Source organism: Azohydromonas lata, from assembly GCF_034427735.1.
Classification (GTDB): Bacteria; Pseudomonadota; Gammaproteobacteria; order Burkholderiales; family Burkholderiaceae_C; genus Azohydromonas; species Azohydromonas lata.
In genome coordinates this window covers 398,564-456,234 of the sequence record NZ_JAXOJX010000001.1, presented here as the reverse complement: position 1 = coordinate 456,234, position 57,671 = coordinate 398,564, and the positions used below count along the sequence as shown (strand labels likewise).

The window sequence follows — 57,671 nt, the reverse complement described above, 5'->3', positions numbered from 1 at the left end:
GCGCCGAACGCCAGTCCATGCCGGGGTGCAGGTGCAGCCAGGGCTTGGCGAGTTGCCCGGCGAAGATCATCGTCTGGCGGCTGCCGCCGGTGAGCTCGGGCGCGATGGACAAGAGCAGGGTTGCGTCGGCGTCGCGCACGTTGGCTTTGGTGCGCTGCCGGTAGCCGCCGCCTTCGGGCATTTCGGTGAGCTGGTACCGCGGCGGGATGGTGCCGTCCTCAGCGATCCGTCCAGCCGGACACCAGCCGCCGTGCGGCATACCGCGGTCCAGGGCCCAATCCAGCGCAGCCCGATCCGCACCGGTCTGCCCTCATGAGACAACACGCTCGATCACCACCTTCGCGGCCCTGCCCTGTTCTGTCTGTTGCGGCGCTCAGCCGCGGTTGCACACCGCCTTGCTCAGGCTGCTGCCCACCGTGCCCGGTGCGATGGCCATCCAGTCGCCAAACGTCATCCCGCCGCGCGTGGGCTCGCCGCCGCCCATGCGGCCCCGGTAGCTCTGGTGCTGCAGCAGGCGTTGGCGCCGGCCCTGGCAGTCGACTTCGATGAGAAACAGCTTGGAGAGGTCGAAGTCGATTTCCGGCTCGACCATGTCCTTCATCGCCCAGACCTCCCGCAGTGCGCCCGTGGTGCGCATGGAGTCTGGATCGACATACCAGACCGCCTTGGACTCGTCCTCGCCGAAAGCCGTCCAGGCGGCCCAGGCCGGCGCCGCGGCCAGGATGGCGACGCCCATCAGCAGTGCTCCGCTGCCTTTCATTGTTCTCTCCCCGCAGTGCCAAGCCATTGTTCGCGGCGGCCTGCGCAGCTGGGAAGGCGGGAAAGTCCTTGGCTGTGGCAGCTCTGGGATCGCTCACCGCGCGCGCCATCATGCCGGGTGGCCACGCCAGCACGCGGTGGCTGGCATGTGCCGGCTTGAGCAGGGCATGCGCACCAGCACCTGGGCGAGCCCGGTCAAGAAAAAGGCCCGCGTACAGCAGCGGGGCGGGAAAAACACAAGACGCCACGGGAGGGAGTTGAGCGGCGCCTCGTGCCCACCATAACGCAGGTGCCGCCGTCGGCGGCGGCCGTGTGCATGAATGGCTTGGTGGGTCCGTGGCACCGGGCCTCGGCCGCGCGTGACGCCGGGGGCCGGTGAGGCGGCTGCCTTCGCTGCTTCAACCGCCGCGGCGCTTGACCAGTTCCAGCACGGCCTTGGACTGCGGGTGGCGGCAATGGCGCACCCACCAGCCTCCATGCCACTTGCCGGCGTGGATGCCGCAGCACAGACGGCCCTGCAGCCTTGCCAGGAATCGCAGGGGCGGTAGCGTGGCCGGCATGCTGTGGCCCAACGGCTTTGCGCTTGTCTCTGAAGACGCGTGCTCCCTTTCAGGCCAGGCCGTGGCCGCCGTCCCAGCAAGCAATCAAGGACGCTGATGAACGTCACCACCGTCATGCTCTTCGACGAGCAGCGCAACACGCTGATCGGCGCTGCCACGAGCGCCCGGGAACAGGCTGTGGCATGCGCGGCGAGCCTGCGCCTTGTGCCGGCATTGGCCGCAGATTACCGCGGGCGTGCCGCCGCGTTGGGCAACGCCCTGGCGGCGCTGGATGTCAACGCGCGGGCCGGCAATCTCGCTGCGGAGCTCGGAGAGTTGCAGGAGCGGCACGCACGGCTGCAGCGCCAGCTTGAGGTGGAGAAGGCCCGGCGACGAACTCGCGGCTGCACTGCGCAACGCCCTGGAGCGGCTGGGCCCGGCTTCGACCCCGGCCAAGGGCGAAGCGGCACGCGCGCTCGCCTCGGACACCTGAAGGCCCGTTGCCCACGCGGTAGGCCGCAGCCGGCTCAATCGCAATGTGCCGACCGGCCAGGATGCCGGCCACGGCGTCAGGCCGGCTCGCGCTGCCGCCGTGCAGGGCGACGCGCCGCTCAGAGCGCCTTCACATAGACGGCAACGCGCTCGCCGTCGTGAACCACGACTTCAAGTGGCATCCACCCCTGACGCCGCAGCAGGCCGTGTGCGGTGCTGGTGGCGCAATGGATGCGCTCGAACCCTAGCTCACGCGCTTGCTCCTCCACCGCACGCAGCAGCGCCGCGCCAATGCCCCGGCCCCGCATGCCGGGATCGACAAGCCCTGCAGCGGCCCACGGACACAGGTGAGCGTGGCTTGCGATGGACTGCGCCTTGAGGGCGGCGACGCCGCAGACGCGCCCGGCCTGCAGCGCCACCATCCCGATGGGCAGGCTGCCCAACCGGGCGCAGGCCTGGAGGTCCTGCAGTGCCGACCCCCTGCCCCCGGCGCCGTAGTAGTCCGGCCACTGCGCCTCGAACCACTGGCGCAGGATCTCGATCGCGTGCGGGTGCCACGCCAGTGGTTCGACGGCAATGTCCCCGGGTAGATGACTGTGCTGCACGGCGCTTTCCTCCTGGGCTGCGGTCAGCCCAGGTATCTACCCTGCACGCGCCCTTGACCATCCGCCGAGCTGGCGTACAGGTGTGAGACATTCGCGGCCACGCTGCCCGCCGGTGTCAGCACTTTTCGCCACTTCAACCGCCGCGGCGCTTGACCAGGTCCAGCACGGCCTTGAACTGCGGGTGGCGGCAATGGCGCACCCACTCGAAGAGCACCATTTCGTCGCTGACGACGGTGGCGCCGGCCTCGCGCAGGCGCTGCATGGCCGCTTGCTTGTCGGCAGCGCGGCGCGAGCCACACGCCGTCTCGACCACCCAGGTCCGGAAGCCACGCTCCAGCAGTCCCAGGGCGGTCTGCATCAGGCACACGTGCGCTTCGCAGCCTGCGATCACGACCTCGGGCCGGTCGCCTGGCGCACGGCCCTCGGTCAGCAATTCCGCCAGCCCGTCGCTACAGGCGTCGAAGTGCATCTTGGCCAGCGTCACGTCGCAGCGCCGGCGCACGGCTTCGTCGTTGAGGCCGAGACCGTCGGGGTTCTGCTCGGTGCCCACGATCCGGATGCCCAGCGCGCGCGCGGCGTCGGCCAGCACAACCGCGGCCTCGACCACGGCCGGGGCTCCATGGATGGCCGGCATGAGCCGCCCCTGGTAATCGACCAGCACCAGCACGCTGCGAGCGGCATCCATCTTCAGCATGGCCCGTTTCCTTCCCGTTGACAGATTCTGTTGGGGCAAGGATAGGCGGGCGCCTTGGCAGGTGGAGGCGACAGGCCCCGCACGGCGCCGGCCGTGTTCAGCCTTCGAATGGTTATGCGCACCGGCCGTTCGAGCCGGGAACTGCCCAGGTGAAAGGGAACCCCTTGGCGGCTCCGCCCTGGTCTGGATGGCGTATGAAGACGGGAAGAACACGGGCCTCTACATGCCGACCGAATTCTCCACACTCGCCTCGAATTGCCTGCAAGAGCTGATGGACCGCCACGGCGTCCCAAGGCACAAGCAGGCTGGGGTCGTGACCGCCGTTCTTGGGCTGAGTAACCGTCTTTCGAGTCAAGCGCCGTGAAGCGAAGCGTTCCAAGGCGTGCCGGTTCTGACCATGGCATTGAGCATGGTCAGCAGCTTGCGCATGCAAGCCACCAACGCGACCTTGGGACATTTGCCCGCGGCACACAGCCTGTCGTAGAAGGGCTTGATGGCTGGGTTACGCACGACGGCGGTGAGCGTGGCCATGTAGAGCACGCGGCGGACGTCGGCGCGCCCGCCCTGCACGCACCGACGCCCACGGACGCTGCCGGAGTCGCGCGCCATGGGCGCCACGCCGACGAGTGCAGCGATCTCACGCCTGGTGAGCCGGCCCAGTTCGGGCAGCCCAGCCATGAGCGTAGCGCTGGCGATGGGGCCTATGCCGCGTGCCGTGCGCAGCAGCGCATCAAGCTCGGCGAAGTGCTCGCGCACGTGAGCCACCATCTGCGCCTCCACGTCGTCGAGCTGGGCACGGATGGCCGTGATCATGGCTTCGATGCTGGGGCGCACCTTGGCCATGGCCAGCTGCAGCCGCTGGCGCTCGGACAGCAGCATCGCCAGAAGCTGGCGTCGGCGCGTGACCAGGGCCGCGAGCAGCTGTTGCTGCTCGTCGGCCAGCGGGCGGATGAAGCGCGCCACGTCCTCACGACGCAGCAGCACCGCCGCCAACTCCGCAAGCACGCGGGCGTCGATGCGGTCGGTCTTGGCCCGCTGCCCCATGGCGCGGGCGAAGTCGCGCGCCTGCTTGGGGTTGACCACGGCCACGCGCAGCCCCGCAGCCTGCAGCGCGCACGCCAGCGCGGCCTCGTAGCCGCCGGTGGCCTCCATCACCACCAGCTCCACGCCCAGGTCGCACAACGTCGCGGCCAGCGTCGAGTGGCCCTCGGGATCGTTGTCAAACCGCTGGGCCTTGAACTGCGCGCCCAGCACCGCGACATCGACGTGTGCCTTGGCCACGTCGATGCCCGCCACCACCACTGAGGAAGCAGACATGGTCTTCGTGTCCCTTGCTTGTGAATGCGCGCTCGCCACGGCGGCGCGCGTAACCGTTCGGGCTTGGCAGAAGACCAGCACGGCTCCGTGCGCGATGGACTCAGCCACGGGCTTCAAAACCCCAACCGCGATCAAGCTGCACGGTCCGGTCTGGCTGCCTCAACGGCACTCAGACTTTACCGTGCTGGTCTGAACTGAAGATACAAGCCGCTCCCACGGCAACCGCAAGCTCCGCGGGATCGCTCCGATGACGTTTGACGAGGTCGGCAGGGTCGCCGGGCACTTTGGCGAAACGCTTTCTCAAGTGCTGGAGCCCAGCTTGGCGCATGGCATGGAGCGCGCCGTGATGATGGTGGGCGAACTCAAGGTGCCGTGCGAGGTCATGCTGGGGGAGCTTCTACAGCCTCCATTCGCGAACGAGAACGTCGTTGCCATCGGGGTGCCGGGAAGTTTCCAGGTGGTGCCGGCCACGGCACTGAGCCTGCCCGCACGGCGAGTGACGCGGTTGTTCGTGCGCTTCGAGGAGCAAGGCCCGACCCGCGCCGGCTGATATTCGCCGGCACGCGGGCTGCGGTATCCGGCGTTGGCCGCCCGGGTGCCGGGTTGCACCGCAGCGCAAGTGCTCCTTGACGGCCAGATGGTTACAGCCGGGCACGACAGCGCGTCACAGAGCTGCGTGATCTTTCCCCGGGTGTGCCATCAACCCGGCAACCCCTCGCGGCGCCGCGGCGCGAGCTCGCCGTAGCCGGTGGCGGCATCGCATTCGCGGCGGAAATGCCAATCAGGCAGCAGCGCCAGCAGCACCTCGGCGGTGGTGCGCACGCGGCAGCCATAGTACAGGTGTCCGCCCAGCACGCGCCCTTGGGCGTTGGCCAGGCTCGCGTGCAAATGCGATCCGTTCATGGCCACGCTGCCCGCCAGGGTCAGCACCTCCAGCGCACCGTTGAGCTCCAGCTCCTCGGCGGCACCGGCCAAGCGCAGCCGCGCTTGGTCCAGGCTGCCGATGCCACTGACGATGAAGGTGGCCTCGCAGCCCTGCTCTGCCATCGGGGTTTCCAGCGCACGGCGCAGGTCTACACCGGGTTGAAGGTGCAGGGGCAGAAAAGACATCCCGTTCATGGCGCCAGCGTAGCGTGCCACTGCCGAGGCCTGCCCGACACGCCGGCACACGAGGTCCTGCCATTCGCGAAGTGCCGCCAACTCAAGGCTCCGGCTCCCCCAGCGCCGCACCCACCGCCGTGCGCCACCACCGGGCATCGACGCGATCCGGCCAGTCGTTGTGGCCGCTGTCCTCGATAGCCAGCAGTTGCTTGGGCCCGACCAACGCGGCATGCAGCGCCTGGCCCAGGCGCGCGGGCACGATGCTGTCTTGCTGCGCCACCACCACCGCCACCGGGCGGGCGAAGTGCGCCAGGTGCGCCACGCTGTTGTAGTCGTCGCGCAGCAGCAACCTCACCGGCAGCCAGGGGTAGTGGATGGCCGCGACGTGGGACAGGCGGTCCCAGGGCGTGACCAGCAGCAGCCCGCTCACGAGATCGGCACTGAGCGCAGCCGCGCCGGCGGCCACCGCGGCACCCAGCGACTCGCCCAGCACCAGCACTGGTCCCGGCCAGGCATGGCGCACCAGTGCCAGCGTCTGCTGCGCATCCGCCATCAGGGCTGCCTCGCCCGGCGCGCCGCCGCGGGGCCCGTAGCCGGGGTACTCGGCCAGCACGACGCGCCAGCCCAGCGGCGCCAGCGCGTGCGCGTAGAAGGCGCGGTGGCCGGCATGCCCGGCGTTGCCATGGAACACCACCACCGTGCCGCGCGCCGCGCCCGCCGGCTGCGCCAAGAGGCCACGGAAATCCTGTGCCGAGGGCCACGGCTGAAGCCCATTGCCGGTGAGCTGCTCCAACGGCGCGCGCTGCGGGAAGTACAGCAGCCGGTCCTGCCAGCGGTAGACCGCCGCCAGGAACAGCAGCGCGGCTACCGCGATCAGCAAAAGCGTGGTCACCAACGCCCTTGGGTTTCGTGGCAAGGGACGGCGCACCATGTTCGGCAAGCGAGCGCAACCGCTCCTGATGGGTTTTGAGGATGAGGCCCACCGCCGCGAAGGCCGGGACTCGATGGCTGTGGCGCGACAGTATGCGTGCAGCTGCCAGGGGCCCAGCGCGGACAATGGCAGCCCCCCGGTCACGCCTGCGGCCGGGCTCACGACAAGACGCCCGATGCCCCTGAAATTGCTGTTGCGCACGCTGCATGACCCCGCTGCCCAGGAGCCGCGGCAGTTGCGCCTTTACCAACTGCTCAAAGGCGCCATCGCCGATGGCCGCCTTGGCCCCGGCACGCGGCTGCCCAGCAGCCGGCAGCTGGCGGCCGATCACGGGCTGGCCCGCAACACCGTGCTGTTCTCCTACCAGCAGCTGCTGGCCGAAGGATGGGTGCAGGCGCATCGCGGCGGCACGCGCGTCGCCAGTCGCGGCCCGGACCACGAGGCTGCGCCGCCCATGGCGCCCGCATGCGCCGGCATGCTTTCCGCGCGGGCGCGGCAACTGCCGGCCCTCCACGCGCACGAGTCGCTGCTGCCCTTTGCCCCCGGTGTGCCCGACCTGAACGCCTTCCCCTGGGCCAGCTGGGCGCGATGCCTACAGCAGGCCTGGGGCGAGGTCCGTGCCCGCCAGCTGGTGGCAGGCCACCCGGGCGGTGCGCCCGAACTGCGCCACTCGGTAGCGCAGTTCCTGTCGGGGCGCCGGGGCGTGGTCTGCACGCCGGAGCAGGTCTTCATCGTGGTCGGGGCCCAGATGGCGCTGGACGCCTGCGCCCGGCTGCTGGCCGACAGCGGCGACACGGCCTGGCTGGAGAATCCGGGCTACGGCGCGGCCCGCAACACGATGCTGGCGGCCGGCCTGGACGTGGTCGGCGTGCCGGTAGACGCCCAGGGCATGGCGCCAGACGAGGGCCTGTGGCAGCGCTCGCCGCCGCGCCTGATCGTCCTCACGTCCTCGCACCAGTACCCGACGGGCGCCGTGCTGAGCCTGCAGCGGCGGCTGGACTTCCTGCGGCGGCTGCACGGGCGCGACACCTGGCTGATCGAGGACGACTACGGCAGCGACTTCCGCCACGCGCGCGCCAGCCCGGCGCTGCCGGCGATTCAGGGACTGCAGCCGCAGGCACCGGTGATCTACATCGGCACCTTCAGCAAGCTGCTGTACCCGGGCTTGCGCATGGCCTACATGGTGGTGCCGCGCTGGGCGGTGCGGGAGCTGGGCAAAGCCATCCGCAACCTCTACCGCAGCGGACAGGTGGTGGAGCAGCGCGCGCTGGCGCGTTTCCTGAACAGCGGTCAGCTCACGCACCACATGCGCCGCATGGCGGGGTTGTTGTACTTTTCGGGGATGTATGGACCCGACGCCCTTTGCAAGCTCCACGTGGTGATGAGAACTGGCCTGCACGCATGTATACGGCTCGCTTGAAGGGCAAGCCTGGTAGGCACGCCCGCAGCCTCGATGAGATCTGCGCACCCTGTCCTCAGTAAATTGTCGGCTTGATTGCTCAGCCGTCACGAAAATCAGGATCCCAGGGTGCTGGTCTGACCGGTGTGTCATCACGTCTGTAGAGCGTCGCAAACCTGCGCTGGGTGTTCCTCCTCGAGATAGTTGCTGCCGTTGACCGTTTCTGCTGCCTGCGTGGCGTCGCTGTACTTGCTCAAGCAGCCCCTGGACGCGCGTACTCGTGGTCACTGCTGAGCAACGCCTGGATCACCCGGGCGTTCTTGTTGGCCAGCGCGACCGCGGCACGGTTGTAGCCTCGCCGCGCCACAAGCTCGCGCAGCCACTTGCTCTGCGCGTCTACCTTGCCAGCGGCGTACCGCAACACCGACCGGGCGCCGTGGATCAGCAGCGTTCTGAGGTACTTGTCGCCTCGCTTGCTGATACCCGACAGCCGGGACTTGCCGCCTGAGGAATGCTGCCTTGGCACCAGCCCGAGCCAAGCAGCCAAGTGCCGGCCGTTCTTGAACTCGCTGGCGTCACCCACGGCTGCCACGATGGCGGTGGCGGTTACGGCTCCCACGCCGTCGATGGCGCTGATCTTCTTGCACAGCGCCGAGCTGCGCATGAACGCCTTGATCTTCTGGTCCGTGTCAGCGATGCGTGCCTCGACGCTGCGCAGGTGCTCCAGCATCTCCACCACCAGGCCGCGGCAAAACTGCGTGAGCTCGGCGTTGTCGCTGGAAAGCACCTCTGGCATGGCACGGTGCAGGGCCGCGGGCGACTGCGCAATAGCGATGCCGCGCTCGCCCAGGACGCCTCGGATGTGGTTCACGATGGCAGTCGATTGATGCACCAGCAGTTCCCTCATCCGGTGCAACGCCTGGATGTCCTGCTGCTCCACCGTCTTCACGGCCACGAATCGCATGGCCGGGCGGCTGGCGGCTTCAACGATGGCTTCCGCGTCGTTCCTGTCGTTCTTGTTGGTCTTCACGAACGGCGCCACGTACTGCGGACTGATCAGCTTGGCTTCGATACCTTGCGCCTTCAGGCGTCGTGCCCAGTGGTGTGCCGAGCAGCAGGCCTCCATCACAACCAACTTCGGCCGCAAAGCAGTGATGGCTGTCATCAGCCCAGCGCGGCTGATCTTGGAGCGATGCAGTACGTGGCCCTTGTGGTCGGCTCCATGGAGTTGGAAAACCTTCTTGGCCAAATCGATTCCCAAGATGTCGACTTCCATGATGGACCTCCGTACCGATACTGCGACTCGGAGTACAAAGTCTCCTTGGAGGGAGGCGTCGGGTCCATCTCAGTAAATTGGTGCACCTGCCCGTGAAACATTCACATAGATCAACACGTTGCATGCATCGCTAGATCAGCAAGGCGCTGGCTTTTCCAAGTGCTTGTCGGCTATGGGGAATTTCGATGGAGGCGCACCAATTTTCCCGAAAAGTAAGACGCCCCCCTGTGCAACACCGCTGCCCACGCTGGCCTCGCCAGCCCAGGGTGGGGAATGCGTGCCTGGCTACGTGTGCCCCCTGTCGGACTGCAGCCGTGCCAGCCGCTGTATCACGCGCTGCGCGATCAGTCGCGCGGTTTCGGGCTCGACCATCAACCGAACGGCCAGCAGGTCGCAGCGCCGGTCCTGCGACAGGTGGGGCCAGTCGGCCGGCGCCGGCTCCTTGCCCGCAGCCATGCGCTCAATCAGGTTGCCGGCCTCGATCAGCAGCTCAACCGGCTCTGGCGCGCATTGCAGCAGCACGGCACCGCGCTCGTTCGTGGCGGCGTGCCAGCCCAGCGGCAGCAGCCCGAACAGCTCGTGGTCCAGCCAGGGCGAGGCATCGAAGGACTGTGCCCCCATGCTCGTGGACGGCTCGCGCGCATCCTCGGGCCACAGCTCCACGGCACCGGCCCCGATGCGGTGGAGACGGTACGCCTTGGCCAGGCGAGCGCCGTCACGGCGACAGGCGTCCAGAACCCGAATCCGATCCATCGTGTTTCTTCTGTGGCAAGCGCATTGGTCGAGCGTGACTGTGCACGGCTCCGTTCAACGGCCGATGTCCCCTCACCCTGACCGCTTGGCGCACGGTCCTGTTCCAGGCTGTAGACCTCGTCCCCCCGCCCGACCGCGCCCTGAAACCGGTAGACGTAGGGGGTGCTCCAGGGCTCCGGCGCAGGGGCATCCGGATAGTACGGACCGCGCCAGCGCGCGGGGTCCACGTTCGCCGACGGCTGCACCAGCGCCTGCAGGCCCTGTGTGTCGCTCGGGTAGTGCGCGACGTCCATTTGTTAGGACTGCCGCGCCTTGTGCAGGGCCACCAGTTGCACTCGGGCCACCGAGCTTTGGCGGGTACTGCTGGCGCTGCAGGAGCCGTGGTGCGGCCGTCCCAAGGAGCACCGCTGCGACGGCAAGGGTCAGCAACGGATCGCGCCTCCCGACCCCACGCGAGGGCTGTCGAGTCAAAGGATTCATGCATCGTGCCGCTTGGCTGCGGCGTCGCGGCGCTTGTGCAGCTTCCGGGCAGCACGGGCTGCCTGCTCGGGCGTGACCTCACCTTCGGCCTCGCCAGCGAGGTTGATGCGCGCTCCGCTGGCGGCGAGCGCTTCGAGGTAGGCATCCGAGGCAGTCCAGGCGGACAGCGCCAGCTTGAGCGGGATGCAACCCAGGGGCAAGCGCCCCGCTTTGCGTTCGGCATCAAGCACCTTGCCGGTGCCGATGGCCATCGGCCGCACGCTGGTGAAGAGGCCGGGGAAGTGCCCGGCCAGTACCCGAAGCGCGGCATCGGCCTTGGCCGCCTGGCGGCGCTTGCGCTCGGCGTTGCTCAACGGCTCTTGCCGGGGGCTGGCAGCTGTCGCAGCCTCGGTAGGCGCTTTCCCGGCTGGCGCTGGTGCGGCCGCCGGCGGCGTGGACCTGGCCTTGAGCTTGAGCACTGGCCTGTCAGGCTTCGCCTCGGCGATGGCCGGCGCTGGCGCAGCCGGCGGCTGCTCGCTCGCGACGACCACGACGCGGCGCTGCTTGCGGTGGATGACGGGTTCGGTGGTCATGGAGGAAGTCGTCAACGTCCAGGGCTTCATGCCGCACAGGGCTGTTGCATGAGAACGCGGTCCAGCTTGGCGCGCGGTGTGGATTGCACGCGTGCAAGCAGCGCGTGGCTGACGGGCTTGACACCGTAGCGCTCGGTCACGTCGGCACCGATACGGCACCACAGGTGGCTGGCCATCTCCGCATCGACCATGGCGCGGTGGGCGCGGCCGGGCTTGGGCAACTGCAGCGCCTCCACCAGGACGCCGAGCTTGTGGCTCGAACACTCAGGGTACAGGCGCCGCGAGAGCAGCATGGTGCAGGCGAAAGGGCTGTCGGCATCCAGCGCCAGCCGCTGCAGCTCGGCCACCCAGAACTTGCGGTCAAACGACGCGTTGTGCGCCACGACCGGCAGCGCGCCGACGAAGCGCGCGGCCTCGCGCATGACCTCGGCAACAGCCGGTGCCGTGGCCACCATCGCGTTGGTGATGCCGGTGAGTTCGGTGACGAAAGCCGGGATGCGCCGGCCGGGGTTCATGAGGCTCTGGTAGCGATCGACGATGCGGCCCTCCTCCACCACCGCGATGGCGATCTCGGTGGGCCGGTCGCCCAGGTCCGGACTCAGGCCCGTGGTCTCAAAGTCGAGGACGGCCACCCGCTCTATCACGGCAGCTCCTGTGCGTTCATGCTGCTGGCGCATTCCGGCGGGCATCGCCAGTTGGCAGCCGTCCGTCTCCACGGACACTGTGGACAGCAGCAGGCACCGTCGTCGCACTCGTCGGCGTCGATCAGGCTCACGCCGGCGAGGACGGCGGCCGCGTGGCAGGTCTCGATGGTTGGTGCGCCCCCCAGCTCCTGCAGGCATTGCGCTGCCGAGCGCATCCGGGCGTCCATCCCAGCTCCTGGCAGGTTCCCGATCGCAAGGCCCTCGACCGGCAGGAGGCCATGCGCTGGCATGGCGGCTCGGACATCGATTCGCATGGGGCGGCAGTATGCAGCGCCGGGCGGGCGTCTTCTCGCATGCCGGCGAGCCGTCAAGACACGTGGCCGGGGCTGCCGCCAGGGTGGTCGACCAAGCCGGGCGAGCCAAGCGCCGTCACGGCGCCCATCGGGCACCATGGTGCCCGGGGTTCGGGCCTGCCACGGGCACAATGGCGCTGCCCGCCAGGCTCGCGCATGCGCCGGCGGTGCAGCCCTGCAGTCCCGCCTACGTCGTGCGCAACCCTTCCGTCCCCTTCGCGGCACCGCTGGAACAGCTCTCCGGACTGGTCGAGCGCGTCACCTTCCACAACGCCGACAACGGCTTCTGCGTCCTGCGCCTGAAGGTCAAGGGCGAGCGCGACCTCATCACGCTCATCGGCCACACGCCGGCGGTCACACCCGGCGAGTACGCGTCGGCCTCCGGCCACTGGGTCAGCGACCGCGAGCATGGCCGCCAGTTCCGCGCGGTCTTCGTCCGAATAGCGCCGCCCACCACCCTGGCCGGCATCGAGCGGTATCTCGGCTCCGGCATGGTCAAGGGCATCGGGCCGATCTACGCCGGCCGGCTGGTGCAGGCGTTCGGCGCCGAGGTGTTCGACATCATCGAGCGCACGCCCGAGCGGCTGCGCGAGATCCACGGCATCGGCGACAAGCGCGCGCGCAAGATCATCGGCGGCTGGGCGGATCAGAAGACGATCCGCGAGATCATGGTGTTTCTGCATGCCCATGGCGTCTCCACGTCGCGGGCCGTGCGCATCTTCAAGACCTATGGGGCCGAAGCCATCGAGCTGGTGCGCGCCGACCCCTACCGCTTGGCGCGCGACATCCGCGGCATCGGCTTCCTGTCGGCCGACACCATCGCCCAGAAGCTGGGCGTCGCGCGCGACTCGCCGCTGCGCGCCCGCGCGGGTGTCTCCCATGCGCTGGCCGAGGCCGCGTCCGAGGGCCATTGCGGGCTGCCGCACGCCGAGCTCGTGCCGCTGGTGGTGAAGCTGCTGGAGATCACCCCGGACGTCATCGAGGCCGCGATCGCGCAGGAGATCGAGGACGGGGTGCTCGTGCCCGAAACCATTGAAGAGCAGCCGTGCGTGTTCCTCGCACCGCTGCACCAGGCCGAGCGCTCCATTGCGGCCCAGATTGTGCGGCTGAAGACGCCAGCCGCGCCGTGGCCGGCGATCGATGCCGACAAGGCCATGGCATGGGTTCAGCGCAAGCTGGGCATTGAGCTGGCCGAGAGCCAGCAGGTGGCGCTGCGGCTGGCGCTGTCGTCCAAGCTGCTGGTGATCACCGGCGGCCCCGGCGTGGGCAAGACCACGCTAGTCAACTCGATCCTGACCATCCTGCGCGCCAAGGAGGTCCACGCCCTGGCAGCCGCACCCACCGGGCGCGCGGCCAAGCGGCTGTCGGAGTCGACCGGCCTGGAGGCCCGCACCATCCACCGGCTGCTGGAGGTCGATCCGCGTAACGGCCAGTTCAAGCACAACGAAGATTCGCCCCTGCAGTGCGACCTGCTGGTGGTGGACGAGGGCTCGATGATCGACGTGCCGCTGGCCAACCAGCTGCTCAAGGCTGTCGCGACGCGCTCGGCCGTGATCTTCGTCGGTGACGTGGACCAGTTGCCCTCGGTCGGGCCGGGGCAGTTCTTGGCCGACCTCATCGCCAGTGGCGCCATCCCTGTGGTGCGGCTCACCGAGGTGTTTCGCCAGGCGGCGAGCTCGCGCATCGTGCGCGCCGCGCACCAGGTCAACCAGGGCCATTTTCCCTCGCTGCCGGCCAAGGGCGAGCCCTCGGACTTCTACTTTGTGCCGGTGGAGGACGCCGAAGCCATCGCCCCGACCGTCGTGGACCTCGTGGCCGAGCGGCTGCCCCGGAAGTTCGACGTGGATGCCGTGCGCGACATCCAGGTGCTGTGCCCGATGAACCGCGGCGCCAGCGGCGCGCGCGGCATCAACCCGCTGTTGCAGGCCAGGCTCAACCCGCCGGGTACGAGCAGCGTCACCAAGTTCGGCAATACCTTCGGCGTCGGCGACAAGGTCATGCAGATGGAGAACAACTACGACCGCGACGTCTACAACGGCGACATCGGCCTGGTGGCCCAGATCGACCCCGAGGAGCAGGAGTTGGTGGTGGAGTTCGACGGCCGGCCGGTGATCTACCCGTGGGCCGAGCTCGACGAGGTGACGCTGTGCTACGCCACGACGATCCACAAGTCCCAGGGCTCCGAGTATCCGGTGGTCGTGATCCCGGTATCCACCCAGCACTTCATGATGCTCAAGCGCAACCTCGTCTACACCGGCATCACGCGCGGCAAGCGGCTGGTGGTGCTGGTGGGCCAGAAGCGCGCGCTGGCCATGGCGGTCAAGGGCCGGCAGACCCGGCGCCGCTGGTCCAAGCTGCGCGAGCGGCTGGCTTGAGCGCACAGAAGGCGCAGCAGGCATCCCGCCGCCACAGAGCTGCCACGTGGGCAGTACGCGCTGTCGCCACACGGGCCGTGCCGTCAGGTCTCCTCCTCGCCCGTGATCTCGACCAGCACGACTTCCCAGCGGTCTACCTTGAGCGCGTCCTGGTAGGCCGGCGCGGTCTGCGTGCGGCTGCGCGCCATGATGCCGGTAACCACGGCGTTGCAGCGGGCGGTGTCGGGCAGTGCCGCGGCCTTGGCCAAGCGCCCCACCACGTGGCCCTCGGGCGTGAGCACGCAGCGGTGGGCGATGCGCACCGCTGCGCCGGCGCAGAGTCCCGCGACGTGTCCGTGCACGGGATGGTGAGCTGGCAGCCGCCCGGCATACCCCAGGTCCATCTCTGACGGCCCCAGCGTCACGAAGCGCCTTTGCAGCTCCGGCCGGAACGTCGGCCTGGCTTCAGGCAGCAGGGCATGCACGCCTTCGAGCGAGCCGAAGTCGGCCAGGAACGGATGTCGTCCGTCCTCGGCCTTGAAGAGGGTGAGCGTCTGCCGGGCCCGCGTCATCGCGACATAGAGCAGCCGCCGCTCGTCATCCCGGCCCGAGCGCCAGTCGCCGCCGTCCATCACGATGACGTGGTCGAACTCCAGGCCCTTGGCGCCGTGCGCGGTGAGCAGCCGCAATGCGTCGGCGCTGCCGTCGCGCCGCGCCTCGGCCGAGCACTCGAAGATCCACTCCACGACTTCCGCGGGCGGCAGCAGCGTGGCGGCGCTGGCCTGGGCCATCTCGTCCACCGCTGCGAGCAGGTCGGCCCAGAAGGGATTGGCCGGCTGCTGCAAGAGCTGGCACCGTAGCCAGCGCAGCACGGCGCCCATCCGCACGAGGCCACCGCGCCGGGCCTTGAGCAGCTCCAGCAGGCGCCTTGCTTCGCGCGACTGCACCAGCGACAGGACCGAGCCGGCCTCGCGCGGCGGGGGCGTGCAGCGCAGGCCTTCGACCTCGCACAAAGCGCGCAGCGGCTGCAGCGGCTCGCTGGTGCGCGAGAGCACGGCGATGTCCCCCAGCCGGGCCGCGGGGTCCAGCCGCCGGATGCGCGCCACCTCCCGCAGCACCAGCTGGGCCTGCAGGTTGGGCTCCACCGGCGCCGAGACCAGCCGCACGCGCCCGCGCGAGTCGCCATCGAGCTCACTCCAGCGGCCGCCCGCGCTGTGCTCCTCGCGCCGGGTGTCGATGCGGATGGGATGGTCCACCTTCATGCGCCCAGTCCCGCGCTGGATCACGTGGTTGGCCGCGGCGATGATGTGCTGCGTGGAGCGGAAGTTCTCCACCAGGAAAGTCACCTCGGCGTCGTAGTCCTGCTGGAAGCGGCGGATGAACTCGACGCTCGCGCCCTTGAAGGCGTAGATGTTCTGGTCGTCGTCGCCCACGGCCATGAGGTTCAGGCGCCCGTCGGCGTCCGCGAGTCGCCGCCCGGCCAGGGCGCTGACCAGCGCGTACTGGCGCCGGTCGATGTCCTGGTACTCGTCGACGAAGATGTACTCGTAGCCCTGCAGCAGCCGGTCGCGCGCCTCGTCGGCATCGGTGAACGCCTGGCTGGCGCCGGCGAGCAAGTCGATCGCGTCCTGCAGCAGCTGCTCGAAGTCCACCGGGCCCTGGCGCTCGGCGCCGGACAAACTGGTGCCGGTGAGGCGCAGGGCCATGGCGTGGTAGGTCAGCACCGTCACGCCGCGTGCGTCGTCGCCCACGAGGGCCAGCAGCCGCCGGCGCAGCTCCAGCGCGGCGTGACGGTTGAAGGTCAGCGCGATGATGTGCCCGGGTGGCACGCGGCGCACGCGCAGCAGCCAGGCGATGCGGTGCACGATGACGCGCGTCTTGCCCGAGCCCGGGCCCGCCAGCACCAGATGGTTACCGCGCTCGGGCTTGCGCACCAGACCCTCCTGCACCGGGTGCTGCAGCGCATCGACGATGCGCCGGTACGACTCGTCGGTGGTGGCCAGGTCCAGCACCTCGGCGCGCCCGCGAAAGCGCTGGCGCAGGAATTCGCGCCGCGGCAGGGTGAAGTAGTCGTGCACCAGGGCGTCAGCCAGCGCCTGGTCGGTGCAGCCCAGCCGCGCGTACTCGTGCATGACGTGGGTCTGCAGCGTGCGCTCGCGGTAGTGCTCCTGCAGCGGCGCGTAGTCCTCCTTGAGGAAGCGGCGCCTGGCTCCTTCCGGCCGAACCTCGATGGTCATGGCGGCGCGAAAGACCGCCCGTCCCTTGTCGAGCTGCAGGACGGCGTTGTCGTGCAGGTACAGCAGCGCATGCTCCAGCGCGACCGCCGCGTCGCGCAGCGTCGTGGCCAGCTCCAGGTCGCCCTCGATGGCGTCGAGCAGCTCGCTGGACTTGCACTCGACGATGCAGTGGGCCTGCCGGGTGCCCGGTGGCAGTTTCGCCAGGAGGGCCGCCAGCACGACGCGGCACACGACGCGCCGGCGCGCGCAGATCTCGCGCACCTGGGACCAGGGCCGGTGCAGCACCACGTGCAGGCTCTCGGAGCCGGCGCTGCGCACGCTGAACATGCCGCGCTGTCCGGTGCCGAACGGCTCGGACAGCGAGCGCAGGCACTTGCGCACGCGCTCCGGGTGCACGGTGGCGGCCTCGCGCTCGGGCAGACCCAGGCGCTCGCGCAGCGCCGAGCACAGCGGCCGCAGGCTCAGCACCTGGGGCGTGGCGTCCATGGCGGCGTCGGGCGCGAGCTCGGCCATGAGCTCCAGCAGCGCGTGCTCCAGCCGCTCCAGGCGTTCGAGCTCCAGGTCCGAGGCGCCCGCCACGCCCTTGCTCACCGCGACCTTGAGCCCGAGGTCGCTGGCGAGCACGCCGAGCTTCTCCAGGCCGTACAGGATGCGAAAGCACTCCCCGGGCGGTACGCCGGCCTCGACCATCAGCTCGTCGGTACTCACCCCCTCGGGCGAGGTGCTGGCGTAGAGCCCGGCGGCCACGGCCTGGTACTGCTGCGCCAGCGCGTCCTTCAGGCCGGCGGCGCGGATGCGCGCGGTAGCCTCCTGCAGCGTGGACAGGCGCAAGCTCGTCGCGAAGACGCGGCTGCGGTTCTCGTTGCGCTGCAGGAAGCCGCTGCGCTCGAGCCATGCCACGGCGGTGGTGACCTTGGTCGTGGCATCGGGTGCATCGATCTCGATGCCCGTGCCGTCGGCGTCGAGCAGCAGCTCCTTGGCCGAAACCACAATCTCGTGGCTGCGAAAGCGCTCGCAACGCTGGCGAATGGCCTTGAGCAGCGCCGTGAAGTCCCGCTGCGTCAGCCGAGAGGTGGCCGCCAGGCGGAACTGGGTCTCGATGTCCTCCTCGTCGAAGAGCAGCACGCAGCGCGCGCTCTGCCCATCCCGGCCGGCGCGCCCGGCCTCCTGCAGGTAGTTCTCCAGCGAGCCGGGCACGTCGGCATGCACGACCAGGCGGATGTCGGGCTTGTCCACGCCCATGCCGAAGGCGTTGGTGGCCACGATGACGTCAAGCTGCCCCTGGATGAAGTCCTGCTGGATCGCCTTCTTGCGCGGGGGCTCCAAGCCGCCGTGGAAGTGCTCGCAGCGCAGGCCGCCGTGGCGCAGCAGCTCGGCGAAGGTCTCGGTGGACCTGCGCGTGGCGCAGAAGACCACGGTCGAGCCCCCCTCGCGCACCGAGGCGCCCACCATCTCCATGATGTGTTGGGCCTTCTCGGCCCGGGTGGTGCGAATGACGCGGTACTCCAGGTTGCGCCGCTCGTGGCCGCCCAGGAACCGCTGCAGCGTGAGGCCGAGCTCAGTGGCGAAATGCCCGGCGAGGTCATCGATCACCTCGGGCTTGGCTGTCGCGGTGAAGCAGGCCACGGGCGCCTGCTGCTCGCCGAAGTGCTCCCGGATGAAGCGCGCCACGTAGAGGTAGTCGGTGCGGAAGTCGTGTCCCCATTTGGACAGGCAGTGCGCCTCGTCGAACACCCAGGTGGCGATCTGGCGCAGCCGGATGGCCTCGGCGAACGCCCGGTTGCGGAACTGCTCGGGCGACACCAGCACGATGCCGGCGTCGCCCAGCCGGATCTTGTCCAGCGCCGCGCGCCGCTCCAGTGGCGTGAGCAGCCCGTTGATCGTGACCGCACAGTGCACACCGGCGGCCACCAGGTTGTCGAGCTGGTCCTTCATCAGCGACTGCAGCGGCGACACGATCACCGTGAGCCGGCCGCTGCGCCCGTAGTGGGCCAGCGCCGGCAGCTGATAGCAGATGGACTTGCCGCCACCCGTGGGCAGCACGGCCAGCAGGCTCTGACGCGCGAGGCCCGCCACCACGATCTCGCGCTGCAGCGAGCCGCCCGCAGGGGCGGCCGGCTGCGGACGGAAGCCCGGTTTGTCGAAGTGGTGCCGCAACAGGGCTTCGGGATCGTGCTGCCGGGCGCAGTAGCGGCATTCGGGAGCCTGGCAACGGGTTTCGCGCAGTTCCCGGATCAGATCGCGCACCGCCGGCACGCTCGCGTACACCCAGGCCGGCAGCACTGAGTTGCCGCCGGCCACCCGCAGCCAGCTCAGCGCGTAGGCGATCGCCCAGCGCAAGCCGACGTCGCCTGCCAGCTCCTCGTCCCCCAGCCGTTGCAGCCGGGTGCCGCAGCACAGGCCTGCGAAACCACGGTGCACTGCGGCGCGCACAGCGGCCGCCTCAAGCGCGCTCGCGCCCCGGATGCGCGTGAAGAGCGCGTCGAGTGCGCTGTCGTGCTGCAGCAGCGCGTGCAGCGTGCCGCACCAGGCGGGGTCCGTGGCGTGCAGGACCTCGAAGGCCTGGATCTCGTCGGCAAGCAGTTCCAGCGCCAACCGGGCATCCAGCAGCGGCTCGCTGCGCGCCTCGCAAACGAGCTTGTAGCCCTTGACCAGTCGGTGGTACGGGTTGCGCGGGAACGCCAGGGCCGACAGCTCCAGCGTGTCGATCAGCGGCAGCTCCAGGCACTGCAGCCCCGGATACTGCTGTGCCAGCAGCGGCAGGTCGTGGCGGCGCAGGTTGTGGCCGACAACGAACCGGGCGCCCGCTGTCACCTCGTCCAGGCGGTGGCGGACCTCGTCAGGGCGGGTGCGCGCGACGTGCAGGTCCACGCGCGCGTCGCGGTCGCCGCGCAGGGCCGCCAGCCGGAAGATGCGGTTGTCCTGCGCCGGGTTGGACTCGATGTCGATCGAGCAGGCCCGCAGCCACGCCGGCCAGTCCGGCAGGGACGCGGCCGCGAGGACCGAATCGGGCTGCTCCAGTGCGGTCATGGCCCACCCTGGTGCGCCGCCCGCGCAGAGCTCCTGCCCGGCCCGTGCTTACGTGCAGACCTGCATGGCATCGGAGGGCAACTGGCGTCCATGAAGGCTTGATTCTGACCGATGGCTCAAGGGCGGACGCGCATCGGGCGGCTCGTGCCGCACCACGCCGACGCCCCCGCGTCATGTGGACGGCGTTGCGCCAGCCTCGAGGGCGCGGACGGGCCGGGGCGGCACGCCGAGCTCGGGAGCAACGATGGCTGGTGGTCCCACCGGCGTCAGCGACGCGCGCCAGATGGGCTCGGACTTGCCGGTTCCCCGAGGCACTGCCACATTGGCCGACGCATTTCTGGCACGCCGCCATGACGACGGGAGGATCTGACCTTGTCCATTGCACGCGAACTGCCCTCGCTGCTGAGCACGGTGCGCACGCCGGGCGACTTCTGCACCGCAGGCACGATCGAACTGGCACTCCCGCTGCTGACGGTGCAAGGCGTCGGGGCGGTCGCGCTGCCGCTGCTGCCGCAGCAGGCCGAACAACTCATTGCCGTAGCCGACCGTGCACCTTACGGCCGCGGCGCGCAGACGATCGTCGACACCTCGGTTCGACGGACCTGGCAGATCGGCGCCGAGCGCGTGCGCCTCGAGGGCGCTTCCTGGGCACGGACGCTGCGATCCATCGCCGAGAGGGTGGCCGAGGGGCTGGGCGTCACGACGGCCGTGACGGCGCAGCTCTACAAGCTGCTCGTCTACGACGAGGGCAGCTTCTTCATCGAACACCGCGACACCGAGAAGGTGCCGGGCATGTTTGCCACCCTCGTCGTCGCGCTGCCGTCGATCCACACCGGGGGTGAGCTTGTCGTGCGCCACAAGGGCCGGGAGGTCCGCCTGGACCTGCACGGCCCGGACCCGTCGATGGCGGCGTTCGCCGCCTTCTACGCCGACTGCGTGCACGAGGTGCTGCCCGTCACCTCGGGGTGTCGCCTGGTGCTGGTCTACAACCTGGTGCGCGAGGGACGAGGCCGGCTGCCCCAGCCTCCCGACTACGAGGCCGAGACGCAGAGCATCGCGGCGCTGCTGGCAGCCTGGGGTGCAGGCGAATGGGGGCCGGATGACGAAGCCCCGGCGAAGCTGGTCTATCCGCTGGAGCATGCCTACACCCCAGCGGAGCTGTCCTTCCAGGCCCTCAAGGGCGCGGACGCAGCCGCAGCCGCCGTGCTGACCGCCGCGGCGCAGCGCTCGGGCTGCGAATTGCACGTGGCGCTGCTCACCATCGAGGAAAGCGGCAGCGCCGAGTACAGTGGCTACTCCGGCCGCTCCTGGCGCGACGACGAATTCGAGATCGTCGAGGTCTGCAGCAGCAGCGCGGTGCTGTCTGACTGGCGAAGCCCCGACGGCACGGCGGCCGAACTCGGTATCTTTCCTGTCGAAGACGGCGACCTGTGTCCGCCGGACATGTTCGAGGACATGGAGCCTGACAAGCAGGAGTTCCAGGAAGCCACTGGCAACGAAGGCGCTTCCTTCGAGCGCAGCTACCGACGCGCCGCCCTGGTGCTGTGGCCGAAGGCGAGGCGGCTGGAGGTCATCAGCCAGGCAGGCCTGCCGGTGAGCCTGCCCTGGCTCGCCTCACTGGCCCGGTGCTGGCGGGACAGCGGAGCCCCCACCGATTCGCCGCTGTGGAAGGAGGCCCATGAGCTCGCCGGGCACATGCTCGATGCCTGGCCCGAGTACGGTGAATGGCCCCGCCACGGCGAGGCGCCCAGCACTGCGGCCAGGATGCTGGCCACGCTGGCGCAGCTCAAGGACGCAGCGCGCATCGACGCTTTCCTGGCCGATATCAGCGCCGCTGGCGACTACGGCATGAGCGACAACGAGTCCCTGCTTGCGGCCGCATCGCTGCTCGCCCCGCGGCGCGCGGCCGTGCTGATCGAGCGCATCGTCAGGGCAAACGCTGCAAAGGACCCCGGTGCCTGCGCGGACCTACTCGCCCGTGGCGCTGCTGCACCGCCACCCGGACGCCCTGCCCGGGATCTCGTTGCTGCGGCCAGGGCGCTGTTGGATGCGCTGCCCGGCCACCCGGCGCGAGCACCGCAGCCACCGGCCAACGCGTGGTGGCGGCGCCAGGAGATCAGCTCCGATCTCATCGTCGATCTCGTGACGGCGCTTGAGCGCATCGATGCGACGCTGGCTGAGCAGGCCGTCGACCACCTCCTGGCCTGGCCCAAGACCTATGGTCTGGATGCCGTCATCCTGCCTGCGGTCAGGCACCTGACCAGCCAGGCCGCGACACGCGACACCCCTGGCGTGCAACGGCTGCGCGCCGCGTGCGTGCAACACCTTCGCGCACGCACGGCCGAGCCGCTGGAGCCGCCGACCAACTGGGCCCGAGCCGCCAGGCTCAACTGCCGGTGCGCCCATTGCACCGAGCTCGCCGGTTTCTTGCGAAACCCAGACGAACCATCATGGATACTCAAGGCCGCCGAAGCCGTCCGGGCCCACGTAACCTCGATCGTGCGGCACTGCCGCTGCGACCTGGACCTCGTCACACAACGACGCGGCAGTCCCTACAGCCTCGTGTGCACCAAGAACCAAGCCAGCTACGAGAGGCGGGAAAAGCAGCGCCGTGAAGATCTTCAGGACCTGGAACGGCTGCGATAGCATTTATGGTTCAGTGCAACCGCGCGTGGCGTGCCAGCCGTAATGCATTTACATCCTGCTTGCTTCGGTCTATTTACGTATGTCAAGGCAAAGTTGAAATGTCGCATGATCGGCAATTGCAGTTCAAGCTGCCGTCCTGTTGAACTGCTCAATGGCGGAGTGTAAGTATGGACGCTCAAGTGCTCTATCGCTTACCGATAGACGGGTGCCCACTTAATTCATCAATGCATCCTGAGGCTAATTGATATGAGGCCAAGAAAATACACGCCGATCATATAACCGGCCGCAGGCTCCAGAGCAGCTGGGGAGGGTCCTCAGTGGCCTGCGGTCGTGGGACTAATCATGAAACAAGCAAGCGACAGCAGTCGTGCCTTGCGTCGCCACCATTCTTGCCGCCTTAAAAAAGCTAGGCGCTTATATTGGGGTATGGGAACTGGGGTGGAAAACGTTCCGGATGATCGCCGTCTCGGCATCGTGATCTCAACTGCTGCGCTGTGCTCCTGCCATATGTGCGGGAATCCGCGCCGCTATTGGAAGACCAAAGACGCGTTGACGGTACAGGAGCAGCGCTTGTTCCAAGACCTCCTCCAGGATATTGAGGGAAAGTCTCAACCAAGTTGATCATGGCGTCGGCGTGCTCCGTGCTGGCCGAATCGTTGCAGTGCAAGAATATCGCGCGCGGCAACGTGACGCCGCTGGAGCGTCAGGGCCCGGACGGGACGCTGCTGACGGACTTTGCGCACCACTTTGACTTCGGCACCCAGCGCCGCCGCGCGGGTCGCTGCGGTTTCCAAGCAACCCTCAGTAGGTAGAATCACCTCGTCGAACACTCAATGGCCCTACGGAAAGCTGGCGCCTTGCGTCCGATGCGCGTATGAAAGCGCCAGCCAGCGCCGTCGCCAATATTCAACGGGACGTTATGTCAAGTCGAGCATTCTCATTGGATGAAGAAAGTGCCGTACGACAAAATGCGGACTATGGTTCACGAAAAGTGATCGTGAGGTGCCATGGTTTTTCGATGGAGTGTTTGCCAAAACAGAGTTGCACTTTGCAAACGATGCTCAAACGCGAATCAGTGCAATCCCGACCCACAAGCAATACACGGCACACAACGGCGGGTGTTGCACTTCAGATTTAAGCTTGCCCAATTTTCTCGCCACTGGTGACTACCCAAATAAATACATATAGGCGGACTTGAGGACCTCGCCGATAGACTTGCGGAAGAAAAATAGAGCAAAAACACCAGCCACAATCAAATATATGAACCGCCGCTCTCTTCGTTCTTCATCACCATCCCATTCGTATGTGGTCCCCCATCTGCTGCGGATTATGCGATGGCACGCTGTACAACGCACATAGTTGTCTTCAGGATCCTGGTCTATTACTATGACGTTGCAAATTGGAGTCATGGTAACGCCGCAGCGCGGACATACCTCTTCCTCAGACATTGCCTCATCGATGCTATAACATCCCATGGAATTCCCCTCTTGTAGTTTGCAAGCAGTATTTGCTTGTGTTGATGAAGATATGTAGCGCTTTTCCATTGGGTTCGCGCGCGGTTGCGTCAGTTTGCATGATTTTCTACTTTGTATTGATGGAAAACTTGATGCGCAGGCAGTTTATATTCGCACCATTTATTCGGGCCCAAGCATAAGCAGGCCCGTTATCAATACAGCTAAGCTCCGAAAATTATCTGCAATTTAAATTCGCAAGCCGCACCGACACTTTAGTGCCGCACTAACACGTCAATAGATTCGACACCTATCTGCCGCTCTTCAATATTGGATATCAATGCCTGGCCCAAAATTTTCATGTCCACCTCCCGCAACCAAGTGACTGTTTGCCAGTCATACCTCTCTTGGCGAACAATACATGGATATTTTGGGACCCGGAAATGGTCGCTTTCCGTAGGCCTGTCCCGCACAAGTAGCACCCTGAGCGCGAGTTGCGCGGAACACGACCGGCCGCAGCTCACCTGCTGTGTTTGCAATCAGTCGGCTCGGAACTGAGGAAGCGGAGAAGGAGCATCACGCCTTTGAAAGCGTGCGCACCCAGACCTCCACATCCAGCGCCGGATCCTTGCGCATCCACTGATCGAAGCGCTGCAGTAGCCCAGGGTGTTCCTTCCCGTCAATCAGCCATGGTCCGACCGGGTTCTCGTCGCTCGGGAAGACCACCAGCGGCAGGGGTATCCAACCCTGGTGCCGCGCAGGTGTCTTGTCAAATAGGTCTATGCGCAGCAATTGGCTGCCTCGCTTCAATTGAGGCGCGGGGTGGAAGCTGACTTCCAGCGCAACACCGTCGCTGCCATGCAATTGCGTGGTCTGGTGTCGCTGGTTGATGTGCATCACCGTGTCCAGTTCCTCAATCCGGAACTGATTGGGCGCGTGGCTAGGGCTGGCGCCATACAGGCGTGCGGGCTGGTAACGCTCGTCGTTTGCGCCCCAGCCAGTCGACCTAGCCCCGTGCCAGCCGCCGTCTACCTCGGAGGCTTCTGGTTCCGCATCATCTTCACCCAGGCCATGCAGCAACTGCGCCAGCGCCTTCGCCCGCTCCTGGGACAATTTTGCCGAAGCTTGCGGAGCCATGGATTCGGGGCCCTCCAAGTCGTTCTGCACATTTTCGCTCGCCTCAACTTGCACGGCCGTCAGGCAGGACTGTGTCCAGTCATGCATCAGGCCCTGCCACTCGGCCAGTTGCTCGGGCGTGAACGGGTCCAGCGGCATTGGCAGCAGTACTTGGCCGTTGCGGCCCAGCCATTCGCTGCACTCGGTCTCGGGTCGGGTGAGCAGCTGAAACACGGAGTCGGCCTCGAAGACGATGGACACCCGGTGTGCCCCGTCGACGTCAGGCGCGCAGTTGCGCAATGAATAACGCTCATCTGCAGCCGCCTTGGGAGCCAGCACGGTGAGGTGGGCCTGCGGGTACTCGTCCAGCAGCGCGCACACGCGGCTGGGAAGTTCGGCCGCGGAGCAACACTGCAGCAAGCCGCTGCGCTGGCGCCAAGCCACCCAGGGGGCCTCGCGCAGCACATCGGGCTGCGCGTCCCAGGAGGCGCCGCACAGCAGCCAGCGGCGGGCGTGGAATTGCACCGGCGTTTCCGGTGGCAACGTGGTGAAGGTGGGCATGTCAATGCTCCCGTGTTCAGTGGTCACAGGCCAGATCGCGCCCGATCTCGAGCGTGGCCAGATGGGCCAGCGGCGGGTGGTCCGCCATGTAGCGGAAGTGGCTATGGAGCGTCGCACGCCGGGCCTCGTGCAGGATGGCGTCGGGTACGTGGTGCAGCCGGCTGCTCTTGCGGCGCTTTTGCTTGAACTGCACGGCCAGGTAGTGCAGCGAGGTGGGCGGGTCCTGCTCCGGCCGGTCGCCCTCCGGCAGGGCGGGCTCCAGACGCACGGCCTCGTGAAGGCGGAAGTCGCCGTAACGTGTGGCGTCCATCAGCTCGCGCGCCACGGCCCAGGCCCAGGCGTGCACCTGCTCGGGCAACTGCACCGGCCAGGCGTCGAGTTGCTGCTTGAGCGCCAGATCGCCCCGCGTTTGCGCGTCCCGGGCCTCGTTAATGATCCATTCGCGGATAAGCGCGGGATCTGCGATGTCCCCATGGCGCAATGGGTTGAACAGCGGCTCCTGCTGCGTCCAGCGTCTCTTTACGTTTTCCCATTCGCTGGCGCTCGGCACGCGCCCGGCAGCCGGCACCAGATCGTCCAGCATTGTCTGCCAAGCCCGGCGCAGCATTGAGGCAGCAGGGGCCTGATGGGGATGGGCGCTTAGGCTCACGTCCAGCGCAGCACGCCGCAGGGCGTGGCGCAGCAGCCATAGGCTGGCGCGGTCGTCCAGAGCAAGCCCCATGGCGTGCATCACCACGCGCAGGGCGTAACGCGCCCACAGGCCAGGCATGCCAGCGGTCTTGATTAGCCGCCGCAGCCCGACCTGATTGTCCCGTGACGTGGCGCCCACGCTCGCACTGGGCCAGGAAGCGAAGCGACGGTCGTTCTTCATGGCCCGTAACATGACCTTCTGCCTGTCTTGCGGAACTGGCTCGTCGGCACCTCCTGGCAGCCGAGCCAAACTGGCCAAGCCACGTACCAGATCTTGCGGGCTGATGTGCGCCAGCCCCTGGTCGCTCAGGAAGCGCGACACCTCGCGCCGCACAGGTGCAGGCAGCGAGCCGCGGCCCGTGTGCGTGTCGGAATTCAGCCACTCTGCCAGTTGCCAGATGCGTGCGGACAGCGGCGCGCCCAGCATGGGCCAACGGGCCTCGGGCTTAGGGTTCGGCGGCAGCAAACTGCCTGCGGCGTAAGGGCACTGGCCAGCGTACGCAATGGCTACCAGCACCTGGTTCAACTGGATGGGGTCCACCCGGTTGAGGCCACGTGCAGAGGAGCAGTCGGTGTCGTTTGTTGTCATGCGAGTATCGCAGCAGGGAGAGATAGAGCGGGTGAACAAGCGCGCCGTGGCACCAGAAGCCGGCTTGCCAGCGCCGTCAGTCGAAACGCTGGCGGGACTGCATCGCCAGGGTGCGGTCTTGCATCTGGTGTAGGCGATCGAACGCGTCCAAGTCAGCCCAGAGCAAAGCGATAGGGTCCGACACCAAAGGTACCGTGGCAGGTTCGGCAGTAGCAGGGGCCGTTGGGTGTGGGCCGATGACCGAGGTCACATGGGCGGGAATGGAAGTGGACATGGCGGTGAGGTGCCTCAGCACGGGTTGAACATGCCTGGATTTCATCTGCGCTGGGGCTGCGTCTCAAGGTGCTTTCGGTCGCAATGAAGTGCGATTGAGCACCACGCTCACAATTGCTTCCGGCGACCATCACATACCAACCCGCGCCGGCAGGTCGAGCCCGTAGAACATGGTCGTGACTGTCAGCGTTGCCATCGGGCGCACGCAGAGCGTAAAGGATGAGCCACCACAAGCCTTCAGCCTGCGGTGGCTCGTGGGCCTGCCGGAGAGGCCGGGCCCGCCGCTCAATCCACGTGGAGAGGGATGAGTTCTTGCCCGGTGTGCCCCCTGCCTGCGTTCAGAGCTTGAAGCCGCCGGGGAATTTGTTCGCTAGGCCGGTAATGTCCTCCCACAAATCGGACAAGCTCCTGCGCGTGTTGCTGTACTTGTACGAATGCTCGCCGTTGACCTTGTGGGAAAGTACGGTCTTGCGATCGCTGGCCAAGTGCAGGTGGTCAGTGTGCAAATTGGCGCCGTCGGGGGCAACGATGTAGCTGCCATCGCTGAGTTGCTTGTATTGCATCGTGGTTCTTCGCAGGGTGCCCGGGCCTTGGCCCTGGCGTAAACGGGCGGGATGCCCGGGTTCAAGCAGAGATCGTGAACGTGCTGTTGCTCTATGTTGGGTTCGCAGTGCGTTCCAATGCCAGATCGCATTTGTTTACGACCTAATGGGGGTGGCTTGGCGGTATGTGCATCATCGCGCCGGGTCGTCTTAATCATTTCCCGGCATGCGCCCTCCCCAAGTACGCCCGGCCATTACGTTGGCGTACCCCGCCGCATAGCCGACGATGAAGCTCTCCACATTCACTCCAGGCACCCAGTTCACCGGGCGCAGGTAGCGCAGTTCCCACTCGGCGCGGTGGCGGCGGCCGGCTTGAGCGTCGGCTTCGCCCATCAAGTAGCCGTTGCGCCAGACGTTGAACAGTCCGGACATGGCCTCAACCCCCGATTGCCAGCGGCACCTGGACGTGGCGGATCTGCGCCGGGAAATTGGCCGCGGCCTGCCACCAGCGTGGCGGCTCGGCCACCAGAAAATCGGCCAAGCCCCGGGCGCCGACATGGGCGGCCAGGCAGTGATTCTCGGCCTGCATGCGCTGCATGCGCTGCATGCGCTGCATGCGCTCGGGCGCCAGCGCGGCGCTGGCGGCGGCGTTGTGGGCGCGGTCCAGCAGCTTGACCAGGGCCATGCCAGCGCCGCAGAGGCCCAGCGCGATGATCAGGCGGCCGTGCGCTTCGCCCACGCGTAGCGGCTTGGGCGGCTCCGGGCGCTTGGCCAGGGCCCTCAGGCGGTTGGTGATGTCCAGGCCGAAGTGCTGCAGCACACGCTCGACGGTGATGCCCTCGCAGTCCTCCGGCAGCACCTCGTGCATCAGCGCGGTGACTACCTCGGTGCTGCCGCCGCCCAGTTGCAGCACCCCCAGCGCCATGGCCGGCGGGTGGACCACGGAGGGCTCGCCGCTGCGGCGTACTTGGCCGGCGTGGCCGAGGGCAGCTGCGGCCAGCGTGCGTCGGATGTTCCGGATGTCCAACCAGCGGGCGTGGGCCATGGAAAGCAGGCGCAGCGCCTGGGTGCGGCACGCGGCGTCCAGGCGGACGGGGCAGGTTGACAGGGGCATGATGGTGTTTTCCTAGGGGCGGCGGTGGGTAATGTCGGGCTTGTAGGCCCCCTCAGCCGTGCCGTGTGGCCTAGCCGAGCAACTCGGCAGTCAGGCGCACGGCATTGCGACCGTCAGGCCCTGCCCGCTATCCGCCCTAGCGTGGCGGGTCCAGTGCCGCTCGGCCGCGGCCCCTCCGCGGCCTGCCAGGCGATGCAAGCCTCCAGTGCCGCCAGCAGCCGGCGGTGGGTAACCTGGGCCGTGCCCACTCCCTGGAACTGACGGCAGAAGGGGCAGCCGTCCGACGCCTGCCACACGGGCTGATCCTGCACTTGCAGGCCGCCCTCGGCGGTTTCGCGCAGGCGGCGGAACAGGCTGCTGCGCAGGCGGCCCTGCACCACCTGCTCCAGTGCGCGCAGGGCCAAGTGGCCGGCGCTGACGCTGACGCTGCGCACCGAGCCCGGCCGCTGGCTGCGGAAGTCGGCCGGTGTGCCTTGGGCCTCGCCACGGGCCAACTGCGCCAGCACCTGCGGCAGCGGCTCGGCCAAGCCGCCCACACACAGCGGACAGCCGCGGCCGGGCAGCAGCACACGGATCTCGGTTTCCGCCAGGCCGCCCTCCCCGTCCAGCCCGTTGGCCACGCACACGTGCAGCCGCAGCGTGGCCAGGGCCCAGGCGGCCGCCCACACCAGTGAAGGGAGGTTGTCCACCATGGTCAGCAGACCCAAGTCGCAGTGTGCCATCAGGCTGCCGGCGGCCGGGCTGGCCACGGACAGCGAGCGCAGGTCCGGCCCGGCACCGGGGCGGGCCAGTGGCCCCAGCGATTTCTGCAGCGCCCGGGCCTTGGGCCAGCCCTCGTGCAAGGGCAGGAAATCGGCGTCCAGGTTGTGGGTCTCGATGACGTCCGGGTCCAGGCCCAGCACCTGCCAGCCCAGGCGTACCGCCGTGGCGGCCACGCTGGCGCCGGTGCGGCCCAGGCCCACCAGGCCCAGCGTGCCGTGCCGCAGCCGATGGTGGGCCAACGGGCCCAGGCCGCCGCGCTGTCGGCTGTCGCGGTCGGTGGGGTCTTGGGTTTCCAGGGCGGCCATGGCCTGCGAGGACAACAGATCGGCGCCCAGCCCTGCGGGTGCAGCCGCGGCCGCCGCACCCCTCACCGGCGCGGCAAGCCGCAATTGCCGCTGGCGGCTGCCCGGCAGTTCCAGGCGGTGGACCGGATGCCAGGCACCCTGCAGGCTGCGCCAATCCAGCAGGGCACCGCCCTGCCGGTCCAGGCGCAGCACCAGCAGCGCCGGGCACAACAAGGTGGTGGCCAGGCGCCAGGCGGGCGCGGCCTGCAGCAGCCAGGCTTCGTCCGCCGGCGCGGCGGGTGGTGTGCCGTCGCTCAGGTGCAGCAGCAGCACGCCTTCGGCCGCGCGCGGTGGGCGCCGCGGGTCGGGCCACAGCGCGGCCAGCGGCCGCATGTCCAGCGGGCCGGCCAGGGCCACGGTCTGATCAGGCCCTCGCGGCTGCAGCGAGTACAGCCCATGGGCCAAACGGGTGGTTCCGGTGGCTGCGCGGGCGGTGATCAGGTCTTCCAGGGCGGCCAGCGGCAGCACCAGCACGTCGGGCGGCGCGCCCTCGCCAAGTGGCGTGGGCGATGAGGGGTGGTTCACGGGAAAGCCAGGTTGGAGAGCCGCCCGGCCTTGCGGCAGGGTGCTCCGGTGGCAGCGCAGGTCAGGCACGCTGCGCTACGGGCGATCAGCCGATGGCCGCTCAGGGCTGGTGCAGCGTACCGGTCTGCGTGTCGTAGATGCAGGTCTGGTGGTCGCCGGTGCTGTCGTTGTGCAGGTTGACGAACTTGAACCGGGGCGACGGGTACTTGGGGTTGCTGCACCAGGACCAAGTGAGCCGGTAGCCGTTGCCGATGTCGGTTTGCCCGCCTTCGTTGAGGGCGATGGCGACCCGGTTCTTGTACTGCGCCATCAAGCGCTGGATGTTGGTCATGACAGGTTTCCTTGAAACACAGGCACTGGGGCCCGTAGTGGCCGCAGGTGCAGCCAGCGTCAAGGCGCCCGCACGGCCCTCCCGTGCATTCCACATGAGCCCTTGGGCTGACTGTGGGAGGGAGTGTTTCAAGCAACATATGGTTGCAACCAACTTGATGTGAGCGGCGATGCGAAAATGCGCTGCATTGCGACCGGATGGAGTCACCTTGGATACGGCTCGGGTGTCATGACCTCACGATTATTTGGTAATTCCTGTACTGATCAAAAAGTTGAATTTGATCCTCGCTTAAACATCCACCACGCGCACCAAACGAAAACCAGTAGTTCCTGATTCTTCGTCAGGGGAACGACTACAACGAACGCCCGCCGCACAGTGCCAACTTCGTGACATATAATCCCCACCCCGTAGTACGCGTTCGCAGTCGCCTTTGGCACGTGCATTTACAGCATCTCGCTCTAACCAATCAGTCCTCGCCGACAAGGTCCATTCGGCGAGGTTTCCAGCCGTGTCTTGTAAACAGCCGACCGCACTGTCCATGTATATACCAACTGGAGATAACTTACCTAGCGGCACGGGGCGATTGGCCGTAGATATACGCTGTCTATTCAAATTGTGATTGAAATGCCACGGTGCAACATCAATGAAGCGTTGCTCTCCTTCACTCCAAATGCCCTGCGTGTACCCGAAGCGCCAGCGGGGCTGCATGTCCGGCTGGCGGGAGTACCGAACTGCGGCCTCCCACTGTGCCTCGGTAGGCAAATCCACCGACAGCCCCTTGGGTGCCACTCTGCCATCAGCTTGCCCCGCGATTCCACCCAGCGCTTGCCGCCGCTGATGGCTTTCCCACAGGGAATAGGCCTGAGCCCACCAAAAATTAACAGACGCCGGTTGACATCCGTTATTTTCGTGGCGGCCATTCCATGGCCGAGGGAGAGATCCACGTTCGAGCCACGTTCCTGCCCACACTCTCGCCTGGTCAGGCCACCAACGCGCATCGTGAATCTCGTTGCTCAAGAAAAAACACTCCACCTGAGCATTAGTCACAAGCAAGCCGGCCATTTCAAAAGTAGACAAATTATCTACCGTCAACAGACCACGCTCAGCAGTGAACGAATTAATATCATATTCCGCACGATTGTCAAGAACCAGATATAAGCCGCGCTTGGCGTTGAGTGCCTTAATGTCGATGTCGCCCATCAACACGCTGGCCCTCTCACCCCGAGTGCCAACGAGCTGCCAATACTCATCCTTCAGGATCAGCGCCTTGCCGCAGATCTCAAACCGGCCGTCGCCACCCAGGTCGCCGAGAAGAAAACCACTTTCATTCCTGCATGCAATGTGAACATCTCGATTTGTCATCCGCGCCAACAAGGCCTTTCGTAGCTGGTTTAGCGTCGGATGTGTACGTCGCCGACCAAGCTCGGGCGAGGTATCGACCCGGCCATCCGGCAACTCATGTCCCTCAGGTTGCCAGCCATCCTGCGGCTGGTCGCGAAGCTCGCCAAAGGCCTCCCAGTTGTCCAGGGCCAGTCGTGCAGCCAGTGCAGAGTGCTGGGTGGTGACCCGGGCCACCAGATCCACGACCTGACGCGGTCCACGCAACTGCGCCAGGTAGCGCAGCGTCTCCTCCACATCGCCCGATTCAGGCACCGGTGGAATCCGGAATTTCGGCACTATCTTCGTACCGTCCAATTGCTTCAAGCGCGCCCGTTCCTTCTGGTCCTCGTCCCACAGTTGCTCCATCGGCGGTGGTTCCACCGGTTGGATATCCAGCCACACTCCCTGGTTGTCGCCTTCCTCCTCAGGCGACAAGGCCAGGGCCGCGAACAGTTCCAAATAAAGCTGGTGAGTCCAGGTGAGGGTTTCGCCATCCGGGTTGCGGCGAAGCACGTTCAACTGCTCCGCCGCCTTCAGCAGGCTCTCGGTGCTGCGAATAGTGTCGCCCGGCACATCCAGATCCACCCGCGGTAGGCGGAGCGGGCGCTTGAAGGCTTTCAGCGTGGCTGTCATGGCCCAAGCGTCGGCAGCGCCGGTCCTGCGGCGCTCGCGGGCCACCGGGTCCAGGTGCTGCTGCGATACGGCCAGCCGGGCCAGCGTGGCGATGAGCGAGCGGTCCTCCAGCTCGGCGGTCCAGCGCCAGCCACCGTCTTGCTGCAGGTTGACCTGCAGGTTGTCCAGCTTGGTTTGCTCGGCTTGGCTCAGCAACTCGCGCGCGATGTGGTGGCGATTGACCTCCTGGTGCAAGCGCACCCACAGCAGCGTGCAGAACAGCTCGGCCCGGTGTTGCGCCGGGCGGCTGACCAAACCGCTTTGCAGCAGCGTGATCTGCGTGGCTAGGTGGCCGGGTGTGGCCATGAGCTTGCGATCGTCAGGCTCGGGGTCCCTCGCGATGGCTTCATCCAGAGCGGTCAGGTGCGGGTGGTCTTCCCCCAGGCGCAGCAGCATGTATTCGCGGCGCCGCTTGCGGTCCCAGGGTTGCAGCATGGCCTCGTGCACCGTGGGCAGCATGCCGTGGCGGCCATGCGTGCGCACGGTGTACACGCGCTGGGCGATGCAGCCGCCAGAAGCGGTAGCCAGTTGGACCAGCAGATCATCCATCCAGCCAATGAGTTGCGCGCGGTGGGTCTGGCTCTGCGCGGGCATCTCGTTGACACCATCCAGCAACAAAACCAGTTGGATGCCCAACTCAGCGAATACGGACCAGTTGCCTTTGTTCACCGCCTGCCGCAGCGGTTCGGCCCAGGACGGGTAGCTTATGCGGGCCAGATCCCAAAGCGCATTCATGGCGGCGGGAGCATCGTAGACCTGCGCCGTAGCGCACCAGCGCAGCGGCAGCCACAGCGCCACGGTACCGAAGTGGCCATCAAGGTTCAGCTGCTGCAGTGCAGCGTGGGCAGCCTCCATTTCGAACGCGGCCAGCAAGGTGGTCTTCCCCCCGGCTGGCGGTGCGGTGCACAGCCACCGGTCCACTCCTTGGATGGCCCGCAGATCGGCCAAGCCGTTGACCTGCTCTTTCTTGGGTAGCCCGGGGCGCCCGCGTGCGTCCACCGCCATGCTGGCCACGGGCTGGATTTCGATGGGGTGGAAGTGGTTGGACAGGAGCACGGGCCGCCCGTCATTGCCGCAACCGCCGAAGGGCTGGTAGTGGCCGCCGGCCCAGTGCGCATAGCGCTGCAGCAGGCTGGCCTTGAGCGCAGCGCGCAGGGTGGCCGCCTGGGCGTTGCCTTGCGCGGGCGCGGGCAGCTCGCTGGCGAAGTCCTCGTTGAGCAACTCCGGATGCAGCGACTCCCGCGGGTACCGGCCGCTGTGGTCGGCCAAAGGAAGCTCCATCAGCGCGTCGTGCAGCTTGCGAAGCCGGGAGTCCAGCGCATGGCCGCTCTTGGCGTGTGTCATTCGGACCCAGTCGGCCAGCGTGTGGCCTTCAAGCAGCGGAAGGTGCTGGTTGCCCACCACAAGCTGGTCCTTGCGCAGCAGGACGGCCTGAGTGTTGAAGTGGTGGGTACTGTTCAAATGGATGAACTGCTTCAAGCCCGTGAGCTTGGCCGTAGCTCCGCCGACGAAGTCCAGCGGCCACTCCAGCGGATCGGCGGCAGGGCTTGGCGGCTCGCCCAGCGCGGCCGTTCCGCTGAGGCTCATCAAGTCCAGCTCGCGCAGCGGCTCGCGCCAGTGGCTGACCTGAGGAGCCAGGAGGTCGGCCATCAGGTGCAGACAAGCCAATGCCAGCCAGGCGCCCAACGAGGGGCCGCCCACGCTCAGGAGGCTGAAGTCTTGCTCTTCACCGGGCCAGGGCAAGGGACGCAGTGACCATGCCAGCACCTGGGCATGCTGGCCTGCAGGCAGTGGCGCCAGTGTGCGAGCAAGAAGTTCCTCGACCCGCTTGATGGCCTGTTCAAACTCCGGGGCAAGATCCAGCAGGTAGGCGCCCGGCGCGCGCACCAGGCAGCCATGCAGGCTGCTGAAGGTTGGGCACGCGGGCCAATCGGCGGCGGACAGGCGCGTAACGTGCAGGGCCACTACCTTGCCCTTGTTGGCCTCGTTGGACTCATGGGGGTTGACCAGCAGGGCGGCCAGTTGCAAGGGGGGCCGGGTTGGGCCGGCTAGCTCGACACCGATGTACGCGCGCGCCAAGTGCAATTCCAGCGCACGCCGGGGATCCAGGGCGGTGCCCGGACCGACCCAGAGGGACTGCAGCAGGTCCCACACGCGGTCGTCGCGCTTGCAACCCATCCCGTCGCGATCCTCGGGGTCGAGTGCGCGTTGCTGGAGATTCTCCTTCAGCCTGCTCTCGTGTTTGTCGTGCTGGCTGGCATGGAAATTTTCCATGTGCTTGAGCCATTCCAGCAGCAGCGGTACCGCGGGAGCGTTGTCACCGCCGTACTGGCCCAGTAGGGGCGAGAGATCATCCAGACGGGCTGCTACACCGACCATCCGGTCCACCAAGGCCGCCCATGGCAACTTGTTGTTGAGTCCCATGCGGTCAATGCTAGACACGCCGCGAGGCCCCTCACGATGAGTCCGGCGGAAAGCCGTGAAAGAGTTGTCCTTGCCGGGCTCGCTGTGCGGTACCTACATTGAAAGGCGGGCGTGACGTGGCGTGCGCGCGGGCCCTTTCACGCTGCGGCCCACGTTTCAAGGTTGCCATCGCAAGCACCGATCGCAAGCAGCGCTATTGTCATCAGAGCATACGCACCGCACTTGTGGCGCGGATTCCGCTGGTCGTGAAAGACAAACAACCGGCGAGCACATGCGCTTGATGTTTTTGCGCCAGGGTGCGCCACGGCAGTACGCCCTACAAAATGACTTGCGTGAAGCGGGTCGGCACAGCAGCCATGACTCTCTCTTCCATGTCTGGAAGAAAAGTCAGTCTACGAGCTGGTCAGCTTCGCCTTCACGGCCCGTGAGATGGCCATAGTCGAACTCAGACCAGGCATGCGATGTGGCCTTGGCCTCGCCGGCTAGCGCTGGCCAGCTCGTCACCCAGCAGGTCGTCGATGACCGCGCGCTCGCCGCGGCCGCCGTAGCCACTGGCCGCCTGGCTGGCTCGTAGCAGCAGGGCCATGCGCGCTGGGCTGATCTCGCCCACTGTCACGCCGTACTCTGCCGCCACCTCGCGCACCAATCCGCGCATCAGCTTTAGGCGGTGTCGCGCGTCGATCGGCCGGAAGACCAGGAACCGGCTGATCCGGCCCAGCAGTTCGGGTGCCACCCCGGCCTGTCGCAGATGCCGGCGGCAGACCTCCGCTTCGCGTGAAGCGGCGGGCGTGCCAGCATCGCCTAGATCTCGCACGATGGCGTCGGCGGCTTGGTTGCTGGTGAACACAAAGATCCAGCGGCGGCAATTGAGCTGGTGGCCACCATCGCCCAGCGCGCTGGCGCTCGAGAGGCGGCCGGCATCCATGGCGTTGAGTAGCAGCTTGAATACTGCCGGGTGTGCCTTGTCGACTTCGTCGAACAGCAACACGCCTGGGTCGCCACTGGACAGCATGTCCACCAGCTCACTGCGGTCACCGTGGCCGACATAGCCTTGCGGCGATCCCAGAAGCTGGCTGACCCGGTGCGGCTCGGCATACTCTGCCATGTCGAGCCGGAGGTAGCGCCAGGGCCGACCGCCAAGCGTCGCGGCCGACAGCAGACCGGCCAGTACTTCGGCAGCCAAGGTCTTGCCGACGCCGGTCGGTCCCACTTCGAACATGACCGCCGGGCGCTGCGGGTCGGTTCGCGCCAGATGCCGAGCCGCGACGGCAGCCATGGCACGCAGGGCAGTTTCCTGTCCCACCACCCGGGCCGACAGGCCGGCATACAACATATCAGCGTCTGGCAGCGGCGCCCTTTCGTCCGCTTGGCGTAGCAATGTCAACGTGGCAGCCTCGTCGGAAGCGGGCAAAGATGCGACATGAGGGACATGACGGTCTTGCATGGTCAGCCTGGCCGCTGCGGTCTGCCGATAGCCCTGGGCCAAGGTACCGCGCAGCCATTCGACCAGCCGGTCGAATGAATCGAAACGGCGCTCCCCAGCGGCCAGCCAGTCGACCACCTCAAGCACGCTGCCGTTCCACGCCACACCGTTCTGCACCAGCAGCACGGCTTGGCCGCTTGCTGCGTCCACCTCGAAGCCCACGTCGGCATGCGCCGGCCGGGCGCCCATCGGCATGGCTTGCTGACGAAAGCGAACGCAATGCCCCGTGGCGCGGCGTTCCAGGTCTGCAAAGGCCGGGGCTGTTCCCGCGATGAAGTCTTGCATTGTCAGATCACCTCGTGCAGCACTGACGCCGCCACGTCTGCGTTGAAGAACCGGGCCGACAGCGGCAGCCGGCGCGTGTCGCCGTCCAAGCCCTTGGCCAAGCGCAGGTCACCGGTGCCGCCGCAGTCTGGGCAGGCGATGGCATGGCTGGGCGGAGCCTCGGGCGCCTGGGCCTGCCACAACACATCATCGAACAGGTGCCGCGGCTGGCCTTCGCTGGCCTTATCGAAGCCCTTCAAGCCCAGCGTACTGCCCAGGTCAGGATCCATCCGCACTTGCACCAAGTTGCGGTCACCGATGCGCTGCAGCAGACCGCCCCAGCGCGGGTGACCGCGGCCGTGGTGCAGCAGTGCCATCAGAATCCAGCCCGCCAGGGCATTCAGCCGCATGGCCGAGAAGATGGGCGAGCCCTGCGACGTGACGTCGTTGCGCCCCGCCAAGTCCACGAAATGCCGATAGCGCGCACTCAGGATGCAGCGGTGGCAGGCCGGCGTCACGCCCGGGTAGGTGAAGGTGACTTCGCCCGCCCGGCCTTCGCGGTACATCTGGGCGCACAGGCTGGGCAGGCCCAACTTCAGCGCCAGGCGGTTCACGCGAGCCTGGGCCGCAAAGCTGTCGGTCAGGCCGCACAGCACCGTGCACAGCGGCGTGCCATGCCCAAGGTCTGCCAGGGCCAGATCGCGCATGCGGGCATCGGACACGGCCTCCAGCGCCAGTGGCAGCGCGGTCACCCGCGTGTCAGGATGGATGTCGCGCAACCGGTCGGCCATGGCCTCCACCTTGGGCCGGCCCACGTCGCGGCGGTAGGCCTGCTGCGTGGCCACGTTGGTCAGGCTTACCACATCCGGGTCCACCAGCACCCACTCGCCAATGCCGGTGCGCGCCGCATCGTCCACGAAGCCCGCGCCACCGCCTGTGCCGACCGCGATTACCCTGCAGCGGGCGAGGTGTGGCAGGTCGTAGGCCTGCTCCACGCGGGTGAAGGTCTCGCCACGCGAACTGCGCGCGCCAGCCAGGGCCTTGGCGTCCGCGGAACGTCGCGCAATGCTCACGACGTCCACGCCGATACCGGCAGCGAGGTCCAGCCTGCCGAAGTCCCACAGCAAGTCATTAGCCAGGTCGGCAGCCGAGGGCATGTCAGTCACGACGATGCGGCATTGCGACACACTGGCCCGCTGGCTGCCACCGGCGCGCTCGGCAACGTAAGCCCTCATCTCAAAAGTGCCGGTGTCGCCGGCCGAGACGACGATGGGAATCCACATCCACGGCATGTCACTGATGGCCTGCAGGATGCGGGCCGCGTAGGCCTCGTCCGCACCCGAGGGGCGGTTCAGCGACGGGGGGTGTGAGTGCACGAAGCCCCGCATCCGACGGCCTCGCGCGTTCATGCGCTTGAGCAGGGGGTTCAGCATTTCCACGGCTGGCGAGTACGACGCACCGGTGTTGTGGCTGTGTTCATCGAAGTGCGCCACGTCGATCAAGTCCGACCTCTCCGGCCCGCACAGCAGCGCGCCAGTCTCGGCGGGCTGGCTGCCCACGGTGTCGAGGATCGTGCGCAGCGCCGTCCAAGTCAGGGTCATCGGGCTGCGGCGGCCAGTGGTCGCCGGCTGGAGGTGTTGGGCTCGGTGCATGGAAATCTTTAGGCAGGTTATGGTGTCTTAGCCGTAGCGAGCAGCGGGCAGGTGGCCCGCTGCGCGGTCAGAAGCCCTTGCCGGAGCGGATGTACTCCTGCGTCCGATCGGCCCAGGCGGCGGCCACCTTCTTGGCGTCGTCCTCAGTGCGCAGGCTGCCGTCCCAGCAGATGTAGCGGCGGTCGTCTCTCAGATCTGTGTAGCGGTGCGTGGCATGGCCGCTGTTGTCGCGCCCCGCGTAGTTGGGTTGGCTGGTGATATAGGCGCGCACCTCGCCGTCAGCCTGGCGTTCCAGGCTGAAGGCATAGTCGGCACGGCCGTCCTTGGTGCGGTAGATGACCTTGGTCATTTCGATCTCCTGTTGGGGGGAGTGACTTGTCTTCAATTGCGCGGCAGCACCAAGGCCGCCGCGTATGCCGCTGATCAGCGGAAGGTGCCGGGCGGGATTTCGTCGGCCCCCCGGAAAGTGCCCGGAGGAATTTCGTCACCCCCGCAGCGAAGGCGACGGGTAACAGCGAACTGGGTAGCGGTTCTCATGTGCATGTCAGGCTCCATGCCCCAGTGGATAGATGGGGTGCCGTCCACGCTGGGGCGCCGTGGTAGCAGCCGCCCATGCCAGAGGCTGGCATCGGCCGGTCACTGGCGAGCCCGCATCCGTCTGGCGCTGCGGGTTTCGGAGTTACAGCCCTTGCCAGCTGGCGCTTGGATCACTTGCTCATTCAGTGATCAGAATGGTGCCGACCGGGTGTAGGGCTGTTTTGCTGCGCGCGCGCTGAGACCACCGGATTGCCTCTGATTGCGACCAATTGGCCAAGGCCGGCCGCCTGCCCCGGATCGGCGGGATGGTGATTGACCGCGGGCCTCAGGTGGTTGCGACGGCGGCGCCAGTTGTCTGCTTGCTGCTCGGCAGCGCCGCCGCGCACCTGTCTTGGGCCTCCTTGCGCCTGCAGGCGCCAGCCGACGACGACCGGCAGCCGGACAGATCCAGTCCGCTGGCCGAGCTGCTGGCGCTGCTTCGGGACTCGGGCACCAAGACCGACGAGCATTTCGCGCTGCAGTTCGCCCGGCTGGCGAGCACGCGCCTGCGGGCCTGGTGTTGAGGGTCAAGGTTGTTGCTAATAGGGCCAGGGTTGCTGCTGATGTGGCCTGTTTAAGTTGACCAAGCAACTTTTAACCGAGAACGCGTTTCTCGAACGACACCAGCTCTCTACGAGGTTCGAGATGTCGGTCGAGCTCGTAGTCCTGCCTTCTCAGCCGCTTTTCGTGGAGGCTGACAGCTTGGATGATGCCGTCGAAGTTTCGGCACCGACGCAGCACCCTGGCAGCGACTGTCGCCAACGGTCTGGCGTGCCGTGCGCAGTACGTCACCGCGGGGTTCAGCCAACTGCGCTTCCAGCACGGTGCCGTGACGTCAAGGTCATTGAGTGCCCGTGTCGCGCGTCAATCAAGGTGAGAGCACGGCCAAGCTAATTGTCGTCAGCCCGCCAGCGTCAAGGAGCCCGCACGGCCCTCCCGTGCGTGCCACTTGAGCCCTTGGGCTGGCTGTGGCAGGGAGTGTTTCAAGGGCGATATGGCTTTGACCAACTCGATGTAAGCGGCGACGCACCAATGCGCTGTATTATTGCCGGATGGAGTTCAGGATAAGGTTCGGGTGTCGGAACCTTGTGATATTGGAGGTACTGATCAAATAGTCGAGTTCGTTTCTTGCCTAAACATTAACCTCGCGCACCATACGAAAACCAACGCCCACCTGGAGCTCTGGATGGCGTGCAAAACGAATGCCTGCTGTACAGTAACAAGCTGATTTCAAAAAATGCCCGCCCCGTACCACACGATCCCAGTAGCCTTTGGCGCGAACATTGACAACGTCTCGCTCCAGTAGGTCAGTCCCCGGCGACACGGTCCATTCCAATATGTTGCCAGCCATGTCTTGCAAACAACCGACGGCACTTTCCGTGAATACACCCACCACAGATAGCATTCCCCCGCATACATTGTTGTGATTGAAATGCCACGGCGCCACATCGATGAAGGATTTCTCTTCTGAACTCAAAAGTATCCGCTCTTCCGTTAAGAGGCCTTGCGTGTATCCAAAGCGCCAGCGGGGCTGCGCGCCCGCCTGGTGAGCGTACCGAACTGCGGCTTCCCACTGTGCCTCGGTGGGTAAATCCACTGGCAACCTCCTGAATCCGACTCTGCCATCAGTTTGCCCAGTGATGCCCCCTTGTGCCTGCTGTCGCTGCCGACTTTCCCACAGCGAATAGGCCTGAGCACACCAAAAATTAACATGCGCCGGTTGACAATAATCATATTTGTTGGATGGGTACTCAAGTAATGGGTGATCTGGATATATGCTCTGGAGCCACTCTCCCGCCACGTCAGGCCACCAACGCTCATCGTGGACCTCGTTGCTGGCGACAAAACACTTTATCTGAGCAGTGGTCACAAGTAAGCCGGCCATTTCAAAAGCCGGTAGATCATTTACCTGCAAAAGGCCGTGCCCAGCGGCGAAAGATTTAATGGGGTAAATCGTTCTGTCGTCAAACTCACCCATTAGATCGCCCATTAACACGCTGACCCTCCCACCTGGAGTGCCTACCGGCTGCCAATGCTCGTCTTTCAGAATCAGCGCCTTGCCGCAGATCTCAAACCGGCCGTCGCCACCCAGGGCGCCGAGGAGAAAACCGCATTCAATCCTGCAGGCGATGTGAACATCCCGGTTGGTCATCCGAGCCAACAAGGCCTTTCGCAGACGGTTGAGCTTCGGATGTGTGCGTCGCCGACCAGGCTCGGACGAGGTGGCGACTCGGCCATCCGGTAGCTCATGCCCTTCGGGCTGCCAGCCGTCCTGCGGATGGTCGCGCAGTTCGCCAAAGGCCACCCAGTTGTCCAAGGCCAGTTGTGCAGCCAGTTCAGGGCGCTGGGTGGTGACCCTGGCCACCAAGTCCACCACCTGACGCGGCCCGCGCAACTGCGCCAGGTAGCGCAGCGTTTCCTCCACATCATCCGATCGCGGCACCATTGGAATCAGGAATGCCTCCGTCTCCCAGCCCAGTTGATTTAAGCGCGCCCTATCCTGCTGGTGTTGTTCCCACAACTGCTCCATTGGCAGTGGCTCCACTGGCTCGATGTCCAGCCACACCTCCCGGTCGTCGCCCTCCTTCGGCAACAAGGCCAGGGCCGCGAACAGCTCCAGATAAAGCTGGTGGGTCCACGTAAGAGTTTCACCATCCGGGTTGCGGCGGAGCACGTTCAACTGCTCGGCCGCGTTCAGCAGGGCCTCGGTTCTGCGAATCGTGTCGCCCGGCACATCCAACGCCACCTGTGGCAGGCGGGGCGGGCGCATAAAGGCGTCCAGCGTGGCTGTCATCGCCCAGGCGTCGGCAGCGCCGGTCTTGCGGCGCTGGCGGGCCACCGGGTCCAGGTGCTGTTGCGACACGGCCAGCCGCGCCAGCGTGGCGATGAGCGAGCGGGGATCCCGCTGGGCGGGCCAGCGCCAGCCGCCGTCTCGCCGCAGGTTGGCCTGCAGGTTGTCCAGCCGGGTGCACTCGGCCGGGCTTAGCAACTCACGCGGGATGTGCTGGCGACTGACGACCTCCTGGTGCAAGCGCACCCAGAGCAGCGTGCAGAACAGCTCGGCACGGTGTTGCGCGGGGCGGCTGACCAGGCCGCTTTGCAGCAGCGTGATCTGCGTGGCCAGGTGGCCGGGCGTGGCCATGAGCTTGCGATCGTCAGGCTCGGGGTCCCCATCGATGGCGTCTTCCAGCGCGCTCAGATGCTGATGGTTTTTCCCCAGGCGCAGCAGCATGTAGTCGCGGCGGCGCTTTCGGTCCCAGGGCTGCAGCGCGGCCTCGTGCACAGTGGGCAGCATGCCCTGGCGGGCATGGGTGCGCACGGTGTACACGCGCTGGGCGACGCAGCCGCCAGAAGCGGTGGCCAGCTGGCCCAGCAGATCGTCCATCCAGCTGATGAGCTGCGCGCGGTGGCTCTGGCTTTGCGCAGGCATTTCGTTGACCCCATCCAGCAACCACACCACCCGGATGCGCAGCGCCTTGAATACGGACCAGTCGCCTTGGTCCACCGCCTGCCGCAGCGGGCGGGTCCAGGCGGGGTGGCTTCGGCGAGCCAGGTTCCACAGCGCGTCCATGGCGGCTTCGGCATTCTGGACCTGCGCCGTGGCGCACCAGCGCAGCGGCAGCCACAGCGCCACGGTGCCGAAGTGCCCTTTGAGGTTCAATCGCTTCAGTGCGGCGTGGGCGGCCTCCATTTCGAACGCAGCCAGCAACGTGGTCTTCCCCCCTGCTGGCGCGGCGGTGCACAGCCACCGGTCCACCCCTTTGATATCCAGCAGATCGGCCAGGCCGTTGATCTGCCCCTTCCTGGGTAGCTTGGCTTGATCGTCCCGAGGGCGTCCCTGTGCGTCCAGCGCTGTCTGGGCCAGGGGCAGGATCTCGATCGGATGGAAGTGGTTGGACAGGAGCACGGGCTGCCCGTCACTGCCACCACCGAAGGGCTGGTAATGGCCGCCGGCCCAGTGCGCGTAGCGCTGCAGCAGGCTGGCCCTGAGCGCGGCGCGCAGGGCGGCCGGCTGGGCGCTCCCTTCCGCGGGCGCGGGCAGTTCGGAGGCAAAGTCCTGGTTCAGCAGTTCCGCAGGCAGCGACTCCCGCTGGTGCCGGCCGCTGTGGTCGGCCAAAGGAAGCTGCATCAGCGCGTCGTGCAGCGCGCGAAGTCGGGGACCCAGGGCATAGCCACTGCTGGCACTACTGGCATGTGCCTCCCGGACCCAGTCGCCCAGCGTGAGGCCATCGAGCAGCGCAGGGTGCTGGTTACCCTCCACAGGCTGGCCCTTTCGCAGCAGTACGGCCTGGGTGTTGAAGCGAAGGGTGTTGTTCAACTCGATGAGCTGCTTCAGCTCGGTGAGCTTGTGCGTGGCGCCGCCAATGAAGTCCAACGGCCACTCCAGCGGGTCGGCGGCGAAGTCTGGCGGCTCGCCCAGCGCGGCCGTGCCGCTGAGGCTTCGCAAGTCCAGCTCGCACAGCGGCTCGCCCCAGTCGTGCCTGACCTGGGGGGCCAGGAAGTCGGCCGCCAGATGAAGGCACGCCAGCGCCATCCAGGCGCCCAACGAGGGGCCGCCCACGCTCAGGAGGCTGAAGTGTTGCTCTTCACCGGGCCAGGGCAAGGGGCGCAGTGACCAGGCCAGTACATGGGCATGCTGGCCCGCAGGCAGTGGCGCCAGCGTGCGGGCCAAAAGTTCCTCGACTCGTGTGATGGCCTGCTCGAACTCTGGGTCCAGGTCCAGCAGGTAGGCGCCCGGCGCGCGCACCAGGCGGCCATGCAAGCTGCCGAAGGCTGGGCAGGCGGGCCAGTCGGCGGCGCACAGGAGCGTGAGGTGCAAAGCCACCACCCGCCCCCTGTTGGCCTGGTTGGGGTCACATTTGTTGAACAGCAAGGCGGGCAGTTGCCGGGGGGGCCGGGTTGGACCCGCTCGCTCGACGCCGATGTACGCGCGCGCCAAGTGCAGTTCCAGCGCACGCCGGGGATCCAGGGCGGTGCCCGGACCGACCCAGAGGGACTGCAGCAGGTCCCACACGCGGTCGTCGCGCTTGCAACCCATCCCGTCGCGATCCTCGGGGTCAAGCGCGCGCTGCTGGAGATTCTCCTTCAGCCTGCTCTCGTATTCATCGTGCTGGCTGGCATGGAAATTTTCCATGTGCTTGAGCCATTCCAGCAGCAGCGGTACCGCGGGAGCGTCGTCACCGCCGTACTGGCCCAGTAGGGGCGAGAGATCATCCAGACGGTCTGCTACACCGACCATCCGGTCCACCAAGGCCGCCCATGGCAACTTGTTGTTGAGTCCCATGCGGCCAATGCTAAACACGCCGCGGGACCTCTCACGTCGCGTCCAGCAGAAGGCCGTGAAAGAGTTGCCCTTGCCGGGCACTACTGTGCGGCGCTGACGTTGACAGGCGTGATGGCGTACGGGCCGCGGAACGCTGCAGTCCGCGCTACAGGGTTGCTATCGCAAGTACCGGTCGCAGGCAGCGCTGTTGCCGCTGTAGAAGGAACGCCGCGGCCTGTGGCTCAGCTTGTCAAGCGACATCAAAAACTGGCTCTTCCTCAATCTTTGTGACGGGGGTCGGGCGACCCACATGATCGAGCCCTTTGGGCTCGAGAACGCAAGCACACCATGGTCGTCATCCCCGGGCTGTCCTCGCTGCTGGAGGCCGTCGGCAAGCACGTCAGCTCTTGGGACGATAGCGGTAGCCGCTTGGTGGTGGACGCCGGCAGCCTTGTTCAGGCGGCAGCCTGTCCCCGCTGCACCTGCAGCAGTACGCGTCTGCACGGCCGTTACCGGCGATGGATAGCTGACTGCCCAACCTTTGGCCAGCCCGTGACGCTCGCCGTCGAGGTGCGGCGGTTCAAGTGCATCAACCCCGGCTGCCCGCGGCGGACGTTTTCTGAGCGGGTTGAGACGCTGGTGGCCGCCGGCCAACGACGCACGCTGCGGCTGGTTGAGGCAGTGCGCTCGCTGGGGTACGCCCTTGGCGGCGAGGCGGCCGCCCGGCTGGCCGCACGGCTGGGCATGCGCGTCAGCGGGCCGGCGGTGCTGCGTGACCTGCGTCGCGCCGGATGTCCGCCGCCGACGGCGGTCCCTGTGGTCATCGGCATCGACGACTGGGCGATGGCCTGTGGCCACCGATACGGCACGATCGTCGTCGACTTGGAGAAGCACCGTCCGATCGAGCTGCTGGCCGGACGCGACGCAGCCACGGTCGTCACCTGGCTGAAGGAGCAGCCTGCCGTCGAGGTCATCGCCCGCGACCGGGGCGGCGCTTACGCCGATGCAGCACGCACCGCCGCCCCCGACGCCCAGCAGGTGGCTGACCGCTGGCACTTACTGGCCAACCTGCGCGACGCCTTCGAAAGGCTGCTGCTGCGCTGCCCGGGCAAGTTGAAGGATGCCGCCCGGCAGGCGACTGAGACGCTGCAGCTTGAAGCCATCCCGGCCGAGGCGCCCACCGAACCCGCGGACACCGAACCCGCGGATGTCGTGTCGACCGAGCTACCTCTCAAGGCTTGGCAACGTCAGAGCAACGCACGCCGGGAATGTCGGCTGGCCCGTTACGAAGAGGCGGTACGTCGCCACAGGGCCGGCGAATCGATCAGGGCAATTGGTCAGGCTATGCACCTTGACCGTCGCACCGTGCGGAGCTTCGTGCACGCCGATGCGTTCCCCGAGCGGGCGCAGCGTGCTCCCACTTCGAGCTTGCTCGACGCCCATCGCCAGTACATGGCAACACGCGCCGCTGAAGGCTGCCGCAATGCCATGCAGGTCTGGCGCGAGCTGCGCGCTCGCGGCTTCACCGGCGGGCGCAGCATCGTGCGTGATGCCTTCGCGCAGCTGCGCAGCGCTGCACCTGAGGGCGGCAAGCTGCATTCCGTCGCGGCCGCCGTGCGCACGATCTCTGCGCCGTCTGCACGTCGCGCCTGTGCCTGGCTGCTGGGCTGGCAGGAGGGTCAGCTCACGCAGACTGAGCGCAGCGACCGGGAACGCTTCGTCGATACTCTCTGCCGCATCGAGCCGACGGTTGCCGCGGCACGTGAGCTGGCGCTCCGGTTGTTCGGCCTCGCGCGCAGTCGCGACCTCGACGGATTCGATCGTTGGCTGTCCCAGGCGCGCACCTGCCCGATGCCAGACCTGCAGCGCTTCGCGGCCGGGCTCGAGGCTGATCTCTCAGCCGTGCGAGCCGCGTTCAGTTCTCCTTGGAGCAGCGGGCAGGTTGAGGGGCAGATCAACCGGCTGAAGTACCTCAAGCGGCAGATGTACGGGAGGGCCAAGCTTGACCTGATGAGAATCCGCGTCCTGCACCCAAACTGACCCCCGTCACAGAGCTCCAGCTTGTTGTGGATGAAATGCCAAAAGCCCAGCGAGCGCATGCGCATGACGTTTTGCGCCAGCACGCGCCACAGCAGCTCGCCCTGCGCCTTGAGAGCCGTCCGTGCACGTTGAACTGCTGCAAGATCCGGCGGCACGGCGGCACGGCTGCGCGCTGGCGCAATTCCGTAGTGGCATCTGTTACGTCAGTTCAGCTGATCGCCACGCTGATCGGAACTACGAAATCCTGGTCGCATGCCACGCTGTCTGACCTTGCCTGCACCTGCCATGGTTGATGCACCACCTACTGCACCGGATCGCTTCCAATACTCGGTCAGCGGGCCATCACCGTGGTGGCGACTTTCTGGGCGATTACGGTGTAGAGATCGATCTCGGTCTGGTCGGTTGATATCGAAACCACCAAGCTATAGCGGGCCGGAAGCTCATACCGGTGCAGTGCCGGGCGCGTGCGCCACCAGCCCGCCGACGGGTAGACAGCGATGAAGCCGCGGCTAGCCAAATCGGCTGCACTCCCCTCCCAGACGTCCTGATGCAGTGACCCACGATGGCGCCTCTGGTCGCCCAGCAGCCAGTCCGGATCCTTCGGATTGGGGTTGTCGGACTTTCGATGCATTTTGGTGCGCCTGACCCCGATTTCCTCTTTCACGACAAGCACTTGCAAAACGTTGTGCGACGACCACCGAGGTGGCCACTGCGAGCAACGCAAGACGTTGATTTCACAGGACTTTTTTCACTGAGGCGCACCAAAATGCACCGAAAGTCCGAGAACCCCGACCTGGACGGCGAACTGCGCAGCGAGCGAACGAGGCTGGTCAATGCCGTCACACCTTCAGGCACCATCGACTACATCTACGACTTCGGCGACAACTGGAACCACCGCATCAAGATCGAGCGGGTGCTACCGCCGCTGGGCATGGAGCTGCCCATGTGCGTCGGCGGCGCCAACGCCACGCCGCCGGAAGATTGCGGCAGCACTGGCGGCTACGAAGATCTCGTGGCCGTGATGGCCGACCCCAGCCACCCGGAGCACGAGGAGTTGCGGACATGGATCGGTGGCGATTGGGACCCCAAGGCCTTCGACCTCGTCGAGGTCAACAGTTGGCTCGCAGAGATCAAGCTCTGATTCCGTCAAAGGGCGCTCGCCCACACTCCAGTCGTCTTTGCTGACTTCTTGCCTTGCCATGGCTGCGTCGCTTCCAATATCGACCCGGCCTGAAACGCCTCACTCTACAGCCGCTGGGCGAGCACAGGACAAAGGCTTTGCAAATAGGGCCTCGCGGCAACGCTTACTCCACATGTGGCCGTTCTGCCTCAACGAAGCGATCAAGGACCCGTGACTTTGAGTGAGGACACTCCATGCTTACAGCTCAAGACCAGCTCGTTCTCGGGCCACATACCAAGCATCGAGCGCGTTATTGAGTTGTTCCTCCGTCACATTTGTCATAGCGTTCCGGCGTGTTAGATTAATAGTGCTGAGGCGCTCTCCGAGCTTATCTACCGGGCTCATTCGCACGAATGTAGTAGGCTCGTGATGCCTTGACCTTTAGGCACTTTCCAGTCATAGGCGTCTTCACCCAAAGATAGAATTCGCCTTTTTCGTCCTGCTGAATACTGGTGATCTCCCAGACGCACCCAAAATCCATTCCTTTTAAGTGAATCTGCATACCAATATTTAGTTTTGACAAGGGAACAGGTGTTCCGACCCAAGCTGTTTGACGTCGACCACTGTGCCAGTATCTTCTCATATTGTTTCCCGGCGCACCTTGAAACACTCTCAATTAGCCAGAATACATGCCAGCCGTATGGCGTCGAGGTGGTAATTCATAGTCGCCCTACTGGTCGCTTTTGGCTCCCGGTCGACGCCGTCCACGGTCAGACGGGCTCCCCTATCAGCAAGAATGTACCCCAACAGCGTCTAGGTTGTACCCGCGGTGATCACCCTGTTGATGCCGATCGAAACCGTGTCGCCTCACAGGAGCTATACCCACAAAACCTTTCCCGCTCGAACGTAGTAATGCGATCGGCACCCCTCGCGCAATGCTACGGAAGGATGCAGCGTTGGGCGACCTCGGCTGTCCACCGTGAGATTCCACCGAGGGCGGACCTCAAGAAGAAGCGGCAGTTCCACCCGCTGACCGCAGCCACAAGGGCAATTCATGGCTGCAGACCATGCCTCCCCCGCGTCGGACCAGACGACGAGATTGCGCCGGGGGAGCGTTGCAGGCAAGGCGTCTCCTTCGAAGGCCAACACCTTGCGCGGCGGCAGAACCCATTCCTTGAAGGAGCGCCACAGGGTCTTGAGCGTCATCGCGTGTTCTCCTCAAGGCCAAGGAATGGAAGACCCAGAAGCGGTTCCGCGGCACCGGCGGCCAGCAGTCCTGATCGCTTGGCGATGAATTCCCCTTCAGCAGTAGCCTCCTCAAATCCTTCGGCGAGCATGAAGCGCGTCCGCGCGTAGCCTGCGTTAGACACTTGGCGGTACGGGAACGCACGGGCGATGAATTCCATCATGCACGCGCTCGCGGCCCGCATGTTGAGCGTGATGACAGAGGGCGCCTGCTCCGGCGAACCCTCGATGTAGCCAGCCTTCACGCGTTCGCGGTGGGCCTGCGGATCAGTCTCGGCAAGCGCCTCCGCTTGGAGCGTCGCGGGCGTGTAGACGCCGCGGTCGCCCAGGCTACTGCCACCTGGGTAGACGTAATCGATGCGACCGGTGACCTCGGCGATAGCTAGACCATCCTCGGTCTGGCGAGTGGGGATGGCAACGCCAACGTCGAACAGGGGGAGCAGGAACGCGGCAGCCAACCGGTCCGCAATCATGCGGCCACGATGCGTGTCCACGCAGCAGAACAGCACATCGGACTGCGCGGCCGCTAGCACCGCGGACCGGGTCATCACATTGGCCTCCACAGCCTCGAAGAACGGTTCCTCCCGGTACAGCTTGGCACGTTCAGCGAAGACTGCCACCTTCGGCCGTTTGGCCTGGGCGTCCGCCAGCGTGGTATTGATGATGCGGTTGAGGTTCTTGATCTCCACCCGGTCATGGTCAATGGCGATCACGCGACCAAAGCCCAGGCGGCATGCCTGTTCAGCCATGGGCGATCCAGTGCCGGACAACCCGATGACACAGGCTGTGAGCCGCGACAGATCCGAGGTCATTTGCGAGGTAAATGCCATCGGGCGCTTCGCCCCGCGATGCCGCTCCTTCCACCACCAAAAGTGCAGATCCGCACTGGCCACGGACACGAGGTCGACAGGGATCTGGTCGCCCTGATGGGTATAGAGCCGGGCGAAGACAGTGCCATCGGGCGTCATCACGGCCGAACCATGAAGGTCGCCAAACGCTTGGAAAATGCACGGCATGATGGCCCTGTCGCTGTCATCGTCCGTGCGCGAGAAGTCCCGGTAGCCGCTCGGGTGTGAGTGGAGGAGCACCAGGCTCAGGCTCTCGCGCTCGCCGAGGTCAATCGCTTGCTCAATGAACGTCGCTGGCCACGTCAGGGAGTGCTCGGTGCGCTTGCGACACGCTTCATGCGCCACAAGCACGACATCGCGGACGAGGAGACGCAAGCGCTTCCCCGGCACGCGGCTGCACACCAGCACTGCGGCCGCCTCCTCGCCGTCACCTGGGAAAAGGTGCGTCTGCAACTGTGCGTGATGCACAGCGGTCAGGCTCAAGGTCGCGCCGGGCATCATTCGCCCAGCTCCTTGGCCAGGCTGCCTTCGACGACGGCCATGTGGGTGCGGATGCTGTCCGAGTTCGGGTCCCAGACGCTTGCCGCGTTGCGGTGGCGCGACCAACCCTGCAGCGTGATGCCATCGACGGTGGCACGAATCTGGGTGCTCGGAATTTCTTGACCGCCAGCCATTGTGACGAACGGGAAGAAGTAGAACATGTCGATCTGAGACGCCGGGTAATCCTGCGGGACGTCCAGTCCCAGCAGCACCTTCTGCTGCGCAAACCCGGTTGGCAGCAAGAAGTCGTGAATGAGCAGCCAGCGCCGACCACCCTCCATCACCGTTTCCCAGCGCAACACCAGCCCGTCCAGGTATTCAACATCCTGCGGCAGCAACTGGAACATGCGCCGCGTCGCGTACTGCTGGCCGTCCCCGTTGTCGACGTTGCGCTGCATCAGCCGGATCTTTTCGATGCCCTGCGTGCGCAGGTCAACGATGGAGTCCACCCCTATCTCTTGCTTGGGCTGCCCCTGAACGATCAGATAGATGTGCCAGGCTTTCTTCGGATCGAAGCCAGCTTGTTGCATCGCATCGGCGACCTTGACCAGGGGCGTGTCGTACTCGCGGACGACGCCTTGCAGCATCAACTTCCACGTGTGCTTCTTGGGAATCGAGATGAATTTCTCGACGCCAGCGTCGGACAGATTGATTAGCGTGGCGACGCCCACCGGGACAACCTTGTCACCTTGGTGCAGTTCAATATCCAGGTCAGCGGGCACGTTAGCCAGCTCGGCCAGCATGGCGCCGGAAATGAGGCGGTACGGCCACTCGTACTGCTTGCCATTGACGGTGAAGCGGTAGGTCAGGTCCCCGTCCGCCAGGACGAACTTGTTGCCGGCAGCCAGGTCGGCGTGTTCGTCCAGGTTGATACTTTCCAGACCACCCTTGTGCAGGACTTGGAGGACGAGCTGCTCCGCATTGGCAGGACGGCCAGCGGACTTCAGGATGTCGGCACCCGTCGGGTTGGGAACGTGCAAGAGGACAAGCTGCAAGATGCACTGCTCGCTGGCGATCACGCCAGCTTCGTGGTGCAGCTGCCCGGCTGCTTCCTGCGATGCAGGCTGGTTGAGAGAGGAGGAAGCTTGGTGAGCGTTCATGTCGCACGCCTTTCTATCTGATTAAATGAAACTGTTTAACACAGACCGCAGCAGAGCTGCTGTGGACCTGATGTGAAGGCTAACAGCTTTTACAGCTTAAAGCAAGCTGTTTAAGCAGATCAGTGAATCGCTCGGTACTTGAACTCGATGCCGCCAGACTCGGCGGCTTCCTCTGCGCGCAGGAAGTACCCGGCAGCCACCAAGTTTTTCAGCCGGGTACTGGCGTTCTGGACGGAAAGGCCTAGGTCGGCTGCCACTTGTGAGGCAAGCACAGCGCGCTTCTCGAGGACGTACTCAACAAGGCTCCGTGCCGCAGGATTCAGTTCGGGACCGATGACCTCAAAGACGTCATCGTTCCAGATGACCAGAGGTTGCTCTTTGGCTCGTGCGGCGTACATCCAGTTGTCAATCAAGTCTCGATCATGGATGTCGCTCAGAAAGACACCTCGTTCGCCCCGATAGTGTTTGGCCAGTGAGACAACACTTTCCCGCGGAAACGACGCATCGGTAGCTTTGATGCCGTCGAGCGAGATGCCAAAGACCTGTGTACGAGGATGCTCTTCGACGAAGCTGACAAGCTTGCGAAAAACTTCCTTCCCTTCGATGTTTCCGAACGGCCTCGCACTGCTCGTGAAATCCCGCAGCTTCACGATGATTGAGCTCTGGTTCATTTTATTAATTTAATCAGAGTTGCGCGCTTTGTCAAGCTTGAACTCGAAGCAGATGTGCGTGCCGTCCAAGCGCGCCAAGTTGAGTCGGTGACTGAACTGTATGCCGTTGTGATCGTGATAGACGCAAAGTTCAAAGTCACTTTGACGGACCGAGATTTTTGCCTTGAATTTCTCAGCAAGTTGGCCTGACCGGTTGAGGCCTATTCCCCTGCCATCGGTATCAACTTGGCTAAGCCCCCCCTTTGAGAACACTTCTTCAAGCAGTGCCACGCCGGAGTGCGGGGCTGCTTCCATCAGTCGGGCAACCTTCGGATACTTCACCGGCACCACCGGAGCCAGCGTACCGACGATACCTTGCCCGTTGTCCGAGATAACTACCTGAATCTTTTCAGTCTTGGGATAGAACTGAAGACCTGCGAAGCCGGGGGAAGAAGTAGCCGAGTGGTCGACGACGTTGCCAAAGAGTTCGGAGAGTACTGTAAACGCTGCTTGAGAGTAACTGTCGCCGGCGCAGCTTTCGTAGCTGTGCTGAAGTAGCTCCGGAATTTCTCTGTTTGGATTTTTAGGAGCAATGAGGCGGAATTCGATGACGCCATCATTCCTGCCGCGGTAAGTTTTGGCCAGTTCGCCACTAGGCCGCTTCGGCAGCACATTGATTGATGGGGCCAAGACATCGAAAAAGCCAATCCGGTCAAGATATGAAAGCGTCGTCTCAGAGCCTTCGAAGTCAAGTGTGACTGCCTTTCCAGCAGCGGTGAGCTGGTTGCAAAGGGCCAGCAACCGGGCAAGGAAATCCAGCATCGGCTTGCGTTCGTCCTTCAAAACAAGGGTGACCGCAGCGTGATGCGACGCCAAGGGCGAGATGTTGAACAGGGCGCTGTCGAATGCCCGGGACGTCAACCAACGGCTGCTGCCACCAAACTCAATGCGGCAGGCGGTTGGCACGAGAGACCATTGGTAATTGGTGTCTTGCTCGAACTTGTCTTGATGGTCATGCAGCAAACGATTGAGCTCGGCACGGTCAACGCCGAGGTGCGTAGCAATGGTCCTGGCCTTGGTGCCCGGGTTCTTTTCAAGAAACGCACAGATCCGGTCTAGCATCACCCCGGATCATATGCGAACACCTGTAAGCACCAATTCCAATTGCGCCAACTTTCAGCCGTGTTGAAGGCAAAAACACGATCAGCTCGTCGGAACGCCGTAGCGCTTGAACAGAGCCTCGAAAAAGGCTTTCACATCGGCTTTAGTTGTGGGCTGCAACTCCGCTGCCCCGAAGCGAAAGACGTCATAGCCCGCCAGCTTGAGTTCGCGGTCGGCCCTGGCCATCTGCGCATAACGCTGTACGTCGGCGGTGCCCGTAGCGTCTGCGTAGTGATGCTTGCCATCTACCTCGATGACCACCCGCACGCCCTGTGGCAGCAAGAGCAGGAAGTCCATGCGAAACCGCAGAAGTGCGTCTGGCCCGCGCTCCTTGACCGCGCGTGGATCCCAGTGCAACCAGACCTCTGGCAGCAGCGCTGGCAGGTTCGGCACCGCGCTGCGGAACCCCTCGAAGAAAGCATCGAACAACAGGGTCTGCGGTGGAGAGTTTCGGGGCAGACTAGCCTTGAGACGCGCATACAGCGAGCGCTTGGCCAGGGTGGCATCGGCTATCTGCTCAGTGTCACTCCACCACTGCTGCAGGTCATTCCAGCGCAGCCCATCGTTGCCGATGGGACGGTCATAGACGAGCACCTTGTCCGCGTTGGTGACGATCTCGATATGGTTGTCCAGCGCATCACGAAAGCGCAGGTCGGGCTTGTCGGGCGAGGCGAAAATGAGATTCTTCGGCCGGCCCTTGGTTGCCGCGTGCAGTGAGACCAATGAGAAGACCGGGTAGCCGCCTTCCGAGCTGGTCTCGCGTAGCTCGACGCCGCAGCTGCGCAGCGGCTCGTTGACGCAGGCGACGAAGTGGCGCTGCGCAGCCTCGTCGGGGCGTACGTCGGCTGAGGCCAGACCTTCCAGAAACAAAGCAAAGCGCTGGTCGGAGGCGTCATAGGCGCCCAACTGGTCAAACAGAGTTTCGGCCGGCCAGTCCTCCGGGTGACGATGAACATGCTGGTGAATTTCAGCTCGCAATCCTGTGGGCGTCCCGCCCAGCAGGTGGTGCATCCAGTCATTGGCATCCAAGATCCACAGGCGTTCCAGCAAGTCGTCGAACCGGCGAGCATCCCCATACAGGTCTTCGCTATTGAGCCTGCGTGCAACCTCGCGGCGATACCTCTTTGGGATGGGCGAGCATGCACTGTCGCTCCAGAGGATGTCCTGAATCTGGTTGCGCGTAGTGGCATTGGGCGGGTGGTGCAGCAGCAGCTTGCGTGCAACCCCCGGTAGATTCATGTCCGCCACCGCCTCAAAGCTGGAGGCTATGCGTTCTCGCTTGGAACCATCAGCGGTAGGCGCAGGCAGCCCCAATTTTTCGCAAAGCGTCGGCAGCTCGGTGTGCGTGCCGGCGTCTTTCAGTGCCGTGACAAGAGGAGCCAGCAGTTTGCGAAGTTGCGCGTAGTCCATGAGACGTGACTCAAGCTCGCAGCGCCATGGCGCGCAGCAGTGTGTCGATTTGCCCGAACGCATCCTGCTGCCACTGTTCGGGCGTGCGATCACCCAGCGCATGCGTGTCTTCGACGAAGCGCCTCACGCAGGTGGGACCGTGACCCTCGTAGGACTCGAACTTGTCAGCGATGTGGCGGAAACCGCGCTCGCCGCTTGCATGCCTCAGAAGAGGGAGACATTCTTGCGCCAGCGCATGGACGCCACCAGGGTAGTTCCGCACGCAGTAGTAGATGTCGTAGGCGTCCTTTTGCTTGTAGCGGCCCGCCAACGCATGGCCCTTCATCGCCAGCAGTGCAGGGATAGAGCACACCGCGATTTCCACGCGGTTCGTTCCTCCATTTGGCATCGGCCCCGCCATTGCCACCAGTTGATAGAACCGCATCGCCAGGTCGGCACCGTCCGCCCGCTGCACGGCGAAGTTGTTGATCAAGGGAGGATCATTCTTGACGATCTCCGCGTCGCGTGGCATCAAAAAGTCGACTACGACGTCGATCGCCTCCCCGTCATCTCGCGCGGGAACTTGGCGAACCAGTTGGAAGCGTCGAAGCCCTTCGCGCTGGGCGTATCCATGGCCTTGAAGTGCATCAATTAAGGTCGCGTATTCGCCGTCGCCAAGAGCTTCCGCATCCAGTCCGACGTCCACGTCGAGCGTGCCGACGTGAGGCATGTCCTCGTTGGCCAGCAGCAGCCAAGGAACCGCACCGCCTATGATGGTGAACTTGCCCTTGAAGCTGCCAAGTATCTGGCCGATCTCGATCAGCACGGACTTCACGGCTGCGGTCGTGCGGTCGTCGTATTGCGCGGCCGACTGTGGTTCCTGGGGTGGTGTTATTTTGGCCATGAGAGCTTTTGCTGGCGTAGGTGATCGGCGGCCTCGGCGCCGCGTTCGCCGGCAATGGAGAGGTCGAGGTAGGTCTGAACCGGGCTCGTGCAGACTGCGCCCGGTGCAGGTTCAACGGTGTCGGCGAGCAGTCCCAAGTCCTTCGGCACGGTGACGACCACGTTCTCGCCCTTCGATACAGGCGCGAGCTTCAGCGCTGCCTGAAGCTTTCGCAGGCCTTCCGTGTTGGCGAAGAAGTAGTGCGTGCCAGTGCGCCCGTAAGGTGAAAGCCACTGCGCGGCTGAGAACGATGCGAAAGCAGCGTGCCCGAGGCCGTCTTCGGCGTGCAGTGCACTGCGAGCCGCGTTTTCGAGCGCGCTGCCATGCAGCGACGTGTAGAACCGCAGCCGTTCACCTAGAGGTGCGGTGTAGCTGTCCCGCCATGCGTCCAGCAGGGCATTGGGTTCTGAAAGGATGAGCCCATCGTCCGAGGCGCGTGCCCATTCCCGGTCAATTAGGCCTGTGCGCACATTGCTAACGTGCCCCAAGCTGACACCGGAGACTTCCGACAGTTCGGTAACGCGCCATGCACGGCCGGGCTCGCGCAGCATGGCACGCAGAACCTGAGCCGACTTTGGCCTGAACAGCGACTTGAGTTCGCGTTGTTCGGCCATCGGCTTGTTGGCCACCATGCGTTCGATGAACACGCCGCCGAAGGAAATCCGGGCGTTGCCTTCCAAGTCCAGATACCCGACACCCTTTTCCTCGCACATCTGCCTCACCGCGGGTGAAATGTAGGGTGCGATGAAGACAGGTGTCGCCTCGGAGGCTCGCTGTGCAACGTAGCTCCACAGTTTCATCAGCGCGGCCCGGGCATACCGTGGTTGCCCATTGGACTTGTACTCGCAAATGAGCAAGTGCTGCCGACCGTCCACAAGCAGCCGGACAATCAGGTCCGGTTCCCAATCACTGGACAGAACCCCGGCTTCAATGCTTTCGACTTGAAGGATCGGAATCTTCTCAAGCAACCCGCGCAGCGCCTGACCAGCTTGAGCCTCGGCTTCTTTCATTGGATGAGCTTGTTTCAGCATCTGTTGAAAGTACCAGATTTTATGAAATCAGGGGACGCTTTCACTCTATGAAAGATTTTCAACTTCTGCTGAAACCGTCCTGACCTGCTCTTCCCTTGCAGGCATCTCAACGGCTTGCTCTTTGCACTTACACACCGCGCGCCTACACAAGACGATCTTAATAGCCGATAAGGGCAGAAATCTGAGGGCATTTTCGGTCTCCAGGCAAGTGGTCGCGAGCAGGTGCCAGCGCCGTTGGCCCAGCCAAGCCCCCGCTCCCACCAACAACACATCAGCTCGCTAGCACCAGCCACCCGCTCTGTGGGCAGCTCTGAAGCCCGGCGGCGCGCCGGAGCCGCGCCTGTGCCCTCGGTGCCAAGGCGGACTTCGAGGCGGGTGGAGCGCGGTGGCCGGCCGGGCTGGGCGCCTGCGGCACCATTTGCAGCCCGTTGCCGCGGGGGGCCGAGCAGGTATTTGCTAAACGGCATTAGCTGATGTGCCCGAGTCGTCGCCGAGTGCGTCCTTCGACCGATGAAAGATGGCAAGTCCATGACTGAAAGGACTTGCAAGATCTGCTGGTGAACATGGCAGTGAAAGCCAATGCGGCGGCCACCCAGCTCAAATCCATTCCCACGTCGCTCGCTGCCCCATGGATGGCTCACGCCATGAGCCAGCCATGCCGGAAGATGTGAAGACCGCCGTCAGGGAGCCGCGGTCCCGCCTGCCACGGCAGGCGCCGCGCCGGCCCTGGATATCCCCGGATCTGCAGCCCGAGCAGGGTCGCAAGCACTCGGAGCGTCCCATGAACGACCGGCTTTCCCAGCACGCTCTCGACGACGCGGACAGCGTCGGCGCCCCGGTGGGCGGCCTGCTGGACCTCACGCGCCAGCAGCGCAACCTGCTGCTGCTGCGGCCGTTGTTCCAGCTGGAGCTCAACAAGCTGCGCCTTGGTGACGGCAGTACGACTGGCACGGCGGAGGACGCGCTGATGCAGGGCATCGACACGCACTACCTCGTGCTCAGCGCCCTGGACCTGATGATGGAGGGCACCACGATTTCTAGCGGCTGCACCGCTGACGAGGTGCTGTCCCACCTGAGCGAGGTGGCGCGCGCGATGAAGCCGCAACTGGGCCGGGTGCAGCGGTTGCGCGTGGCCGAGGCGGTGCTTGCCGCGCTGGACAACAAGGCCAACGGCTACAGGGAGTTCGCCTTCGAGCACTTCGACGCCGCCCGCGGCGGCCTGCGCAGCGTGCGCTTTCGCCTGGTGGCCTACGAGCCGGACATCGAGGACGTCTACCGCTACAAGCCCACGCCGGAGGGCTACCTGGTCTACCTGGGCATGCTGGACCTCGCGCCCGAGGACGCCCAGGAGCTGATGGAGAAGATGCTGGACCTGCTGGTGCAGCGCGGCCGCTTCGACACCGCGCTGGA

At 65.6% G+C, this 57,671-nt stretch carries 45 protein-coding genes and 1 pseudogene (2 of these 46 running past the window's edge); 9 read left to right on the top strand and 37 right to left on the bottom strand.

The features are described 5' to 3' along the window. From SM757_RS02060 to SM757_RS02030, 7 genes are all read right to left on the bottom strand, one after another. Nucleotides 1–259 carry the 5' portion of a YpsA SLOG family protein gene (locus SM757_RS02060; protein WP_322464043.1) on the bottom strand. Its footprint begins 20 nt before the window's first position, so the window shows 259 of its 279 coding nt (coding positions 1–259); its start codon is at nt 257–259; its stop codon lies off the left edge, out of view. Between the two features lie 114 nt (nt 260–373). Further along, nucleotides 374–760 (bottom strand): surface-adhesin E family protein, encoded by a 387-nt coding sequence (locus SM757_RS02055; protein ID WP_322464042.1) that lies wholly within the window; start codon nt 758–760, stop codon nt 374–376. Nucleotides 761–1,157: 397 nt separating this feature from the next. After that, on the bottom strand, nt 1,158–1,319 hold the full coding sequence (locus SM757_RS02050) for a hypothetical protein (protein WP_322464041.1): 162 nt from the start codon (nt 1,317–1,319) through the stop codon (nt 1,158–1,160). 84 nt (nt 1,320–1,403) lie between these two features. Then, nucleotides 1,404–1,754 carry a hypothetical protein gene (locus SM757_RS02045; RefSeq protein ID WP_322464040.1) on the bottom strand — a complete coding sequence of 117 codons (351 nt, stop codon included), beginning with the start codon at nt 1,752–1,754 and terminating at the stop codon, nt 1,404–1,406. 155 nt (nt 1,755–1,909) lie between these two features. Then, on the bottom strand, nt 1,910–2,395 hold the full coding sequence (locus SM757_RS02040; RefSeq protein ID WP_322464039.1) for a GNAT family N-acetyltransferase: 486 nt from the start codon (nt 2,393–2,395) through the stop codon (nt 1,910–1,912). A 133-nt stretch (nt 2,396–2,528) separates the two neighbouring features. Continuing rightward, on the bottom strand, nt 2,529–3,089 hold the full coding sequence (locus tag SM757_RS02035; RefSeq protein WP_322464038.1) for an isochorismatase family protein: 561 nt from the start codon (nt 3,087–3,089) through the stop codon (nt 2,529–2,531). A gap of 351 nt (nt 3,090–3,440) precedes the next feature. Beyond that, the gene (locus tag SM757_RS02030) at nt 3,441–4,406 is read right to left on the bottom strand and encodes an IS110 family RNA-guided transposase (RefSeq protein ID WP_322464037.1); all 966 of its coding nucleotides are present in this window, start codon (nt 4,404–4,406) and stop codon (nt 3,441–3,443) included. Between the two features lie 247 nt (nt 4,407–4,653). On the opposite strand from SM757_RS02030, the gene SM757_RS02025 reads away from it, so the two are divergent. Beyond that, complete coding sequence (locus tag SM757_RS02025; protein ID WP_322464036.1) at nt 4,654–4,956, top strand: hypothetical protein; 303 nt, start codon at nt 4,654–4,656, stop codon at nt 4,954–4,956. A 149-nt stretch (nt 4,957–5,105) separates the two neighbouring features. On the opposite strand, the gene SM757_RS02020 is transcribed toward SM757_RS02025, so the two are convergent. Together SM757_RS02020 and SM757_RS02015 are read right to left on the bottom strand one after the other, a co-directional pair. Further along, the gene (locus SM757_RS02020; RefSeq protein ID WP_322464035.1) at nt 5,106–5,516 is read right to left on the bottom strand and encodes a PPC domain-containing DNA-binding protein; all 411 of its coding nucleotides are present in this window, start codon (nt 5,514–5,516) and stop codon (nt 5,106–5,108) included. Nucleotides 5,517–5,607: 91 nt separating this feature from the next. Beyond that, nucleotides 5,608–6,438: an alpha/beta hydrolase gene (locus tag SM757_RS02015; protein WP_407655725.1), complete on the bottom strand. Its 831-nt coding sequence runs from the start codon at nt 6,436–6,438 to the stop codon at nt 5,608–5,610. A 175-nt stretch (nt 6,439–6,613) separates the two neighbouring features. Between SM757_RS02015 and SM757_RS02010 the strand changes: the two genes are divergently transcribed. Next, nucleotides 6,614–7,858 carry an aminotransferase-like domain-containing protein gene (locus SM757_RS02010; RefSeq protein ID WP_322464033.1) on the top strand — a complete coding sequence of 415 codons (1,245 nt, stop codon included), beginning with the start codon at nt 6,614–6,616 and terminating at the stop codon, nt 7,856–7,858. Nucleotides 7,859–8,090: 232 nt separating this feature from the next. Here SM757_RS02010 and SM757_RS02005 read toward each other — a convergent pair whose 3' ends face one another. The 6 genes and pseudogenes from SM757_RS02005 to SM757_RS01985 form a co-directional block, all read right to left on the bottom strand. After that, nucleotides 8,091–9,113, bottom strand: coding sequence for an IS110 family RNA-guided transposase (locus SM757_RS02005; RefSeq protein WP_322464032.1), 1,023 nt, complete (start codon nt 9,111–9,113; stop codon nt 8,091–8,093). Nucleotides 9,114–9,398: 285 nt separating this feature from the next. Then, the gene (locus tag SM757_RS02000; protein WP_322464031.1) at nt 9,399–9,866 is read right to left on the bottom strand and encodes a hypothetical protein; all 468 of its coding nucleotides are present in this window, start codon (nt 9,864–9,866) and stop codon (nt 9,399–9,401) included. Nucleotides 9,867–9,994: 128 nt separating this feature from the next. Then, nucleotides 9,995–10,159, bottom strand: a pseudogene (locus tag SM757_RS35505) (type II secretion system protein GspG); the annotation flags it as partial. Nucleotides 10,160–10,342: 183 nt separating this feature from the next. Beyond that, the gene (locus SM757_RS01995) at nt 10,343–10,918 is read right to left on the bottom strand and encodes a ProQ/FINO family protein (protein ID WP_322464030.1); all 576 of its coding nucleotides are present in this window, start codon (nt 10,916–10,918) and stop codon (nt 10,343–10,345) included. Nucleotides 10,919–10,944: 26 nt separating this feature from the next. Beyond that, entirely contained in the window at nt 10,945–11,559 is a 615-nt protein-coding gene (locus SM757_RS01990; protein ID WP_322464209.1) for a 3'-5' exonuclease, read from the bottom strand. After that, on the bottom strand, nt 11,559–11,789 hold the full coding sequence (locus SM757_RS01985; protein WP_322464029.1) for a hypothetical protein: 231 nt from the start codon (nt 11,787–11,789) through the stop codon (nt 11,559–11,561). Before SM757_RS01985 ends, SM757_RS01990 begins: the two co-directional genes overlap by 1 nt. 257 nt (nt 11,790–12,046) lie before the next feature. Here SM757_RS01985 and recD2 point away from each other — a divergent pair, with 257 nt between their 5' ends. After that, a complete protein-coding gene (gene recD2, locus SM757_RS01980) occupies nt 12,047–14,290 on the top strand; it encodes an SF1B family DNA helicase RecD2 (RefSeq protein ID WP_322464028.1) in 2,244 nt (747 codons plus the stop codon). 83 nt (nt 14,291–14,373) lie between these two features. On the opposite strand, the gene SM757_RS01975 is transcribed toward recD2, so the two are convergent. Continuing rightward, complete coding sequence (locus tag SM757_RS01975; RefSeq protein WP_322464027.1) at nt 14,374–19,536, bottom strand: RecQ family ATP-dependent DNA helicase; 5,163 nt, start codon at nt 19,534–19,536, stop codon at nt 14,374–14,376. A 372-nt stretch (nt 19,537–19,908) separates the two neighbouring features. On the opposite strand from SM757_RS01975, the gene SM757_RS01970 reads away from it, so the two are divergent. Together SM757_RS01970 and SM757_RS01965 are read left to right on the top strand one after the other, a co-directional pair. Then, nucleotides 19,909–22,182, top strand: coding sequence for a 2OG-Fe(II) oxygenase (locus SM757_RS01970; protein ID WP_322464026.1), 2,274 nt, complete (start codon nt 19,909–19,911; stop codon nt 22,180–22,182). A 342-nt stretch (nt 22,183–22,524) separates the two neighbouring features. Beyond that, a complete protein-coding gene (locus tag SM757_RS01965) occupies nt 22,525–22,803 on the top strand; it encodes a hypothetical protein (protein ID WP_322464025.1) in 279 nt (92 codons plus the stop codon). Between the two features lie 1,406 nt (nt 22,804–24,209). Here SM757_RS01965 and SM757_RS01960 read toward each other — a convergent pair. The 11 genes from SM757_RS01960 to SM757_RS01910 all read right to left on the bottom strand — a co-directional run bounded on the left by SM757_RS01960 (nt 24,210) and on the right by SM757_RS01910 (nt 38,704). Continuing rightward, nucleotides 24,210–25,310 (bottom strand): hypothetical protein, encoded by a 1,101-nt coding sequence (locus tag SM757_RS01960; protein WP_322464024.1) that lies wholly within the window; start codon nt 25,308–25,310, stop codon nt 24,210–24,212. Between the two features lie 16 nt (nt 25,311–25,326). Further along, entirely contained in the window at nt 25,327–26,589 is a 1,263-nt protein-coding gene (locus tag SM757_RS01955) for a hypothetical protein (protein ID WP_322464023.1), read from the bottom strand. A gap of 611 nt (nt 26,590–27,200) precedes the next feature. Further along, nucleotides 27,201–27,425 (bottom strand): hypothetical protein, encoded by a 225-nt coding sequence (locus SM757_RS01950; protein ID WP_322464022.1) that lies wholly within the window; start codon nt 27,423–27,425, stop codon nt 27,201–27,203. Between the two features lie 189 nt (nt 27,426–27,614). Next, complete coding sequence (locus SM757_RS01945) at nt 27,615–27,836, bottom strand: hypothetical protein (RefSeq protein ID WP_322464021.1); 222 nt, start codon at nt 27,834–27,836, stop codon at nt 27,615–27,617. 4 nt (nt 27,837–27,840) lie between these two features. Continuing rightward, entirely contained in the window at nt 27,841–28,518 is a 678-nt protein-coding gene (locus tag SM757_RS01940) for a hypothetical protein (RefSeq protein ID WP_322464020.1), read from the bottom strand. 113 nt (nt 28,519–28,631) lie between these two features. Further along, nucleotides 28,632–30,149 carry a hypothetical protein gene (locus SM757_RS01935; protein ID WP_322464019.1) on the bottom strand — a complete coding sequence of 506 codons (1,518 nt, stop codon included), beginning with the start codon at nt 30,147–30,149 and terminating at the stop codon, nt 28,632–28,634. Between the two features lie 100 nt (nt 30,150–30,249). Beyond that, on the bottom strand, nt 30,250–30,480 hold the full coding sequence (locus SM757_RS01930; RefSeq protein ID WP_322464018.1) for a hypothetical protein: 231 nt from the start codon (nt 30,478–30,480) through the stop codon (nt 30,250–30,252). A gap of 288 nt (nt 30,481–30,768) precedes the next feature. After that, the gene (locus SM757_RS01925; protein WP_322464017.1) at nt 30,769–34,956 is read right to left on the bottom strand and encodes an SUMF1/EgtB/PvdO family nonheme iron enzyme; all 4,188 of its coding nucleotides are present in this window, start codon (nt 34,954–34,956) and stop codon (nt 30,769–30,771) included. A 445-nt stretch (nt 34,957–35,401) separates the two neighbouring features. Further along, nucleotides 35,402–36,724, bottom strand: a complete 1,323-nt coding sequence (locus SM757_RS01920; protein ID WP_322464016.1) for an AAA family ATPase — start codon at nt 36,722–36,724, stop codon at nt 35,402–35,404. 2 nt (nt 36,725–36,726) lie between these two features. Continuing rightward, nucleotides 36,727–38,304 carry a ThiF family adenylyltransferase gene (locus SM757_RS01915; protein WP_322464015.1) on the bottom strand — a complete coding sequence of 526 codons (1,578 nt, stop codon included), beginning with the start codon at nt 38,302–38,304 and terminating at the stop codon, nt 36,727–36,729. A gap of 118 nt (nt 38,305–38,422) precedes the next feature. After that, nucleotides 38,423–38,704 (bottom strand): hypothetical protein, encoded by a 282-nt coding sequence (locus tag SM757_RS01910; protein WP_322464014.1) that lies wholly within the window; start codon nt 38,702–38,704, stop codon nt 38,423–38,425. 493 nt (nt 38,705–39,197) lie between these two features. On the opposite strand from SM757_RS01910, the gene SM757_RS01905 reads away from it, so the two are divergent. Beyond that, a complete protein-coding gene (locus SM757_RS01905; RefSeq protein WP_322464013.1) occupies nt 39,198–39,455 on the top strand; it encodes a hypothetical protein in 258 nt (85 codons plus the stop codon). Nucleotides 39,456–40,063: 608 nt separating this feature from the next. On the opposite strand, the gene SM757_RS01900 is transcribed toward SM757_RS01905, so the two are convergent. Next, nucleotides 40,064–44,215: an SUMF1/EgtB/PvdO family nonheme iron enzyme gene (locus SM757_RS01900; protein WP_322464012.1), complete on the bottom strand. Its 4,152-nt coding sequence runs from the start codon at nt 44,213–44,215 to the stop codon at nt 40,064–40,066. 327 nt (nt 44,216–44,542) lie between these two features. Between SM757_RS01900 and SM757_RS01895 the strand changes: the two genes are divergently transcribed. Next, nucleotides 44,543–46,234, top strand: coding sequence for an ISL3 family transposase (locus SM757_RS01895; protein WP_322464011.1), 1,692 nt, complete (start codon nt 44,543–44,545; stop codon nt 46,232–46,234). A 331-nt stretch (nt 46,235–46,565) separates the two neighbouring features. Here SM757_RS01895 and SM757_RS01890 read toward each other — a convergent pair whose 3' ends face one another. Further along, the gene (locus tag SM757_RS01890) at nt 46,566–46,898 is read right to left on the bottom strand and encodes a hypothetical protein (RefSeq protein WP_322464010.1); all 333 of its coding nucleotides are present in this window, start codon (nt 46,896–46,898) and stop codon (nt 46,566–46,568) included. Nucleotides 46,899–47,000: 102 nt separating this feature from the next. Between SM757_RS01890 and SM757_RS01885 the strand changes: the two genes are divergently transcribed. Further along, on the top strand, nt 47,001–47,375 hold the full coding sequence (locus SM757_RS01885) for a plasmid pRiA4b ORF-3 family protein (protein WP_322464009.1): 375 nt from the start codon (nt 47,001–47,003) through the stop codon (nt 47,373–47,375). Between the two features lie 855 nt (nt 47,376–48,230). Here SM757_RS01885 and SM757_RS01880 read toward each other — a convergent pair. The 8 genes from SM757_RS01880 to SM757_RS01845 all read right to left on the bottom strand — a co-directional run bounded on the left by SM757_RS01880 (nt 48,231) and on the right by SM757_RS01845 (nt 56,261). Beyond that, nucleotides 48,231–48,410 (bottom strand): DUF6527 family protein, encoded by a 180-nt coding sequence (locus tag SM757_RS01880; RefSeq protein WP_322464208.1) that lies wholly within the window; start codon nt 48,408–48,410, stop codon nt 48,231–48,233. A gap of 146 nt (nt 48,411–48,556) precedes the next feature. Then, nucleotides 48,557–49,948: a ThiF family adenylyltransferase gene (locus SM757_RS01875; RefSeq protein WP_322464008.1), complete on the bottom strand. Its 1,392-nt coding sequence runs from the start codon at nt 49,946–49,948 to the stop codon at nt 48,557–48,559. Then, nucleotides 49,945–51,087 (bottom strand): multiubiquitin domain-containing protein, encoded by a 1,143-nt coding sequence (locus tag SM757_RS01870; protein WP_322464007.1) that lies wholly within the window; start codon nt 51,085–51,087, stop codon nt 49,945–49,947. Before SM757_RS01870 ends, SM757_RS01875 begins: the two co-directional genes overlap by 4 nt. 119 nt (nt 51,088–51,206) lie before the next feature. Then, complete coding sequence (locus SM757_RS01865; protein WP_322464006.1) at nt 51,207–51,758, bottom strand: helix-turn-helix domain-containing protein; 552 nt, start codon at nt 51,756–51,758, stop codon at nt 51,207–51,209. A gap of 9 nt (nt 51,759–51,767) precedes the next feature. Then, nucleotides 51,768–52,859 carry an ATP-binding protein gene (locus tag SM757_RS01860; RefSeq protein WP_322464005.1) on the bottom strand — a complete coding sequence of 364 codons (1,092 nt, stop codon included), beginning with the start codon at nt 52,857–52,859 and terminating at the stop codon, nt 51,768–51,770. An 81-nt stretch (nt 52,860–52,940) separates the two neighbouring features. Next, on the bottom strand, nt 52,941–54,308 hold the full coding sequence (locus SM757_RS01855) for an AbiJ-related protein (RefSeq protein ID WP_322464004.1): 1,368 nt from the start codon (nt 54,306–54,308) through the stop codon (nt 52,941–52,943). 10 nt (nt 54,309–54,318) lie between these two features. Then, entirely contained in the window at nt 54,319–55,191 is an 873-nt protein-coding gene (locus SM757_RS01850) for a hypothetical protein (RefSeq protein ID WP_322464003.1), read from the bottom strand. Further along, nucleotides 55,179–56,261, bottom strand: coding sequence for a type IV toxin-antitoxin system AbiEi family antitoxin (locus SM757_RS01845; RefSeq protein WP_322464002.1), 1,083 nt, complete (start codon nt 56,259–56,261; stop codon nt 55,179–55,181). Before SM757_RS01845 ends, SM757_RS01850 begins: the two co-directional genes overlap by 13 nt. 781 nt (nt 56,262–57,042) lie before the next feature. Between SM757_RS01845 and SM757_RS01840 the strand changes: the two genes are divergently transcribed. After that, nucleotides 57,043–57,671, top strand: the 5' portion of a protein-coding gene (locus SM757_RS01840) for a hypothetical protein (protein WP_322464001.1). Its footprint extends 871 nt past the window's final position; 629 of the gene's 1,500 nt are visible here — the first part of the coding sequence; its start codon is at nt 57,043–57,045; the stop codon falls past the right edge of the window.

Coding starts and splice junctions, on each gene's coding strand:
- SM757_RS02050 (WP_322464041.1), bottom strand. CDS start 1,319: ATGCCGGCCACGCTACCGCCCCTGCGATTCCTGGCAAGGCTGCAGGGC.
- SM757_RS02055 (WP_322464042.1), bottom strand. CDS start 760: ATGAAAGGCAGCGGAGCACTGCTGATGGGCGTCGCCATCCTGGCCGCG.
- SM757_RS01905 (WP_322464013.1), top strand. CDS start 39,198: ATGGTGATTGACCGCGGGCCTCAGGTGGTTGCGACGGCGGCGCCAGTT.
- SM757_RS02015 (WP_407655725.1), bottom strand. CDS start 6,438: ATGGTGCGCCGTCCCTTGCCACGAAACCCAAGGGCGTTGGTGACCACG.
- SM757_RS01910 (WP_322464014.1), bottom strand. CDS start 38,704: ATGACCAAGGTCATCTACCGCACCAAGGACGGCCGTGCCGACTATGCC.
- SM757_RS01880 (WP_322464208.1), bottom strand. CDS start 48,410: ATGAATTGCCCTTGTGGCTGCGGTCAGCGGGTGGAACTGCCGCTTCTT.
- SM757_RS01965 (WP_322464025.1), top strand. CDS start 22,525: ATGAAACAAGCAAGCGACAGCAGTCGTGCCTTGCGTCGCCACCATTCT.
- SM757_RS02020 (WP_322464035.1), bottom strand. CDS start 5,516: ATGTCTTTTCTGCCCCTGCACCTTCAACCCGGTGTAGACCTGCGCCGT.
- SM757_RS01885 (WP_322464009.1), top strand. CDS start 47,001: ATGCACCGAAAGTCCGAGAACCCCGACCTGGACGGCGAACTGCGCAGC.
- SM757_RS01950 (WP_322464022.1), bottom strand. CDS start 27,425: ATGCAATACAAGCAACTCAGCGATGGCAGCTACATCGTTGCCCCCGAC.
- SM757_RS01940 (WP_322464020.1), bottom strand. CDS start 28,518: ATGCCCCTGTCAACCTGCCCCGTCCGCCTGGACGCCGCGTGCCGCACC.
- SM757_RS01930 (WP_322464018.1), bottom strand. CDS start 30,480: ATGACCAACATCCAGCGCTTGATGGCGCAGTACAAGAACCGGGTCGCC.
- SM757_RS01860 (WP_322464005.1), bottom strand. CDS start 52,859: ATGCTAGACCGGATCTGTGCGTTTCTTGAAAAGAACCCGGGCACCAAG.
- SM757_RS01960 (WP_322464024.1), bottom strand. CDS start 25,310: ATGCCCACCTTCACCACGTTGCCACCGGAAACGCCGGTGCAATTCCAC.
- SM757_RS01870 (WP_322464007.1), bottom strand. CDS start 51,087: ATGAACGCTCACCAAGCTTCCTCCTCTCTCAACCAGCCTGCATCGCAG.
- SM757_RS01895 (WP_322464011.1), top strand. CDS start 44,543: ATGGTCGTCATCCCCGGGCTGTCCTCGCTGCTGGAGGCCGTCGGCAAG.
- SM757_RS01875 (WP_322464008.1), bottom strand. CDS start 49,948: ATGATGCCCGGCGCGACCTTGAGCCTGACCGCTGTGCATCACGCACAG.
- SM757_RS02030 (WP_322464037.1), bottom strand. CDS start 4,406: ATGTCTGCTTCCTCAGTGGTGGTGGCGGGCATCGACGTGGCCAAGGCA.
- SM757_RS01865 (WP_322464006.1), bottom strand. CDS start 51,758: ATGAACCAGAGCTCAATCATCGTGAAGCTGCGGGATTTCACGAGCAGT.
- SM757_RS01945 (WP_322464021.1), bottom strand. CDS start 27,836: ATGTCCGGACTGTTCAACGTCTGGCGCAACGGCTACTTGATGGGCGAA.
- SM757_RS01925 (WP_322464017.1), bottom strand. CDS start 34,956: ATGGGACTCAACAACAAGTTGCCATGGGCGGCCTTGGTGGACCGGATG.
- SM757_RS02005 (WP_322464032.1), bottom strand. CDS start 9,113: ATGGAAGTCGACATCTTGGGAATCGATTTGGCCAAGAAGGTTTTCCAA.
- SM757_RS01915 (WP_322464015.1), bottom strand. CDS start 38,304: ATGACCCTGACTTGGACGGCGCTGCGCACGATCCTCGACACCGTGGGC.
- SM757_RS01850 (WP_322464003.1), bottom strand. CDS start 55,191: ATGGCCAAAATAACACCACCCCAGGAACCACAGTCGGCCGCGCAATAC.
- SM757_RS01845 (WP_322464002.1), bottom strand. CDS start 56,261: ATGCTGAAACAAGCTCATCCAATGAAAGAAGCCGAGGCTCAAGCTGGT.
- SM757_RS01920 (WP_322464016.1), bottom strand. CDS start 36,724: ATGCAAGACTTCATCGCGGGAACAGCCCCGGCCTTTGCAGACCTGGAA.
- SM757_RS02025 (WP_322464036.1), top strand. CDS start 4,654: ATGACGTTTGACGAGGTCGGCAGGGTCGCCGGGCACTTTGGCGAAACG.
- SM757_RS01900 (WP_322464012.1), bottom strand. CDS start 44,215: ATGGGACTCAACAACAAGTTGCCATGGGCGGCCTTGGTGGACCGGATG.
- recD2 (WP_322464028.1), top strand. CDS start 12,047: ATGGCGCTGCCCGCCAGGCTCGCGCATGCGCCGGCGGTGCAGCCCTGC.
- SM757_RS02000 (WP_322464031.1), bottom strand. CDS start 9,866: ATGGATCGGATTCGGGTTCTGGACGCCTGTCGCCGTGACGGCGCTCGC.
- SM757_RS02035 (WP_322464038.1), bottom strand. CDS start 3,089: ATGCTGAAGATGGATGCCGCTCGCAGCGTGCTGGTGCTGGTCGATTAC.
- SM757_RS01995 (WP_322464030.1), bottom strand. CDS start 10,918: ATGACCACCGAACCCGTCATCCACCGCAAGCAGCGCCGCGTCGTGGTC.
- SM757_RS01855 (WP_322464004.1), bottom strand. CDS start 54,308: ATGGACTACGCGCAACTTCGCAAACTGCTGGCTCCTCTTGTCACGGCA.
- SM757_RS01975 (WP_322464027.1), bottom strand. CDS start 19,536: ATGACCGCACTGGAGCAGCCCGATTCGGTCCTCGCGGCCGCGTCCCTG.
- SM757_RS02010 (WP_322464033.1), top strand. CDS start 6,614: ATGCCCCTGAAATTGCTGTTGCGCACGCTGCATGACCCCGCTGCCCAG.
- SM757_RS01955 (WP_322464023.1), bottom strand. CDS start 26,589: ATGACAACAAACGACACCGACTGCTCCTCTGCACGTGGCCTCAACCGG.
- SM757_RS01985 (WP_322464029.1), bottom strand. CDS start 11,789: ATGGACGCCCGGATGCGCTCGGCAGCGCAATGCCTGCAGGAGCTGGGG.